Annotated in this window: 49 protein-coding genes, 1 tRNA gene and 1 riboswitch (1 of these 51 cut by a window edge); of the genes, 22 read left to right on the top strand and 28 right to left on the bottom strand. The window is 71.7% G+C overall.

Going from position 1 to position 51201, the window contains the following annotated elements; all coding sequences use genetic code 11:
- Window positions 1–234 (bottom strand): hypothetical protein (locus HNO83_RS14160; RefSeq protein ID WP_217499043.1); only part of this gene is annotated, 234 nt, incomplete at its 3' end.
- A gap of 67 nt (window positions 235–301) precedes the next feature.
- Window positions 302–790, bottom strand: coding sequence for a metallophosphoesterase family protein (locus HNO83_RS14155; protein ID WP_217499042.1), 489 nt, complete (start codon window positions 788–790; stop codon window positions 302–304).
- A gap of 63 nt (window positions 791–853) precedes the next feature.
- On the opposite strand from HNO83_RS14155, the gene HNO83_RS14150 reads away from it, so the two are divergent.
- Window positions 854–1885 carry an aldo/keto reductase gene (locus HNO83_RS14150; protein ID WP_175338149.1) on the top strand — a complete coding sequence of 344 codons (1032 nt, stop codon included), beginning with the start codon at window positions 854–856 and terminating at the stop codon, window positions 1883–1885.
- 36 nt (window positions 1886–1921) lie between these two features.
- On the opposite strand, the gene HNO83_RS14145 is transcribed toward HNO83_RS14150, so the two are convergent.
- Complete coding sequence (locus tag HNO83_RS14145) at window positions 1922–2395, bottom strand: WapI family immunity protein (protein ID WP_175338148.1); 474 nt, start codon at window positions 2393–2395, stop codon at window positions 1922–1924.
- Window positions 2392–2985, bottom strand: a complete 594-nt coding sequence (locus tag HNO83_RS14140; RefSeq protein ID WP_175338147.1) for an NADPH-dependent FMN reductase — start codon at window positions 2983–2985, stop codon at window positions 2392–2394. Before HNO83_RS14140 ends, HNO83_RS14145 begins: the two co-directional genes overlap by 4 nt.
- A gap of 107 nt (window positions 2986–3092) precedes the next feature.
- Here HNO83_RS14140 and HNO83_RS14135 point away from each other — a divergent pair, with 107 nt between their 5' ends.
- The gene (locus HNO83_RS14135; protein WP_175338146.1) at window positions 3093–3407 is read left to right on the top strand and encodes a hypothetical protein; all 315 of its coding nucleotides are present in this window, start codon (window positions 3093–3095) and stop codon (window positions 3405–3407) included.
- A gap of 86 nt (window positions 3408–3493) precedes the next feature.
- A complete protein-coding gene (locus HNO83_RS20635) occupies window positions 3494–6508 on the top strand; it encodes a helix-turn-helix transcriptional regulator (protein WP_175338145.1) in 3015 nt (1004 codons plus the stop codon).
- Between the two features lie 8 nt (window positions 6509–6516).
- On the opposite strand, the gene HNO83_RS14125 is transcribed toward HNO83_RS20635, so the two are convergent.
- A complete protein-coding gene (locus HNO83_RS14125) occupies window positions 6517–6915 on the bottom strand; it encodes a TraR/DksA family transcriptional regulator (RefSeq protein ID WP_175338144.1) in 399 nt (132 codons plus the stop codon).
- A gap of 112 nt (window positions 6916–7027) precedes the next feature.
- Between HNO83_RS14125 and HNO83_RS14120 the strand changes: the two genes are divergently transcribed.
- A complete protein-coding gene (locus HNO83_RS14120; RefSeq protein ID WP_175338143.1) occupies window positions 7028–7318 on the top strand; it encodes a hypothetical protein in 291 nt (96 codons plus the stop codon).
- Between the two features lie 23 nt (window positions 7319–7341).
- On the opposite strand, the gene HNO83_RS14115 is transcribed toward HNO83_RS14120, so the two are convergent.
- From HNO83_RS14115 to HNO83_RS14080, 8 genes are all read right to left on the bottom strand, one after another.
- Window positions 7342–7830 carry a glutathione peroxidase gene (locus HNO83_RS14115; protein WP_175338142.1) on the bottom strand — a complete coding sequence of 163 codons (489 nt, stop codon included), beginning with the start codon at window positions 7828–7830 and terminating at the stop codon, window positions 7342–7344.
- Window positions 7831–7897: 67 nt separating this feature from the next.
- A complete protein-coding gene (locus HNO83_RS14110) occupies window positions 7898–8800 on the bottom strand; it encodes a sulfurtransferase (RefSeq protein WP_217499041.1) in 903 nt (300 codons plus the stop codon).
- 65 nt (window positions 8801–8865) lie between these two features.
- Window positions 8866–10251, bottom strand: coding sequence for an L-serine ammonia-lyase (locus HNO83_RS14105; protein ID WP_175338141.1), 1386 nt, complete (start codon window positions 10249–10251; stop codon window positions 8866–8868).
- A 146-nt stretch (window positions 10252–10397) separates the two neighbouring features.
- A complete protein-coding gene (locus HNO83_RS14100; protein ID WP_175338140.1) occupies window positions 10398–11216 on the bottom strand; it encodes an ABC transporter permease in 819 nt (272 codons plus the stop codon).
- Window positions 11213–12211, bottom strand: a complete 999-nt coding sequence (locus HNO83_RS14095; protein ID WP_175338139.1) for an ATP-binding cassette domain-containing protein — start codon at window positions 12209–12211, stop codon at window positions 11213–11215. The genes HNO83_RS14100 and HNO83_RS14095 overlap by 4 nt, the downstream gene beginning before the upstream one ends.
- A gap of 186 nt (window positions 12212–12397) precedes the next feature.
- Window positions 12398–12907 (bottom strand): Clp protease N-terminal domain-containing protein, encoded by a 510-nt coding sequence (locus tag HNO83_RS14090; RefSeq protein WP_175338138.1) that lies wholly within the window; start codon window positions 12905–12907, stop codon window positions 12398–12400.
- On the bottom strand, window positions 12900–13139 hold the full coding sequence (locus tag HNO83_RS14085; protein ID WP_175338137.1) for a helix-turn-helix domain-containing protein: 240 nt from the start codon (window positions 13137–13139) through the stop codon (window positions 12900–12902). Before HNO83_RS14085 ends, HNO83_RS14090 begins: the two co-directional genes overlap by 8 nt.
- 123 nt (window positions 13140–13262) lie before the next feature.
- The gene (locus HNO83_RS14080; RefSeq protein ID WP_349627214.1) at window positions 13263–16550 is read right to left on the bottom strand and encodes an ATP-binding protein; all 3288 of its coding nucleotides are present in this window, start codon (window positions 16548–16550) and stop codon (window positions 13263–13265) included.
- A 133-nt stretch (window positions 16551–16683) separates the two neighbouring features.
- On the opposite strand from HNO83_RS14080, the gene HNO83_RS14075 reads away from it, so the two are divergent.
- Window positions 16684–17265 (top strand): class I SAM-dependent methyltransferase, encoded by a 582-nt coding sequence (locus HNO83_RS14075; RefSeq protein WP_175338135.1) that lies wholly within the window; start codon window positions 16684–16686, stop codon window positions 17263–17265.
- A gap of 103 nt (window positions 17266–17368) precedes the next feature.
- Here HNO83_RS14075 and HNO83_RS14070 read toward each other — a convergent pair whose 3' ends face one another.
- Together HNO83_RS14070 and HNO83_RS14065 are read right to left on the bottom strand one after the other, a co-directional pair.
- Window positions 17369–17950 (bottom strand): CoA-binding protein, encoded by a 582-nt coding sequence (locus HNO83_RS14070; protein WP_175338134.1) that lies wholly within the window; start codon window positions 17948–17950, stop codon window positions 17369–17371.
- Entirely contained in the window at window positions 17947–19248 is a 1302-nt protein-coding gene (locus HNO83_RS14065; protein WP_175338133.1) for an O-acetylhomoserine aminocarboxypropyltransferase/cysteine synthase family protein, read from the bottom strand. Before HNO83_RS14065 ends, HNO83_RS14070 begins: the two co-directional genes overlap by 4 nt.
- 78 nt (window positions 19249–19326) lie before the next feature.
- A riboswitch (guanidine-III (ykkC-III) riboswitch) is annotated at window positions 19327–19390 on the top strand.
- A gap of 10 nt (window positions 19391–19400) precedes the next feature.
- Between HNO83_RS14065 and HNO83_RS14060 the strand changes: the two genes are divergently transcribed.
- Window positions 19401–19715, top strand: coding sequence for a DMT family transporter (locus HNO83_RS14060; RefSeq protein ID WP_175338132.1), 315 nt, complete (start codon window positions 19401–19403; stop codon window positions 19713–19715).
- 5 nt (window positions 19716–19720) lie between these two features.
- On the opposite strand, the gene HNO83_RS14055 is transcribed toward HNO83_RS14060, so the two are convergent.
- Genes HNO83_RS14055 through HNO83_RS14045 form a run of 3 tightly spaced genes read right to left on the bottom strand, consistent with a single transcriptional unit; the run spans window position 19721 to window position 24020 of the window.
- Window positions 19721–20743 (bottom strand): YeiH family protein, encoded by a 1023-nt coding sequence (locus HNO83_RS14055; RefSeq protein WP_175338131.1) that lies wholly within the window; start codon window positions 20741–20743, stop codon window positions 19721–19723.
- A 24-nt stretch (window positions 20744–20767) separates the two neighbouring features.
- Window positions 20768–22360 carry a S53 family peptidase gene (locus tag HNO83_RS14050; RefSeq protein ID WP_175338130.1) on the bottom strand — a complete coding sequence of 531 codons (1593 nt, stop codon included), beginning with the start codon at window positions 22358–22360 and terminating at the stop codon, window positions 20768–20770.
- 46 nt (window positions 22361–22406) lie between these two features.
- Window positions 22407–24020 carry a dolichyl-phosphate-mannose--protein mannosyltransferase gene (locus HNO83_RS14045; protein ID WP_175338129.1) on the bottom strand — a complete coding sequence of 538 codons (1614 nt, stop codon included), beginning with the start codon at window positions 24018–24020 and terminating at the stop codon, window positions 22407–22409.
- Window positions 24021–24078: 58 nt separating this feature from the next.
- Between HNO83_RS14045 and rsmI the strand changes: the two genes are divergently transcribed.
- Window positions 24079–24894, top strand: coding sequence for a 16S rRNA (cytidine(1402)-2'-O)-methyltransferase (gene rsmI / locus HNO83_RS14040; protein ID WP_175338128.1), 816 nt, complete (start codon window positions 24079–24081; stop codon window positions 24892–24894).
- Window positions 24895–24928: 34 nt separating this feature from the next.
- Here the strand turns inward: rsmI and HNO83_RS14035 are convergent, their stop codons facing one another.
- The gene (locus tag HNO83_RS14035) at window positions 24929–25594 is read right to left on the bottom strand and encodes a hypothetical protein (RefSeq protein WP_175338127.1); all 666 of its coding nucleotides are present in this window, start codon (window positions 25592–25594) and stop codon (window positions 24929–24931) included.
- A 317-nt stretch (window positions 25595–25911) separates the two neighbouring features.
- Here HNO83_RS14035 and metG point away from each other — a divergent pair, with 317 nt between their 5' ends.
- The 4 genes from metG (at window position 25912) to HNO83_RS14015 (ending at window position 30287) form a co-directional block, all read left to right on the top strand.
- Window positions 25912–27501, top strand: a complete 1590-nt coding sequence (metG, locus tag HNO83_RS14030) for a methionine--tRNA ligase (RefSeq protein ID WP_175338126.1) — start codon at window positions 25912–25914, stop codon at window positions 27499–27501.
- Window positions 27498–28427, top strand: coding sequence for a TatD family hydrolase (locus HNO83_RS14025; RefSeq protein WP_175338125.1), 930 nt, complete (start codon window positions 27498–27500; stop codon window positions 28425–28427). The genes metG and HNO83_RS14025 overlap by 4 nt, the downstream gene beginning before the upstream one ends.
- Window positions 28424–29275: a 16S rRNA (adenine(1518)-N(6)/adenine(1519)-N(6))-dimethyltransferase RsmA gene (gene rsmA, locus HNO83_RS14020; RefSeq protein ID WP_175338124.1), complete on the top strand. Its 852-nt coding sequence runs from the start codon at window positions 28424–28426 to the stop codon at window positions 29273–29275. The genes HNO83_RS14025 and rsmA overlap by 4 nt, the downstream gene beginning before the upstream one ends.
- 76 nt (window positions 29276–29351) lie before the next feature.
- Window positions 29352–30287 carry a 4-(cytidine 5'-diphospho)-2-C-methyl-D-erythritol kinase gene (locus HNO83_RS14015; RefSeq protein WP_175338123.1) on the top strand — a complete coding sequence of 312 codons (936 nt, stop codon included), beginning with the start codon at window positions 29352–29354 and terminating at the stop codon, window positions 30285–30287.
- A gap of 185 nt (window positions 30288–30472) precedes the next feature.
- Here HNO83_RS14015 and HNO83_RS14010 read toward each other — a convergent pair whose 3' ends face one another.
- Together HNO83_RS14010 and HNO83_RS14005 are read right to left on the bottom strand one after the other, a co-directional pair.
- Window positions 30473–33295 (bottom strand): helix-turn-helix transcriptional regulator, encoded by a 2823-nt coding sequence (locus HNO83_RS14010; RefSeq protein WP_175338122.1) that lies wholly within the window; start codon window positions 33293–33295, stop codon window positions 30473–30475.
- A gap of 110 nt (window positions 33296–33405) precedes the next feature.
- A complete protein-coding gene (locus HNO83_RS14005; RefSeq protein WP_175338121.1) occupies window positions 33406–35202 on the bottom strand; it encodes an ABC-F family ATP-binding cassette domain-containing protein in 1797 nt (598 codons plus the stop codon).
- A 123-nt stretch (window positions 35203–35325) separates the two neighbouring features.
- Here HNO83_RS14005 and HNO83_RS14000 point away from each other — a divergent pair, with 123 nt between their 5' ends.
- Complete coding sequence (locus HNO83_RS14000) at window positions 35326–36957, top strand: acyl-CoA dehydrogenase family protein (protein ID WP_175338120.1); 1632 nt, start codon at window positions 35326–35328, stop codon at window positions 36955–36957.
- A gap of 77 nt (window positions 36958–37034) precedes the next feature.
- On the opposite strand, the gene HNO83_RS13995 is transcribed toward HNO83_RS14000, so the two are convergent.
- From HNO83_RS13995 to HNO83_RS13985, 3 genes are all read right to left on the bottom strand, one after another.
- A complete protein-coding gene (locus HNO83_RS13995) occupies window positions 37035–39557 on the bottom strand; it encodes a glycosyltransferase (protein WP_175338119.1) in 2523 nt (840 codons plus the stop codon).
- 11 nt (window positions 39558–39568) lie between these two features.
- Window positions 39569–40453, bottom strand: a complete 885-nt coding sequence (locus HNO83_RS13990) for a DUF3800 domain-containing protein (RefSeq protein WP_175338118.1) — start codon at window positions 40451–40453, stop codon at window positions 39569–39571.
- Window positions 40454–40571: 118 nt separating this feature from the next.
- Window positions 40572–41075, bottom strand: a complete 504-nt coding sequence (locus HNO83_RS13985; RefSeq protein WP_175338117.1) for a MarR family winged helix-turn-helix transcriptional regulator — start codon at window positions 41073–41075, stop codon at window positions 40572–40574.
- 67 nt (window positions 41076–41142) lie between these two features.
- Between HNO83_RS13985 and HNO83_RS13980 the strand changes: the two genes are divergently transcribed.
- The 8 genes from HNO83_RS13980 to HNO83_RS13945 all read left to right on the top strand — a co-directional run bounded on the left by HNO83_RS13980 (window position 41143) and on the right by HNO83_RS13945 (window position 46509).
- A tRNA-Gln gene (locus HNO83_RS13980) sits at window positions 41143–41214 on the top strand.
- Window positions 41215–41245: 31 nt separating this feature from the next.
- The gene (gene glmU / locus HNO83_RS13975) at window positions 41246–42688 is read left to right on the top strand and encodes a bifunctional UDP-N-acetylglucosamine diphosphorylase/glucosamine-1-phosphate N-acetyltransferase GlmU (RefSeq protein WP_175338116.1); all 1443 of its coding nucleotides are present in this window, start codon (window positions 41246–41248) and stop codon (window positions 42686–42688) included.
- Complete coding sequence (locus HNO83_RS13970) at window positions 42689–43666, top strand: ribose-phosphate diphosphokinase (protein WP_175338115.1); 978 nt, start codon at window positions 42689–42691, stop codon at window positions 43664–43666.
- A 149-nt stretch (window positions 43667–43815) separates the two neighbouring features.
- On the top strand, window positions 43816–44205 hold the full coding sequence (locus tag HNO83_RS13965; RefSeq protein ID WP_175338114.1) for a hypothetical protein: 390 nt from the start codon (window positions 43816–43818) through the stop codon (window positions 44203–44205).
- Complete coding sequence (locus HNO83_RS13960; protein ID WP_249776733.1) at window positions 44202–44615, top strand: hypothetical protein; 414 nt, start codon at window positions 44202–44204, stop codon at window positions 44613–44615. The genes HNO83_RS13965 and HNO83_RS13960 overlap by 4 nt, the downstream gene beginning before the upstream one ends.
- Window positions 44612–45802, top strand: coding sequence for a Tle-like phospholipase domain-containing protein (locus HNO83_RS13955; RefSeq protein ID WP_349627213.1), 1191 nt, complete (start codon window positions 44612–44614; stop codon window positions 45800–45802). Before HNO83_RS13960 ends, HNO83_RS13955 begins: the two co-directional genes overlap by 4 nt.
- Window positions 45803–45826: 24 nt before the next feature.
- Entirely contained in the window at window positions 45827–46183 is a 357-nt protein-coding gene (locus HNO83_RS13950; RefSeq protein ID WP_175338113.1) for a hypothetical protein, read from the top strand.
- Window positions 46180–46509: a hypothetical protein gene (locus HNO83_RS13945; RefSeq protein ID WP_175338112.1), complete on the top strand. Its 330-nt coding sequence runs from the start codon at window positions 46180–46182 to the stop codon at window positions 46507–46509. The genes HNO83_RS13950 and HNO83_RS13945 overlap by 4 nt, the downstream gene beginning before the upstream one ends.
- Here HNO83_RS13945 and HNO83_RS13940 read toward each other — a convergent pair.
- A complete protein-coding gene (locus HNO83_RS13940) occupies window positions 46487–47809 on the bottom strand; it encodes a glycosyltransferase (RefSeq protein WP_175338111.1) in 1323 nt (440 codons plus the stop codon). The genes HNO83_RS13945 and HNO83_RS13940 overlap by 23 nt on opposite strands.
- A 71-nt stretch (window positions 47810–47880) precedes the next feature.
- Between HNO83_RS13940 and HNO83_RS13935 the strand changes: the two genes are divergently transcribed.
- On the top strand, window positions 47881–48528 hold the full coding sequence (locus tag HNO83_RS13935; protein ID WP_175338110.1) for a TetR family transcriptional regulator: 648 nt from the start codon (window positions 47881–47883) through the stop codon (window positions 48526–48528).
- Between the two features lie 15 nt (window positions 48529–48543).
- Here HNO83_RS13935 and HNO83_RS13930 read toward each other — a convergent pair whose 3' ends face one another.
- Both HNO83_RS13930 and gnd read right to left on the bottom strand, forming a co-directional pair.
- Complete coding sequence (locus HNO83_RS13930) at window positions 48544–48894, bottom strand: hypothetical protein (RefSeq protein WP_175338109.1); 351 nt, start codon at window positions 48892–48894, stop codon at window positions 48544–48546.
- A gap of 117 nt (window positions 48895–49011) precedes the next feature.
- Window positions 49012–50469 carry an NADP-dependent phosphogluconate dehydrogenase gene (gene gnd / locus HNO83_RS13925; protein ID WP_175338108.1) on the bottom strand — a complete coding sequence of 486 codons (1458 nt, stop codon included), beginning with the start codon at window positions 50467–50469 and terminating at the stop codon, window positions 49012–49014.
- Between the two features lie 189 nt (window positions 50470–50658).
- On the opposite strand from gnd, the gene HNO83_RS13920 reads away from it, so the two are divergent.
- The gene (locus tag HNO83_RS13920; protein ID WP_175338107.1) at window positions 50659–51162 is read left to right on the top strand and encodes a gluconokinase; all 504 of its coding nucleotides are present in this window, start codon (window positions 50659–50661) and stop codon (window positions 51160–51162) included.
- On the opposite strand, the gene HNO83_RS13915 is transcribed toward HNO83_RS13920, so the two are convergent.
- Window positions 51159–51201, bottom strand: the 3' portion of a protein-coding gene (locus HNO83_RS13915) for a MarR family winged helix-turn-helix transcriptional regulator (RefSeq protein WP_175338106.1). The gene runs 422 nt beyond the window's last position; 43 of the gene's 465 nt are visible here — the last part of the coding sequence; its start codon lies off the right edge, out of view; the stop codon is at window positions 51159–51161. The genes HNO83_RS13920 and HNO83_RS13915 overlap by 4 nt on opposite strands.

Raw genomic sequence — 51201 nt, 5'->3', positions numbered from 1 at the left:
GGACTCTGCTGCGTGATCGGCGCCGCCGGCGGCGCCGATCACGCAGCAGAGTCCGGCGAGCGCGAGCGCGACGCCGAGCACCGGGTCGGCGCCGGCCGGGGTCGCCGCGAGACGCGTGACCCGCAGTGCCAGGCAGATCCCGGTCAGGCCGATCCCGAGCGCGAGCAGGGTGACCGTCCCGGCCCATGCCGGCGCCGTCCCGCCGTCACCGATCCGCCTGCGCCGCATCCCCATGTCGCCACCCCGCCCGTGTCGTCGCAGGGCCAGGGTGCTCCCGGCGGCGCGGGAGGCGAAAGACAGTTCAGGCGGACCTGTCCACCGGGACGAGCGCGACCGCGCCGAGCCGGCCGTCCACGATCTCGGCGGTCAGGTAGGTGCACACCGGCTGGCGGCGGCGGTCGGTCGGCGACCCCGGGTTCAGCAGGCGCAGCCCGCGCGGCGTGACGGTGTCCCACGGGATGTGGGAGTGGCCGAACACGAGGAGGTCCGTCTCCGGGAATGCCTGGTCGCAGCGCGCCTCCCGCCCGGCCGCCGGACCCGTCTCGTGGATCACGGCGACGCGCACCCCGTCGAGCTCGACCCGGGCCACCTCGGGCAGCCGGCGTCGCAGCTCCGGCCCATCGTTGTTGCCCCAGACGCCGATCAGGCGGCGCGACCGGGACTCCAGCAGGTCGAGCGTCGCGGCATCCACCCAATCTCCGGCATGGATGACGACATCCACCGCCTCCACCGCCTCCAGCAGCTGCGCGGGCAGCGCGCGCGCCCGCTTCGGGACATGGGTGTCGGACATCAGCAGCAGCCTCACGAGCCACCACAGTACGCACAGGGCCGGAAGGGGGCTACGGTCGCACTCATGCAGCTACGGAACCTCGGAAACAGCGGAACGATCGTGTCGGAGTTCGCCCTCGGCACCATGACCTTCGGCGCGGAGGCGGACGAGGCGACCTCGCACGCCATCCTGGAGCGCTACCTCGACGAGGGCGGCAACCTCGTCGACACCGCCGACGTGTACTCGTCCGGAGCATCGGAGTCGATCATCGGGCGCTGGCTCTCCCGCCACCCCGGCCGCCGGGACGGCATCGTCGTCGCCACGAAGGGCCGCTTCCCGATGGGCGCGGGCCCGAACGACCTCGGCCTCTCGCGGACGCACCTGCGGACGGCTCTCGACGCCTCCCTCCGGCGGCTCGGGGTGGACCACATCGACCTGTACCAGCTCCACGCGTGGGATGCGCTGACGCGGCTGGAGGAGACCTTGCGATTCCTCGACGACGCGGTCCGGGCGGGCAAGATCTCGTACTACGGCTTCTCCAACTACCTCGGCTGGCAGCTGACGAAGGCCGTGCAGCTGGCGCGTGCGAACGGCTGGGCGGCACCGGTGACCCTGCAGCCGCAGTACAGCCTCATCGTGCGCGGCATCGAGCACGAGATCGTGCCGGCGGCGCTGGATGCCGGTGTCGGCCTGCTGCCCTGGTCGCCGCTCGCGGGCGGCTGGCTGAGCGGCAAATACCACCGGGACGAGCCGCCGACCGGCGCCACGCGCCTCGGCGAGAACCCGACCCGCGGCATGGAGGCGTGGGAGGCGCGCAACGCCGACCCGCGCACGTGGGAGATCATCGACGCGGTGGATGCGGTGGCCCGCGAGACCGGAGCGTCGCCCTCGCAGGTCTCGCTCGCGTGGCTGTCGGGCCGCCCGGCCGTCACCTCCGTCATCCTGGGGGCGCGGACCGTCGAGCAGCTGAAGGACAACCTCGGCGCGGCGGAACTGTCCCTCTCCGACGAGCAGCGCGCCCGCCTCGACGAAGCGAGCACCCCGCGCGCAGACATCTACCCCTACGGCGAGCAGGCCGTCCAGCAGCGGCACCGCAAGCGCGAGGGCGGTCGCTGATCCGGGTCGCGACTCGTCACGAAGGCGCGCGATTCGTCACGAATGCGCGCGATTCGTCACGAATCGCGCGCATTCGTCACGAGTGGCGGGGTCAGGGAGGGCGTCGAGCTCGACGAGGAGGTCGCGCGCCGCGGCGATGACCTCGGCCTGCGGAGCGCGGAGGCCGACCACGACGTCGGTCGTGCCCGGGCCGTCCGCGTGCATGCGCAGCAGGGCGATGCGGAGCTCGACCGTCCCGCCCGGGATGCGGTGGCCGCTCAGCGAGAGGGCGTTCGCCTCGAACGTCAGCGACGTCCCCTCGTCGGCCGCCGCGGTCGTGTCCTCCGCGATCCCGGCGAGCCAGGCCGCGAGGTCCCGCGCCTCCGGGCGTGTGAGGCACGCCTCGGTCAGCGACCAGTGCCGTTCGCCGTCGTCCACGAGGGCGTCGACCACGACCCGGTCGCCGTCGCCCTCACGCGCGGCCGGCCGCAGCTCGACGCTGCGATCGCCGCCCTCGTCCCGCAGCCTCATGGCGCGCTCGGCACCACCGTGAGGACGCGCTCGATGTACTCGAAGAAGGCGTTCATGTAGCCGCGGAGGAACTCCTCGGTGCCGGGGTCGGTGACCGTGCCGTCCTCCTCGATGAGCCCGGGGCGCATCCAGATGTAGGCCTCCGGCGCGTTCATCTGCGGCGCCTGCAGGAAGCTCAGGATGCTGCGCAGGTGCTGCTGCCCGACGGCCGTGCCGATCTGCCCGGGTGAGCCGCCGATGACCGCCGTTGCCTTGCGCGCGATGACGTTCTCGCCGTACGGGCGGCTCGCCCAGTCGATCGCGTTCTTCAGCGCCCCGGGTATCGACCGGTTGTACTCGGGGGTGATGAACAGCAGGGCGTCCTGGGCCGCGATCGTCGCCTTGAACTCGCGCGCGGACGCCGGGTAGTCGCCGTCGAGGTCGCGGTTGTAGAGGGGGAGGTCGCCGATGCGGATCTCGGTGAACACCAGGTCGGAGGGCGCGAGCCGGAGCAGCGCCTTCGAGAGGGTGCGGTTGACGGACTGGGTGGAGAGGCTCCCCACGAAGTAGCCGACCTTGTACGGGGGCTGGAGCTCGTTGATCGTCGCCATGACGCCATGCTGCTCCCGGCGCACGGCGGTGTGAAGCCCTTACCCGCCGACCATCGCGCAGGAATAGGGCATTCGCCCGATGCTGCCGGGGTGCCTTAGCGAGAAGGGTGGAGACCGACGAAGAAACGGACGAGGGGAACGAGAAGATGCTGATCGACGAGTTCGTGGACCTGCGGGTGCGGGCGGGGGAGATGGAGCGGCTGGAGCGCGAGCGGGAGCACGCGCGACGGGTGCGAGAGCGCGCGAACCGGCTGCGGTCGCTGACCGCGCACAGCCGGGCGCACGGGCGTCGCGGAGCGACGGCCGGGGCGCAGGCCGCGCCCGCTCCGGCGGTGCCCACGACGGCCGCGACGGCACCGGCCGGCGACGCCGCAGCCGTGGTCCCTGAGCCGGAGCGCGAGCTCGCGCACGCCGCCCGGTGAGCAGCGCTCGGCCCGCGCTGTCTGCTCTCCGCGAAGCCACCCGGGACGAGGCCCCGGATGTCGGTGGTCGGTGGCACGATGAAGCCATGCGAGCACCGGCGTCGAGCACAACGCTGGTCGGGCGGGGGTCCGACCTGGCGGCGCTGCGCGACGAGTTCGCGGCGGCTTCGCGGGGCGAGCTGCGGGCCGTCGTGATCGGCGGAGAGGCGGGCATCGGCAAGTCCCGCCTGCTCGACGAGTTCCTGAGCGAGCAGGAGCACGCGGCGACGGTGCTGCTCGGCCGCTGCGTCGATCTCGGCGACGACGGGGCGCCGTACGCGCCGTTCGCCGCGGTGCTGCGCCGGCTCATCCAGACGGTCGGCCTCGAGCGGGTTCTGGAGGCCGCAGGGCCGGGCGCGGGCGTGCTCTCGGCACTCCTGCCCGAGCTGGCGGACGATTCCGCCGTCCCGCCGCGCACGGGCGCCGAGCGGCTCTACGAGCTGGTCACGGTGCTGCTGGAGCGTGTCTCGGCGGAGCGCCCCGTCATCCTGGCGATCGAAGACCTGCACTGGGCCGACCGCTCCACGCTCGAGCTGCTCCGCTTCATCGTGCGCATGGCCGAGAGCGGCCGGCTGCTCGTGCTGCTCACCTACCGCAGCGACGAGGTGCCGCGCGGTCACGTGCTGCGCTCGTGGCTGCCGGAACTGGAGCGCACGCGGCGCGTGACCCGCTGGGAGCTGTCGCGGCTGGGCGACGATCAGGTGGCCGAGCTGGTCGAGGAGCTGCTCGGCCGCGTGCCCGACGACGGCTCGCTGGAGCGGGTCACCGAGCTGAGCGAGGGCGTCCCGTTCTTCGTGGAGGAGCTGGTCGGCATCGACGGCCTGCGGTCGGGCGACGACCTGCCGGAGACCCTGCGCGAGCTCGTCCTCGCCCGGTACGAACGGCTGAGCGAGCCGGCACAGCGACTGCTGCGCGTGCTCGCCGCCGGGGGCGTGTGCGTCACCCACGAGCTGCTCGCCGCGGTGTTCGACGGCACGCCGGACGAGCTCGACGCCGCCGCGCGCGAGGCCGTGACGGCCAATCTGCTCGCGGCCGACTCCACGGAGTACCTGTTCCGGCACGCCCTCGTGCGCGAGGCCATCCACGCCGACCTCCTGCCGGGGGAGCGCACGCGCTACCACGCGCGCTACGCCGAGGCGCTCGAGGTCAGCCCGCAGCGGTCGGCCGTGCAGCTGTCGGCGCACTGGCTGGCGGCGCACGACGTGCGGCGCGCGTTCCTGGCGTCGCTGGAGGCGATGGAGGAGGCCAAGCGCTCCTACGCCTACGCGACGGTCGCCGCGATGGGCGACCGCGTGCTCGAGCTCTGGGACGGCGTGCCCGACGCCGAGGTGCTGAGCGGCAGCGACCGCGTGGCGGTGCTCGCCCAGACCGCGTCCGCGCTGCGCAACGCCGGCAACAACGAGCGCGCCCTCGCCCTGGTGGAGGCGGCGCTGGCCGAGGCCGATGAGCTGCCGCCGTCGCGCCGGGCGCGGCTGCTGCGCGACAAGGGCCAGTACCTCGGCAACCTGAACCGGCCGGGCAGCGCGCAGCTGCTGGAGCAGGCGCTCGCGACCGTGCCGCCCGGCTCGCTGCCGTCCGGAGACCCGCTGCGGCCGCACCTGATGACCGAGCTCGCCGCCCAGCGGATGCTCGCCGGTTACTTCGACGCGGCCATCGAGACGGCGCGCGGCGCGATCGCGGAGGCGCAGGAGTCGCCGGCCCGGATGCGCTCGATCGCGCACAACATCCTCGCCGCGTCGCTCGTCGAGTCGGGCAGGATCGACGAGGGGTTCGCCGAGTTCGAGATCGCCGGCGCCCTCGCCGCCGGGGATGCCGGTGCGACCCTCCGCTACCTGGTCAACGCGTCCGACGCCCTGAACTCGGTCGGCCGCTACGCCGAAGCGGTGCGCATGGCCGAAGAGGGAGTCGCCCGGGCCCGCGAGCGCGGGGTGGAGCGCACGTCCGGCATCTGGCTCGCGGCCAACACCGCGGAGCCGCTCATCGCGCTCGGCCAGTACGAGCAGGCCGGCGCCATGCTCCGCGTGGCCCTCGGCTTCGACGACCGCACGGGCGTGACCGCGCAACTGCAACGCGTGCGTCTGTGGGTCTGGCACGGCGAGCCGAAGCGAGCCGACGACCTGCTGCGCCGCCTCCGCTCCCCGCTCCGCGCCCTCGCCGAGCTGGAGCAGCAGACCCGGCTCGCCCTCGCGCGCGCCTCCGGAGAGGTCGCGATCGCGCTCGGCGAGTTCGACCGCGCGTGGCTGGAGACCCGTGGCATCGGTGCGCCGCCGTTCTGCTCGCTGCCCGGATATGACCTCCCGGTGCTGGCGGTCGCCTCGCGCGCGCTGGCCGAACTCGCCGGGGCGACGGATCCGGGCCGCTCGCTCGGTGTGCTGGCCGGTGGCGGTGCCGGGAGCGGCCCCGAGGCTAGCGGGCTCGCCGCGACCGAGGCCGCCCTCGCCGCGACCGAGGCCGCCCTCGCCGCGGCCGTCCTGGCCGAGGCGCGCCGGCTGGAGTCGGTGCTCGCTCCGCTGCGCACGTGGCCGACCGCTCCGGCCTGGGCGCCGCTGATCGAGGCCGAACTCGCCACCGCGCGCGCGGCCGTCTCACCGGCCGCCGACCGGAGCGAGCGTTACGCCGATCCCGCGGCCGCCTGGGAGCAGGCCTCCGCGGCAGCCGAGCATCCCCTCGCCCCCGCGCAGCTCCTCCCATACGCCCTGCTGCGCGCCGCCCGCGTCGCCCAGCTGTCGGGCGACCGGCCGCGTGCCGACCGGCTCGTGACACAGGGCCGCGAGCTCGCGGAGGCCGGCGGGGTCGCGATGCTGGTCAGGGCGGCGGACGCGATCGGCGCGCAGCCGCCGGCCCGCGCGGCCGCTGCCGCGAGCGCCCAGGGCCAGCCGCTGACCGAGCGCGAGGAGCAGGTGCTCGCCCTCATCGAGCAGGGCCTGAGCAACAAGCAGATCGGCGAGCGGCTCTACATCAGCGCCAAGACGGCGAGCGTCCACGTGTCGAGCATCCTGCGGAAGACCGGCGCGTCGAGCCGTACGGAGGCCGTGTACCTGGCCTCCCGTCCGCTGACGTAGCGGCGCGATCAGCTCTCGACGGCCACGGCGCAGCGGATGCACAGCTCGGCCGTCGGACGCGCGCGGAGCCGGTCGACCCCGATCGGCTCGCCGCAGCGGGCGCAGATGCCGTAGGTGCCGATCCGCAGCCGCTCGAGCGCGGCATCCACCGCGACGATGTCGTGCGCGGCGTCCGAGCGCAGTGCCTGCAGGCGACTCCACTCCGACGACAGGGTCGGGCCCTCCGGGTCGTGCTCGTCGTCCGCGGTCGACTCTGACCGCGACGAGAGCAGCACGCCCAGCGACTCGGCCATGCGTTGCGCCTCGGCGATGTCCGTCTCGCGGCGCTCCCGCAGCAGCGCGGCGAGCTCCTCCCGCTCCGCGTCGTCGAGGACCTCCACGTCCGCCGACCGCACCCGGTCATCCATTCGCACCTCCTGCACCAGAGCACCCCTTCCGTTCCCCCGAACGTCTCTCTGACCGAGTCAGAGTACGCCTGCGGCGCCGCATCCGCCCATTCGACGCGCGTAGGCTCGGCGGGTGCCTTCCTTCCGCGTCATCGTCGCCGTCGGCCGCCTTCGACCCGCCGTGGACCCGCGTGACGTCGAACCGGCCGTGGCCGCGGCGGCGCGCGAGCTGGCGGTCGTCGAGGCGACGAGCGTGGATGTGGTGTCCGGCGAGGCGCGCATCACCGTGCGCTTCACGGAGGACAACGCCGGCACCGCGCTCCGCGTCGCCGAGCACACCGTGGCCCGGCTGCGCACGTTCGCCGAGGTCGGTGCGTGGCGACTCACCGAGCGCGTCGGCGGCCGCTGGTACCGGCGCGCCTGAGCGGGCCAGGAGCCTGACCGGCGTCAGGCTGCGGCGGGCAGCGACTCCTCGATCAGCGCGACGATCGCCGGGTCGTCCGGCTCGGTCTGCGGACGGAAGCGGTGCACCGCGCCGTCCGGCGTCACGACGAACTTCTCGAAGTTCCACTTGACGCGGCCCGCCTTGCCTTCCGCGTCCGGCGCCTTCGTGAGCTCCTGGTAGAGCGGGTGCGCGTTGCGCCCGTTCACCCGCACCTTCTCGGCCATCGGGAACGTCACGCCCCACGTGGTCGAGCAGTACTCCTTGATGGCGTCGGTCGAGCTCAGCTCCTGCAGGAACTGGTTGCTCGGGAAGCCGACGACGGTGAAGCCGCGGTCGCCGTAGGTCTCCTGCAGCTTCTCGAGCTTCTCGTACTGGGGCGCGAGCCCGCAGCGAGAGGCGACGTTGACGACGAGGATGACCTTGCCCGCGAACGCGTTCAGCGAGGTCTCGTCGCCGTCGATGGTGTGGAAGGGGATGTCCATCACGGTCATGACCGCACCCTAGCGCCGCTGGCTTCGAGCCGGCTCGGAGAACGCGTGGGCCGCTCGATCCCTCCCCTCAGGCGGCCGAGGCCAGCGGTGCGGCCGGGTCGGCCGTCCACTCGCCGAGGGAGCCGTCGTAGAGCAGCACATCGTTGCGACCGAGCAGCGCGAGCGCCAGCGCGTCGGCCGCCGCGGCGATGCCGGCGCCGCAGTAGACGACGATCGGGCCGGGCGCCGCGAGCACGTCGGCGAGCACCCCGCGCAGCTCGGCGGCGGGGAGGAACGCGTTCGTCTCCCGGTCGAGCAGCCGCGCCACCGGGGCGCTCGTGCTGCCCGGGATGTGGCGTGCGGCGAAGTCGCGCGCCGGCGTCCCGCACACGAGGGCGCCGGGCCGCGTGCCGTCGACGATCGCCGCGACCTCCTCCGTGTCGACCCAGAATCCGGGCTGCTCGGCCGCGGGCGCGGGAACGGCGGCAGCCTGTGCGGCGTGCACGTCCCCGGCCTCCACGGGCCGGCCCTCCGCGCTCCACTTCGCCAGGCCGCCGTCGAGCACCGCGACGCGGTCGTGCCCGAAGGCGCGGAAGAGGTACCAGAGTCGCGAGGCCCACTGGCCGAGCGCGGTGTCGTAGACCACGACGGTGGTCTCAGGCCCGACGCCGACCGCCGCCGCGGCCTCCGCGAAGGCGTCGGCGCCCGGCCGCGTGAAGGCGAACGGCGCCTCCGCGTCGCTGAACCCGTCGACCAGGTCGGCGAAGGCGGAGCCCGGGATGCGGGTCTCGGCGAACGCCGGCCGCCCGCTCACGTACACGGTGTGGCCGTCGGCATCCCGCGACGGGACAGCCGTGGCGTCGAGCACCACGAGTCCTTCGGCGCCGAGGTGGTCGGCGAGCCACTGCGTCGAGACCAGCGGCCCATCGAGGGCCGAGGCCAGCGCTGTGGTGGCGGCGGGCTGCGCGGAGGGAGAGGAGGTTTCGGTCACCCGCTCACGCTAGCCACGACCACCGACGCCCGAAATGCACCGCGCAACGTGCCGTAACGCTCGCGTCAGCACTCGATGACGTTGACGGCCAGTCCGCCCTCGCTGGTCTCCTTGTACTTGGTGGACATGTCCAGCCCGGTCTGGCGCATCGTCTCGATCACCGTGTCCAGCGACACCAGGTGCGAGCCGTCGCCGTGCAGGGCCAGCCGGGCCGCCGAGACCGCGGTCGACGAGGCGATCGCGTTCCGCTCGATGCACGGGATCTGCACCAGGCCGCCGACCGGGTCGCAGGTGAGGCCGAGGTGGTGCTCCATCGCGATCTCGGCCGCGTTCTCCACCTGCTTCGGCGTGCCGCCGAGCACCGCGCACAGCGCGCCGGCCGCCATGGCGCAGGCGGAGCCCACCTCGGCCTGGCAGCCGCCCTCCGCGCCCGAGATGGAGGCGTTCGCCTTGAACAGCGAGCCGATGGCGGTCGCGGTGAGCAGGTACTGCCGGATGCCCTCCAGCGACGCCCCCGGCACGAACCGCAGGTAGTAGTGGGCGACGGCGGGGACGATCCCGGCCGCGCCGTTGGTCGGCGCCGTGACGACTCGCCCGCCGGAGGCGTTCTCCTCGTTGACCGCCAGCGCGAACGCGTGCAGCCACTCCAGGGCCGTCGCGCGGCCGGGGTCGTCCTGAACCGCCTCCAGGTGCTCCCGCATCCGGGCGGCGCGGCGCCAGACGCCGAGGCCGCCCGGCAGCGTCCCCTCGCCGGAGAGCCCGCGGGCGACGCACTCCGCCATCGCCTCCCAGATCAGATCGAGCCGTTCGCGCGTGGCCTCCTCGCCGTGCAGCGCCACCTCGTTGCGGCGGGCGACCTCGCAGATCGGGATGCCGTCCCGCTCGCAGATCGCCAGCAGCTCGGCGGCGCTGGAGAAGGGGAGGGGGTGGGAGTGCCGGGCCGCGAGCGCGGCCTCCTCGCCGTCGCGGCGGATGAACCCTCCGCCGATCGAGTAGTAGGTCTCCTCGAGCAGCGGCAGCGGGGAGCGCGCGCCGGCGGCGTCGCGGCCCCACGCTCGCAGCGTCAGTGCGTTCGGGTGGCCGGGCAGGCGGGTGCGCGGCTCGAAGGCGATGTCGTCCCTGCCGATGGGGATGCGGCGGCGGCCGGCGAGCAGCAGCGTCGCGCCCGGTTCGAGCGCCGACCACGCGCCGCGGACGTCCTCCGGGCGGCACGTCTCCGGCTGGAGGCCGCGGAGCCCGGCGATCACGGCATCGGGCGTCCCGTGGCCGATGCCGGTGGAGCCGAGCGAGCCGTACAGCGTGCACGTGACCTCGTCGACGCGGTCGAGCATCCCCGCGTCGTCGAGTCGGGCAGCGAACGCGGCCGCCGCGCGGAGGGGGCCGACGGTGTGCGAGCTCGAAGGACCGATGCCGATCGAGAACAGGTCGAAGGCCGAGACGTACGCTGTCACTTCTCCAGTCTATGTCGGCCCGCGCGCTCGAATCTCGCGCTGTGACCGCAATCCACGCACCGATCGTGCGTGGGCGAACAGGGAGGCGGCCGCCGCATCCCTCCGCAGGATGCGACGGCCGCCGGCTGTCGGACCGGTCGCGCCGGTCAGGCCTTCCGCATGTACGCCCGGACGGTGAGCGGGGCGAACACCGCGACGATCACCGCGGCGCCGGCCAGCGCGATCCAGCCGTCGGCGCCGAAGGTGCCGTTGTTGGCGAGGTCGCGGACCGCCGTGACCAGGTGCGACACCGGGTTGATGTTCACGAACCACTCCAGCCAGCTCGGCAGCGTGCTCGGCGACACGAAGGCGTTCGAGAAGAACGTCAGCGGGAACAGGATGAGGAACGAGATGCCCTGCACCGACCCGGCCGTGCGGGCGATCACGCCGAAGAAGGCGAAGATCCAGCTGATCGCCCAGGCGCAGACGATCACGAGGAGGCCGCCCAGAGCCGCGAAACCGAACCCGGCGCCCGGGCGGTAGCCCATGGCGAAACCGACGATGAAGGTGATCGTCGTGGCGATCGCGTACCGCAGGGTGTCCGCGAGCAATGCGCCCGAGAGCGGGGCGATGCGCGCGATCGGAAGGGACTTGAAGCGGTCGAACACCCCCTTGTCCATGTCCTCGCGGAGCTGGACGCCGGTGACGACGGATGCGGTGATGACGGTCTGCACCAGGATGCCGGGGATGAGCTGGGGCAGGTACGCGTCGACGCTTCCGGCGATCGCGCCGCCGAAGAGCCAGGCGAACATGACGGTGAAGATGATCGGCTGCAGCGTCACGTCGAACAGCTGCTCGGGCGTGCGCCGCACCTTCAGGATGCCGCGGCGGGCCATGGTCAGGGTGTTCGCCAGCGTCTGGCGCAGGCTGACGTGGTTCTTCAGCCGCCGCTCCGAGGGCGGCGTGATGGTGGCGATGGCGCTCATGCGTCGACCTTCTCTTCCTCTGCGGACGCCTCGTCCGCCTTCTCGTCCTCGACGCCGTGGCCGGTGAGGGTCAGGAACACCTCGTCCAGCGTCGGCTTCTGCACGGACATCTCCGACAGGTGGATGCCCGCCTCGCGGAGCGTCACGAACAGGTCGGTGACCGTGTCCGCGCTGCGCATGGGCGCCGTGATGCGGGATCCCTCGGGCGAGACCACCGCATCCACACCGAGCACGGTCTGGATGGCGCGGCGGGCGTCCTCGACGTCGGCCGGGTCGGTGAGGCGCAGCTGCAGCGAGGACTCGCCGACCGACGCCTTCAGCTCGTCCGCCGTGCCCTCGGCCACGACGCGGCCGCGGTCGATGACGGCGATGCGGTCGGCCAGCTGGTCGGCCTCGTCCAGGTACTGCGTGGTCAGCAGCACGGTGGAGCCGGTGGAGACCAGGCGGCGGATGGTGTCCCACATCTGCGAGCGCGTGCGCGGGTCGAGGCCCGTGGTCGGCTCGTCGAGGAAGATCAGCGGCGGCTGCGCGATCAGGCTCGCGGCGAGGTCGAGGCGGCGCCGCATGCCGCCGGAGAACTTCTTCAGCGGACGCTTCGCGGCCTCGCTCAGCCCGAACTCCTCGAGCAGCTCGGTGGTCTTGGCGCGCGCCTCGCGGCCGGAGAGGCCGAGCAGGCGGGAGAAGATCATCAGGTTCTCGCTGGCCGACAGGGTCTCGTCGACGGAGGCGAACTGGGCGGTGACGCCGATGAGCTGGCGGACGACCTGCTGCTCGCGGCGGATGTCGTGGCCGAAGATGAAGGCCTCGCCGGCGTCGGGCTTCAGCAGGGTGGCGAGCATGGAGATGGTGGTGGTCTTGCCGGCGCCGTTGGGGCCGAGGACGCCGTAGACGGCGCCGGCGCGCACGGTCAGGTCGACGCCGTCGACCGCCCGGTTGTCGCCGAAGACCTTGACCAGCCCGTGGGCTTCGACGGCCCACTCCGAGCTGCGAGTCATGGTGTGTCCTTTCCTTGTGGATCGGTGATGTCCCGATCCTGCGCGCCCCCGCTTACGCGGCGCTTACGCGCCGCTTACACGCGCTTACGCGTCGCGCCCGGCGCTGTAAGCGGCATCCATGGGACGCGACACGCCGCAGCGCGCGCGCCGGAACGGCGTGTTGCGTCCCATGGATGCGCCGGCAGGTCAGGAGGTGCGGCGGGCCGACGCGAGGAGGGCCCGGGGGTCGACGCCGGCGAGGGCGACGGTCCGCGGGACGGTGCCGAGCTCGAGGCCGAGCAGGGCGGCGAGCAGTTGGAGCTGGTCCATCCGCTGCCGATGGTGGGCTCCCGCGATGCGGTGCGCCCGGGTGAGCGCCTCTCTCGCCGACGCGCCCCAGCGCGGGCGGGTGAGGCTGGGTGCGGCGAGCAGGCGCTCGGCGGGCAGCGGGCTGACCCCCGCGACGCGCAGACTGGCCGCTCGTTCGGCATCCAGGGCCGCCGCCAGCCCGTCGTGGTCGAACCCCACGGAGGCGAGCGCCTCCCGGAGGGGCGCGCTGCCGTCGCGCGAGAGGGCGAGCAGGAGGTGCTCGGCCTCGACGGCGGGGGAGTGGCGCTCCTGCGCCTCGACGATGGAGCGGATGACGATCGGTCGCAGCGTGCGCGAGAGTGGTTGCCCCGGCAGGTTGCTGACCGATCCGGGCGGGATGTCAGACATTGCGCCTCCTCAGTTCGATGCCCGCGGCGGCGACCCGGCGCAGGTGCTTCTTGTGGACCGCCTGGCGGGTCACGCCGAGCGCGTCGGCGATCTGCGTCCAGCTCCACCCGTCGCGGAGCGCGCGTTCGACCTCGGCGTCTTCGAGCCGGTCGGCGAGCTCGCGCAGGGCGACCACAGCGGCCAGGCCGTCGGCGACGCCGCCGACGGGATCGGGATAGGGTGCGGCGTTCATGTAAGCAACCATAGTTGCTTATTCCTGCTTGTCAACCTAAGTTGCTAAAACTGTGGGACGCGACACGCCGTTGCGCGCGCGCCGGAACGGCGTGTTGCGTCCCAGGGATGTCGCGGCAGCGGGTCAGGCGCGGACTGCGGAGAGGAGCGCGAGGCCGCGGGCGATGGCCTGCTCCGGGCCGAGGTCCGCGACGGGCGCACCGGCGGCGTCCAGCCGGTCGCGGCCCCAGGCGGCGGCGAGGCGCTCGGCGACGGCGTCGCGGTGCAGGCTCGCGACGTCCTGCCGGGAGTTCGCCCGGCCCGCCAGCGCGAACAGCGTCAGCCCCGAATCCAGCCATGTGTCGTCGCCGTGCGCCGCCACGGTGTGCGGGTCGAGCATCCACGCCGCGTAGCCGAGCATTCCGGAGCCGATCACGGGACGGTCGAGGTAGGGCGGACTGAGCCGCGCGCTCACCAGAATGCGGGTGCGCAGCGACGCGGCGGCGGTGTCGGTCTCCGCCCACTCCAGCAGGCCGTCCACCGTGGCGTGCGCGCGCAGCCGTGCCGTCAGGGCGGCCGCGCTGAGCATGATGAGCCAGGGATTCAGAGAGCCCGCGCGCCCGCTCGGCGGGTCGCCGAACGCGTCGAGTGCCTGGCCGTACAGCCGCACCGCCTCGGGGACATCGCCTTCGGCGAGCGCGATCTCCGCCATCCCGGCGAAGCCGATCGCGTAGTAGTCGGCGTAGTCGAAGCCGCTCCTGTCCACCTCCACCGCCAGGTACCGCTCCAGCAGCTGCCTGCCGCGGTCGGTGTCGCCGCTGGAGATGGCGTTGATGGCGATCAGCCAGTCCAGCTGGTGCATGTCGCCGTCCGCCTGCAGCCGGGCCATGTGGTCGTACGCGCGCTGCGCCCACACCAGGGCCTCGGCCGGATGCGCGAGCTGGCTGTGCGACTGCGCGAGCGACTGCGCGGCGGAAGCCATCGACCAGGTGTCTCCGGCCCGCTCCGCGTTCTCCCACGCCCGCATCCCGAAGGCGAGGGCCTGGTCGAGCTCGGCCCCGTTCTCGTACAGCTGCGCCCGCAGGAGGTTCCCCAGCGCCGCGCGCTCCGGGTCGCTCGACGAGGCGTACCGCTCGAGCAGTGCGAGCCCCTCCTCCGCGCGCCCGGCGTGCAGCACCAGGTCGGCCAGCCCGTCGAGCCGCGGGTCGGAGAGCGGGCCGGCGCCGCGCAGCCGCCGCAGCCGCGAGATCGCGCGGGCGGACGTGCGCAGGTCGATGAAGAGGAACGTGGCGCCGATGACCGTGAAGCAGGCGGCGACGGCGTCGCGGGCCGCGGGCGGCGGATCCCAGCGGAGGAGCGCGCCGAGCACCGCCGTCCCGAAGCTGATCACCTCCGAATGCGCGCTGCGCAGCGACCAGTAGTACGACAGCGCGGCGAAGACGACGGCGGTCGTCTCGTGGCGCTCGCCGTCGAGGGCCGCACGCAAGACGGCGACGAGATTGTCCTGCTCGGCGGTGACCCGCTGGAACGTGGGCAGCTGCTCCGGGCCGTGCATGCCGGCGAGCGCGGTCCGGCAGAAGGCGACGGCCCAGGCGTCCATGCCCGCGGCCACCTCGTCCTCCTCGGCCGCTGCGACCAGCTCCCGGTCGCCGAACTCGCGGACGGTCTCCAGCATCCGGTAGCGCAGCAGGCCGGTCGTCCGGTCCTCGGTCACCGTCACGAGTGACTGGGCGACCAGCGCGTCCAGGTCGTCGATCACGGTCGCGGCGCCCGGACCCGCGACGGCCTCCGCCGCCTCGGTGCTGAAGCCGTCCGGGAAACGGGACAGCCGGCGCAGCAGCACCTGCTCCGACGAGCGGAGCAGGTTCCAGCTCCACTCGATCACGGCGAGCAGCGTGCGGTGCCGCTCCGGGGCGGTGCGCTCGCCGCCGGTCAGCAACGCGAAGCGATTGCCGAGTCGGCGCTCGATCTCGTCGACCGACAGCGACCGGGTGCGCGCCGCCGCCAGCTCGATGGCGAGCGGGAGGCCGTCCAGGCGGTCGCAGAGGCGCGCGACGACCTCCAGCGGAAGCACGACGCCCGGACGGGCGGCGCGGGCGCGTTCCAGGAACAGGGCGACCGCCGGTCCGTACTCGCCGGGCGCGTCCGTGCCGCCGTCGCCGTCGGTGCTCTTCAGGGAGTCGAGCGGGTACACGCGCTCGGCGCCCATCGCCAGCGGGGCGCGGCTGGTCGCCAGCACCCGGACGGCCGTCGTCGTGTCCAGGATGTCCTGCACGTAGGCGGCGACCGCATCCACGATGTGCTCGCAGTTGTCCACGATGAGGAGCGTCTCGCGCTCGGCCAGGACCCCGAGGATCCGCGAACGCAGGTCGAGCTGCGCGCCGGGATCCGTGGGCCGCGCGGCCCGCGCCTCCCGGATGCCGAGGGTGGAGGCGAAGGCGAGCTCCACATCCTCCCCGGTGCGGACGCTCGCCAGCTCGACCACGATCACCGCGGGCGTGTGGACGGCGCGGTTGCCGACCTCCTGCGCCAGGCGCGTCTTGCCGAGGCCGCCGGGACCGAGGATGGTCGTCAGCCGGGAGGTCGCGATCAGGTCCTCGACGGCCTGCAGGTCGTACTCGCGGCCGACCAGGGCGTTCGGCGCCGCACGGAGGCCGATCCGGATGCGGTGGGGCGCGGTGGGCCGCTGCTGCTCGTCGTCGGCGAGCAGCTCGGCGTTGAGGGCGACCAGCTCGGGGCCGGGACGCGTTCCCAGCCGGTCGAGCAGCGCCTCCTTCAGCTCCGCGAACGCCAGCAGCGCCTCGCTGCGGCGGCCGGCGCCGGCGAGGGTCTGCAGCTGCACCAGGCGCAGGGTCTCGTCGAGCGGGCGGCGTGCGAGCAGCGGCTGCAGGTCGGCGAGGGCGCCGGAGTGGTCCCCGGCGGTGAAGCGCGCACGGGCGCGCAGCAGCAGGAGGTCGTCGTGCAGGGTGTCCGCCGTCTGCCGCAGCTCGTCGGCGAGCGGGGTGCCCCCGAGTTCGGCGCCCGGCTCGCCGCGCCAGAGCGCCAGCGCCGCGGTCGCCTGCGCGACGGCCTCTTCCGGGTCGCCGTGCTGCAGCTCTTCGGCCGCCTCGTCGAGCGCGCGGCGGGCGAGGCCGAGGTCGGTCTCCTCGGGGGAGACGGCGAGCGTGTAGCCGCTCGGCGTGGACTCCAGCAGTCCGTCGGCGCTCACCGTGCGCACCCGCGAGACCAGCGTCTGCAGGGCGGCGCGCTCCTGGCGCGGGGGAGCGTCGTCCCACAGATCCTCGACGAGCGACGGGACGCTCGCGGCGCCGCGTGCGAGCACGAGCGCGACGATCAGGCTCTTGCCGAGCAGCCCCGACGGCTCGCTCAGCTCGCCGGCCCGGTCCTCCACCAGAACCGGCCCGAGCACGGCGATGCGGGGCGAAGAGGACACGCGCCCGATCCTACCCATCGCGCCCGCGCGCGTCCCGCCGTCGAGTCCGCGAAGACTGCCCGCGACACGCCGCCTGCGCGTGCATTCTTCGCGGACTCGACGGTGGGGTGGCGGGCACGCGTAGGCTCGCGGCATGGCGTTCGATTGGTCGCAGTTCTACGAGGAGCAGGGCGGACGCGGGGTGAGGCCGACGTTCCAGAGCGCGATGGCCGCGTGGGAGGGGGAGCCCGGCGAGGCGATCGACCTCGGCTGCGGCGACGGGGTCGAGACGCGGCACCTGGCCGAGCACGGCTGGCGGGTGCTCGCGGTGGATGCGGACGCCGGCGTCGAGGAGCGCGTCACCGCCGGCCTGTCGCCGGAGGCCGCGGAGAGGGTGACCGTCCGGCGGGCGACCTTCGAGACGCTGGGGGAGCTGCCGGCGGCGGACCTCGTCTACGCCGGCTTCGCGTTGCCGTTCTGCGACGAATCCCACTTCGCGTACCTGTGGGCCGACATCCGTGAGTCGCTCCGGCCCGGCGGCCTGTTCGCGGGGGAGCTGTTCGGCCCGCACGACGAGTGGGTGGGCCGGCCGGGCATGAGCTTCCACGACCGGGCCCAGGTGGAGGGGATGCTGACCGGAATGGACGTGCTGCAGCTGGTCGAGGACGACCGCCGCGGGATGTCGTTCGAGGGCCCGAAGCACTGGCACGTCTTCCACATCGTCGCCCGCGCCTGACCCGCGACGCCCCGGCCCCGGCCCAAGCAATCAGCTCCTGAGTTCTTCGACCGGAACAGGCGTTCTCGCTCGAAGAACTCAGGAGCTGTTGGCTTGGGGACGGTCAGCGCAGGGTCTTGCGGGCGGTGATCTGGCCGGTGTCGAAGCCGAGCAGGTGCAGGCCGCCGTGGAAGCGGGCGTGCTCGATCTTCATGCAGCGGTCCATGACGACCGTGAGTCCCTTCGACTCGCCGTACTCGGCCGCCTCCTGGTTCCAGATGCCGAGCTGCACCCAGACCGTGGGGGAGCCGACGGCGAGCACCTCGTCGATGACGGCCGGGATGTCGGACGGCTTGCGGAACACGTCCACGATGTCCGGCACCTCCGGCAGCGACGCCAGGTCGGGGTAGGCCTTCTCGCCGAGGATGGTGTCGGCGTTGGGGTTGACGAAGTAGACCCGGTAGTCGCTCGACTGCTGCAGGTACGTGCCGACGAAGTACGACGACCGCGCGGGATTCGGCGAGGCGCCGACGATGGCGACCGACTTCGCGCCGCGGAGGATCCTGAGCCGCTCCTTGGCGTCCGGCCCGACCCAGGTGCGCTGCGACTTCAGCAGCTTCGCCAGCGGCGAGTCGGCCGGCACCGCGCAGCTCAGCCCGTTGGCGAGCTGGACCTCGGTGGTGTCCTCCGTTGTCGCGGTGGTCATGCGGCCTTCGCCTCCTCGACGGCGATCGTGAGCGCCTGATCCAGATCGTAGATGATGTCCTCCACGTCCTCGATGCCGACGCTGATGCGCACGACGCCGGGCAGCACACCCGCGTCGAGCAGCTGCTGCTCCGTGAGCTGGGCGTGGGTGGTGGACGCGGGGTGGATCACCAGCGTCTTCGCGTCGCCGATGTTGGCCAGGTGGCTGGCGAGGTTCACCGACTCGATGAACTTCTGCCCGACCTCCCGGCCGCCCTTCACGACGAAGCTGAACACGCTGCCCGGGCCCTTCGGCAGGTACTTCAGCGCGCGCTCGTGGTGCGGGTGCTCGGGCAGGCCGGCCCAGAACACCTTCTCGATGCGCGGGTCGGCATCCAGCCACTCGGCGACCGCCCGCGCGTTGTCCACGTGCGCCTGGATGCGGTACGGCAGCGTCTCGACGCCCTGCGCGAGCAGGAAGGCCGAGTGCGGAGCGAGCACCGGGCCGATGTCGCGCAGCTGCTCCGCGCGCAGCCGGGTGAGGAACGCGTACTCGCCGAAGTTGCCCGACCACTGCAGGCCGCCGTACGACGGCACCGGCTCGCCGAACAGCGGGAACTTCGACGAGTGCCAGTCGAACCGGCCGCTCTCGACCACGACGCCGCCGAGGGTGGTGCCGTGCCCGCCCAGGAACTTGGTGGCCGAGTGGATGACGATGTCGGCGCCCCACTCGATCGGCCGGTTGAGGTACGGGGTCGCGATCGTGGAGTCGATCGCGAGCGGGATGCCGGCGGCGTGCGCGACGTCGGCGAGGCCGGCGATGTCGGCGATCTCGCCGGACGGGTTCGCGATGGTCTCCGCGAACAGGATCTTGGTCTTGTCGGTGATCGCCGCGGCGTAGTCGGCCGGGTCGGAGCTCTGCACGAACGTGGTGTCGACGCCGAACCGGCGGAGGGTCACATCCAGCTGGGTGATGGAGCCGCCGTACAGGTTGGCGGAGGCGACGATGTGGTCGCCCGCGCCCACCAGCGACGCGAAGGTGATGTACTGCGCGCTGAGGCCGGACGCGGTGGCGACCGCCCCGAGGCCGCCCTCGAGGCTGGCGACGCGCTCCTCGAACGAGGCGACGGTCGGGTTGGCCAGACGCGAGTAGATGTTGCCGTACTTCTGCAGCGCGAACCGCGCTGCCGCGTCCGCGGTGTCGTCGAAGACGAAGGCGCTGGTCTGGTAGATCGGGAGGGCGCGCGCCCCCGTCACCGGGTCGGGGATGTTGCCCGCGTGGATCGCACGCGTGCGGAAGCCGTACTCACGATCTGCCATGGGCTCACGCTACCCGACCCGGCCGACACGGCCTCCCGGGCGCCGTAACAGACCGCAACCGGCGCTTGCTACCCTGGAGGCAGGCCCCGATCGGGGCCCCGGACGACGGTTCAGTACCCGGTGAGCGACAAGACTGGCCAAGGAGTCGGACCGTGTCCTGGATCGTCCTCATTCTCTCCGGCGTGCTCGAAGCCGTCTGGGCGACCGCCCTCGGCAAGTCGGAGGGGTTCACCCGCCTCTGGCCGACGCTGGTCTTCGCTGGAGCCCTGCTCGCGTCGATGGGCGGCCTCGCCTTCGCCATGCGCGGGATCCCGACCGGCACCGCGTACGCCGTGTGGGTCGGCATCGGCGCGGCGCTCACCGTGCTCTACGCGATGGTGTTCGGCGGCGATGGCTTCTCGCTGGTGAAGGCGCTGCTGATCGTCGGCCTGGTCGGGTGCGTCATCGGGCTGAAGCTGGTCGACTGACCCGGTCAGGCCGCGCTGACCCACACCGCGCCGAGCGCGAGCGCCGCGATGAGCACCCAGGAGGCGAGTCCCGTCACGAGGGCGCGCCACCCGGTGCCCACGAGGGTGCGGAGGCGGACTGCCGTGCCGAGGCCGAACAGCGCCATCGCCAGCAGGATCGTCTGCAGGGTGTCCGCGCCGCCGGTGACCGCCGCGGGGAGGGGGACGAACGTGCGGACCAGCACGGCCACGAGGAACCCGGCGACGAACAGCGGCACGATCGCCGGGCGCTTGGCCGCCGGGTCGCCCTCCACGTGCCGGCGGCGCTCCACGACCGCGGCGACGGCGACGATCGGGGCGAGCATGAGCACACGGGTGAGCTTCACGACGACCGCCACGGCGAGGGCCGCGGCTCCGGCGATCTGCGCGGTCGCGACCACCTGGCCGACGTCGTGCACCCCCGCGCCGACCCAGTGGCCGAACTGCTGCGCGTCGAGGCCGAGAGGATGCCACAGCAGGGGCAGCACGAAGATGGCGAGCGTCCCGCACAGGGTGACCAGCGCGACGGGCGTGGCGGCCTCCTCGTCCTTCGGCTTGACGACGCCGCTCATCGCGCCGATCGCGGAGGCCCCGCAGATCGAGAAGCCGGTCGCGATGAGCAGGGGCTGGTGACCGGGCAGGCCGAGCAGCCGCCCGATCCAGAACGTCCCGGCGAACGAGACGAGCACGACGGCGACGGTCGTCAGGATGGCGACCCAGCCGAGCCCGGCGATGTCGCCCAGGCTGAGCTTCAGGCCGAGGAGAACGACGCCGATGCGCATCAGCCGCTTCGCGCTGAGCGACAGGCCGGGCGCGAGCACGCCCGTGACCGCGGGGCGCGCGGCCGGGAGCTGGCCGACCACGATACCGAGCACAACCGCCGCGGTGAGCAGCGGCACCGCGGGCGCCAGCCAGTGCACGCCCCAGGCCGCCGCTGCCGCCAGCGCGCAGACGATCAGCCCCGGGAGCCAGGGGAGCGGTCGGCGGACGGCGGCCGGGGAGGAGGTCACCGGTCCATTCTGCTGCCCTCGCGATCAGAGGGCCGACAGCAGCGTGCCGCCGTTCGGCACGCCGAGGCCGGTGCACGCGTCCCAGCCGGCCGTCGCGGCGAAGGCGCCGTTGTCGCCGACCGTGATGTCACGGAAGCCGGCCGCGACCTGGCCGGAGCGGATGGAGTCGTAGAGGGCCGGCTGCGCGAGCCCGAGCGGCCGGCCGGTCGACTGCACCAAGCGGGCGACCAGGGCGGCCCAGAGCGGAGCGACGGCGCTGGTGCCGCCGATCACGGTGTCCTGCCCGTCGACCCGGATGCGGTAGCCCGTCTGCGGGTCGGCCACCGCGGACACGTCGGGCACCCCGCGCCCTCCCTTCCCGTTGGCGGAGCCGCCCGCGTCGGTGCCGCCGGCCCCGCTCGGCACCCCGACGCCCTTCTGCCACGAGGGCAGCGGGAAGACCGCGCTCACCCCTCCGCCGGTCGCCCCGCCGCCGCTGCCGTTGTTCCACACCGTCTCGGAGTGCACGGCGCCGGTGGACGTGTCCGCCTCCAGCCGCGTCCCGCCGCAGGCGAGCGCGTGCGGTGAGGAGGCGGGGAAGTCGACGTGCGGCCGGCCGTCGCCGACGCGGTCGCTGCTGCCGTCGTCCCCGGCCGCGACCGTGGTGGTCGCGCCGAGCGCGGCGGCGTCCTGCAGGGCCTGGTCGAAGGCGGTGCGCGCCTGCGGCGTCCACTGGTCCTCCGACTGCCCCCAGCTGATGCTGATGGCCGACGGCGTCGGGTCGGCGTGCGCGGCCGTCGACACCGCATCCAGAAACCCGGCGTCGGTGTTCGGCGCGAAGTAGACGACGATGGACGCCTTGGGTGCGAGTGCGCCGGCGACCTCGATGTCGAGCATGACCTCGCCGTCGGCGCCGTTGGGGTTGCCGTCCGGGGCGTTCGAGCCGCCGTCCACCCCGACCGCGGTGACCGAGGGGGTCGGGATGCCGAGGCCGGCGAAGTACGTGTCGAGGTCGGACTGCACGTACCCGCCGCCGAGCTCGATGATCGCGATGGTCTGCCCGCTCCCGTCCGTGCCCTCGGGGAAGGAGTACACCGTCCCGAGCTGCGGCGGCGTGTAGCTCGTGCTCACGGCCGCCGCCGGGACGTAGCGGAACTGCGTCCGCGCCTGCGGCCGGTCGTCGAGGCCGAGGACCGCGGTGACGACGCCGCCGAGCGCGGCGGGGATGCTGAGGCCGCCCGTGCGCTGACGGTACGTCGGCGCTTCCGCCCCGTCGTCCTCCGGGGTGGACTCGGCGAGGTCGGTGCCGAAGACCCGCGCCACCGTCTGCACCGGGCCGGAGACGCGGATGCGGCGGGCGCCGGCGTCCACCTCGTCGACGGTCAGGCCGAGGCCTTCGAGCGTGCTCCGCACCAGCTGGACGTCCTCCGGAGCGGCGCCGTACTTCTCGGCCAGCTCGTCCCGGGAGAGGGGGTGCGCGAACGCGCTCTCCGGCAGCTCCGCTCGTCTCCGGAGCACCAGCGTGGCATCGACCCGCACGTCCGGAGCCAGCCCGCCCCGGGCGCGGAAGCCCGGCCGCGCGGGGCGCTCGCTTCCGGGGAGGGGGACGAGGTCGAGGGGCTCTTCTGCGTCGGTCATACCCCTCGGTCTACCACCGGCGTCCGACAGCCGGGAGAGGTGCGGCTCAGACCCAGCTGGGCAGCCACATGTGGATCTGCCAGAACCAGAACGGCACCTGCTGACCCGTCCAGATCGGCCAGAAGAACGCGCTCACCGCGGCGCAGGCGGCCAGGAACACGCCGGTCCACAGGATGCCGCGCCGTCTGCGGTGCTCTGGATCGGTTGGTCTGCCGAGCACGATCCCGATCGCCGCCGTGAGAGCGAGGATGAGATACGGCTCGAAGGCGATCGAGTAGAACGTGAAGATCGTGCGCTGCATGTAGAGCCACCAGGGCAGGTAGCCCGCCGCGAGCCCGGTCAGGATGAGGCCGTAGCGCCAGTCGCGGTAGCGGATGAGCCAGTAGACCAGGAAGAGGATGGCGGCCGTCCCGGCCCACCAGATCAACGGGTTGCCGAGTGAGGTGATCGCGGACGAGCAGGCGTCGGCCGTGCAGCCGTCCTGCCCGTGCGTCGTGCCGACGTAGTACATGCTCGTCGGCCGCAGCATCAGCGTCCAGCCCAGCGGGTTCGACTGGTACGGGTGCGGCGTGTGCAGGTTGATGCTGTAGTTGTACATCTCCGTCTGGTAGTGCCAGAGGTTCTGCACCCACAGCGGCACCCAGCCCAGCGCCCCCGACCACTCCATGTGGACGCTCTGCGCCCAGTCGCGGTAGTAGCCGCCCGAAGTGAGGATCCAGCCGGCCCAGGTGGACACGTAGACCACGAAGGCGAGCGGGACCATGAGCACGAACGTCGCCGGGGCCTGCTTCAGCAGCGCCCCGCTGACGTAGAAGGGCAGCCCTTCGCGGCGCCGGGCCACGGCGTCCACCACCACCGTGTACACCGCGAAGAACGCGAGGAAGTAGAAACCCGTCCACTTGACCCCGGCGCACAGGCCGCACAGGATGCCGGCGGCGATCAGCCACGGCCGCCACCACAGCACAGGACCCCACGCCGGATCGCGTCCGGAGGCGCGTGCCGCCGCGACCTTCGCCGCGAGCCGGCCGGTCGACCAGCGGCGGTCGAGCAGGATGCAGAAGAACGCCAGCAGGCCGAAGAACATCACGAAGCCGTCGAGCAGCGCGACCCGGCTCATCACGATGGCGTGGCCGTCGATCGCGAACAGGAAGCCGGCGATGGTCGCGAGCATCGTCGACCGGAACAGCATGCGGGCGATGAGGAACACCAGCAGCACCGCGATCGTGCCGGCCACGGCGGTGGAGAGCCGCCAGCCGAACGAGTTCGCCGGTCCGGTGGCCGCCATCCCGAGCGCGATCAGCCACTTGCCGAGCGGGGGATGCGCGACGAACGACGGATCGTGCGAGAAGATGCCCGTCTCGCCGGCGGCGAAGCGCGGGTCGGCCTTGTCGGGCCAGCTGCCCTCGTAACCGAGGTTCCAGATCGTCCAGGAGTCCTTGACGTAGAAGGTCTCGTCGAAGACGAGCGTGTGCGGCGCGCCCAGGTTCCACAGCCGCAGCACGGCCGCGAGCAGTGTCACGGCGACGGGTGCGCCCCAGTACCAGAGGCGCAGGCGCGTCGGCGTGCGCAGCATCCGCGCCCACCAGTCGTCCAGCCGGGTTCCCGCGCGTTCGGGGGCGACGTGCGCGGCCGGGGCGTCGGTCAGCGGGGCGGAGGTCACCAGGCAATGGTAGGGGCGCGCGGCTGTGGTTCGCCTTCCGGCTGCCAGACTAGAGGCCATGATCATCCTGGCCGCCACCCCGATCGGCAATCTCGGGGACGCCTCTCGCCGGCTGGTGGAGGTGCTGGAGGAGGCCACGGTCGTCGCGGCGGAGGACACCCGCGTCGCCCAGCGCCTGCTGGCCGGACTCGGCGTCGCCAACCGGCCACGGCTGATCGCCGTGCACGACCACAACGAGCGCGACCGTGCGGCCGACCTCGTCGAGCTCGCCCGCGACCAGGACGTCGTGCTGCTCTCCGACGCCGGCATGCCCACCGTCTCCGACCCGGGTTTCCACCTGGTGGAGGCCGCGGCCGCCGCCGGCGTCGGGGTCACCGCGCTGCCGGGCCCGTCGGCTGTGCTGACCGCGCTCGCCGTCTCGGGCCTGCCGACCGACCGGTTCACGTTCGAGGGCTTCCTGCCGCGTAAGCAGGGCGAGCGCCACACCGCCCTGCGCGCGCTCGCCGCCGAGCCGCGCACGATGGTGTTCTTCGAGTCGCCCAACCGGCTCGCCGCCTCCCTCGCCGACATCGCCACGGTGCTCGGAGACGACCGCCGGGTCGTCGTCTGCCGCGAGCTGACGAAGCTCTACGAGGAGGTGCGGCGCGGAACGGCGGCCGAGCTGGCCGCCTGGGCGGCGGAGGGAGTCCGCGGCGAGATCGTCGTCGTGGTGGCCGGCGCGCCGGCGCGCTCGGCCGACCCGGAGGCGGCCGTCGAGCAGGTGCTCGCCCTCGTGGCCGCCGGGACGCGCCTGAAGGACGCCGCCGCCGAGGTGGCCGAGTCGACCGGCCTCGGCAAGCGCGACCTGTACCAGGCCGCGCTCGCCCGCAAATAGTTCCAACGGCTCATGGGCATGGGTGTTGGTCGCATCAATCGCGTCGTCGATTGTATGGAGCATCACGTTCTTCGCTAAGAAGCAATTGAGCGACCTCCGAATCCCAGTAGCGAAACGTCGTCAGCGCGTCAACGGCAGACTCTGCGATTTCAATGAGGGCTCGGGTGTCCGCCTCTCGTGCGCCCATCCGGTTGATATCGCGCATCGGCCACTTGTAGTGGACGAACGCATTTCTGTATTCCGCAACTCGCAGGATTCCGCTCGCTAGCTGCCGATCGATCTTCTCGCCGAGGACAAGCGTCCAGATAGCGCCCAGTTTGGTCGGAAGCGAGAGTCTTACGACCTGATTGATTTCCGCCTCGCTTTCCAGCTTCTTGGGATGCAAAGCGTTCCTCAGAATTGCATTGACTGTGTGCTCGTGCCACATGGCGTAGAAGACGAGTGCAAAGTCGTGCTCGCTTTCCTGCCGGAATGAGCGCGCTTGAGACAGGATCGCATCGACATGGGTCGTTCCTCCGAACGCGGGTTCGTCTGAAAGCAGTTGGTCGAGGAACAATTGCGCAGCATGGACTTTTAGTTCTTCGGGTGTCATATCGCCTGAGTCGAAGCCCTGTTCAAGCAACGACAAAGCGGCTGCGCGTGCAAATGCCGATGCTATTTCGTGCTCCGTTAGCTTCATTCCGTCAGTACCCTGTGCCATGGCTTGACGCTAGCGTGCGGATTCTGCGAGCAGAAACAAACCGGACAGGGTCTGTTTAGATGTGACAATGCAATCGCGTAAGGGTGCTTGCCCAAGCGGCCTCTTGCCCACGGCCAAATCGCGGTGCGGCTAAGTTGATGATCACAACACGACGGCGATCGGGAGATCGACGTGCAACTTCTTCATATTGAGGATCATGCACTCGAAGTTGGATCGGATTTCTTTCGATGTTCTCCTCACGATTTCTCGTGGCGAACGTCTCCACAGGCGCAGTAACACGCCGGATCGCGTCGCCGCGCGCCCGTAGGATAGTCACCATGTCCGACGGCTCCTCGTTCTACATCACCACGCCGATCTTCTACGTGAACGACGTCCCGCACATCGGGCACGCCTACACCGAGGTCGCGGCCGACGTGCTCGCCCGCTGGCACCGCCAGGCGGGCGACGACACCTGGCTGCTGACCGGCACCGACGAGCACGGCCAGAAGATCCTGCGCACCGCGACGGCGAACGGCACGACGCCGAAGGCCTGGGCCGACAAGCTGGTCGGCGAGGAGTGGCTGCCGCTGCTGAAGACGATCGACATCTCCAACGACGACTTCATCCGCACCACCGACGAGCGGCACGAGGTCAACGTCCAGAAGTTCCTGCAGAAGCTGTACGACGACGGCTACATCTACGCCGGCGAGTACGAGGCGCTCTACTGCGTCGGCTGCGAGGAGTTCAAGCCGCAGAGCGAGATCGTCGACGGCACGGGGGAGTACGAGGGCCAGAAGGTCTGCGCCATCCACTCGAAGCCGCTCGAGCTGCTGCAGGAGAAGAACTACTTCTTCCGCATGAGCCAGTTCGCCGACCGGCTGCTCTCGCTCTACGAGGAGCGGCCCGACTTCGTGCAGCCGGAGTCGGCGCGCAACGAGGTCGTCAGCTTCGTGCGACAGGGCCTCAGCGACCTCTCCATCTCGCGCTCCAGCTTCGACTGGGGCATCAAGGTGCCGTGGGACGAGTCGCACGTCGTCTACGTCTGGTTCGACGCGCTGCTCAACTACATCACCGCCGTGGGCTACGGGCAGGACGACGAGGAGTTCGCGCGGCGCTGGCCGGCGAACCACCTGGTCGGCAAAGACATCCTCCGCTTCCACGCCGTCATCTGGCCGGCGATGCTCATGGCCGCAGGGCTCGAGGTGCCCAAGCGCGTGTTCGGCCACGGCTGGCTGCTCGTGGGCGGCGAGAAGATGTCGAAGTCGAAGCTCACGGGCATCGCGCCGACGCAGATCACCGACACGTTCGGGTCCGACGCGTTCCGCTACTACTTCATGCGCGCCATCAACTTCGGCCAGGACGGCTCGTTCAGCTGGGAGGACCTCGCCGCGCGCTACCAGGCGGAACTCGCCAACGGCTTCGGCAACCTGGCGTCGCGCGTCATCGCGATGGTGACCCGCTACTTCGAGGGGATCGTGCCGCCCGCGGGCGAGTACCAGGAGGTCGACCTCCACGTGCAGGAGGTCGTGCGCACCGCGGCGGCCGACGCCGACGCGGCCATCGGGCGGCTGGCCATCCACGACGCCCTCGCCGCGATCTGGCGGATCGTCGACGAGCTCAACGGCTACATCACCGAGCAGGAGCCGTGGACCCTGGCGAAGGACGAGGCGCAGCGCGAGCGTCTGGGCACCGTGCTCTACACGGCCGCCGAGGGCCTGCGCGCGCTCGCCGTCCTGCTGTCGCCGGTGATCCCCGGAGCCACATCCAAGCTGTGGGAGGCGCTGGGCGTCGAGGGCGAGCTGGGCGCGCTCACCGCGCAGCCGCTTCGCGCGGCCGGCGACTGGGGCCGGCTGCCGGCCGGCACCGAGGTCAACGGACTGGCGGCGCTGTTCCCGCGGATCGACGCGGAGGCGGTCGCCGCCGTATGACGGACCCGTCGTTCGTCCGCCAGCGGCACGTCACCGACGGCCGCGACCTGGCGTACCCTCCGCTGCCCGAGGCGCTGACCGTGCCGGTGTACGACAACCACACGCACCTCGAGATGGCCGACGGCGTCGAGCCCCTCGACTACCGCGAGCAGCTCGACCGCGCCTCCAGCGTGGGCGTCCGCGGGGTCGTCCAGGTCGGCAACGATGTCGAGACCTCGCGCTGGTCGGCGGAGACGGCGGCGATCGAGCCGAGGATGCTCGCCGCGGTCGCCCTGCACCCCAACGACGCCCCCGACTACGACGAACGCGGCGAGCTGGACGACGCCCTCGCCGTGATCGACGAGCTGGCCGGCCGGCCGCGGGTGCGGGCCGTGGGGGAGACCGGGCTCGACTTCTTCCGGACCGAGGAAGGGCCGCGCCGCGACGCGCAGTTCCGCTCCTTCGAGGCGCACATCGAGATCGCGAAACGGCACGGCATCGCCTTGCAGATCCACGACCGCGACGCGCATGCCGCCGTCGTCGCGACCCTGAAGCGCGTCGGCGCCCCGGAGCGCACCGTCTTCCACTGCTTCTCGGGCGACGTGGAGCTGGCCCGCATCTGCGCCGAGAACGGCTGGTACATGTCGTTCGCCGGCACCGTGACCTTCAAGAACGCGCCGAACCTGCGGGAGGCCCTCACGGTCGCCCCGCGGCACCTGATCATGGTCGAGACGGATGCGCCCTTCCTCACGCCGACCCCGTTCCGCGGCCGCCCGAACGCGCCCTACCTCATCCCGCACACCCTGCGCGCAATGGCCGAGGTGATCGGAACCGACGCCTCGACCCTCGCTGCTCAGATCAACTCCAACACCGAGCTGGTCTACGGCCGCTGGGACAGCGAGCCGGTCGGCCCGCCGCCGACGCAGCCCATCGGGATCATCGCGTGAGCGAGGTGCGGCTCCTGGGCCCGGCGGAGATCCGCGACCTCGCCGAGCTGCTCGACGTCACCCCGACGAAGAAGCTCGGCCAGAACTTCGTCATCGACGCGAACACGGTCCGCCGCATCGTCCGTGTCGCCGAGGTGCAGCCCGGCGACAGCGTGGTCGAGATCGGCCCCGGCCTCGGCTCGCTCACCCTCGGCCTGCTGGAGGCCGGCGCGCGCGTGACGGCGGTGGAGATCGACGGCCGCCTGGCCGCCCAGCTGCCGCTGACCGTTGGGCAGCTGGCTCCGGAGGCGGCGGAGCGGCTGACGGTCGTGCACCGCGACGCCCTCGCCGTCGACGAGCTGCCGGCCGACCCCGTCCGGCTGGTGGCCAATCTCCCGTACAACATCTCCGTGCCCGTGCTGCTGCACTTCCTGGAGCACTTCCCGAGCCTGCGCTCCGGTGTCGTCATGGTGCAGGCCGAGGTCGGCCACCGGATCGCGGCGAAGCCGGGATCGAAGGTGTACGGCGCGCCCAGCGTGAAGGCGGCCTGGTACGGCGTCTGGCGCACCGCGGGCCAGGTGAGCCGGCAGATCTTCTGGCCGGTGCCCAATGTCGACTCGGTCCTGGTCGGGTTCGAGCGCCACGAGACCCCGCCGGGGGACGAGCAGCTGCGCAAGCGCACGTTCGCCCTGGTGGATGCGGCGTTCCAGCAGCGCAGGAAGACCCTCCGGCAGGCGCTGGCCCCCGTGTTCGGCGAGCCGTCCGCGGCCGCCGGCGCGCTCGAGCGTGCGGGCCTGTCGCCGACCCTGCGCGGCGAGCAGCTGGGTCTCGCCGGCTTCGTCCGGCTGGCCGCGGTCTCCGCCGGCTGACCGCAACCGCCCGGGCGTTCCGCGCCCGACCGGCCGTCGCACAGCGCCGAGCCCCGCGGGTGTGTAGGTTGGAAGCATGGTGGACGGCTGGGACGTTGACAGCGTGCACGTTCGCGCTCCGGGCAAGATCAACGTGTTCATGCGCGTCGGTGCGGTCATGGAGGACGGCTACCACGATGTCGCGACCGCCTACCAGGCCGTGTCGCTCTACGAGGACGTCCGTGCCTACCCCGATGACGAGTTCTCGGTGGGCTTCAGCGGCAGCATCGACACCGGCTCCGTCCCGCTCGACGAGTCCAACCTGGCCATCAAAGCCGCCCGGCTGCTGGCGAAGCGCACCGGGTACACCGGTGGCGTGCGGCTCGAGATCGAGAAGCACGTGCCCGTGGCGGGCGGGATGGGCGGCGGGTCGGCCGACGCCGCCGCGACGCTCGTGGCCTGCGACGCGCTGTGGGGCACCGACGTCGGCCGCGACGAGCTGCAGACGCTGGCGGCCCGGCTGGGCGCCGACGTGCCGTTCGCGCTGCTCGGCGGCACCGCCATCGGCACCGGACGCGGCGACCGGCTGAGCCCGGCGCTGGCGACCGGTCAGTTCCACTGGGTGCTCGCGCTGCCGGAGGGCGAGCTGAGCACGCCGCAGGTCTACCGCGAGCTCGACCGGCACCGCGAGCGGCATGCCGGCGACATCGCACCGGCGCAGCTCTCTCCGAGCGTGGACTCGGGCGTGCTGCAGGCCTTGCGCGCCGGCGACCCGGCCATGCTGGCGGAGGCGCTGACGAACGACCTGCAGGCCCCGGCCATCCACCTCGTCCCGAAGCTCGCGGAGGTGATCGAGCTCGGCGAGACGAACGGCGCGCTCGCGGGCATCGTCTCCGGGTCCGGGCCGACTGTGGCCTTCCTGACCTCCGACCTGGATTCGGCGATCGATCTCCAGATCGCGCTCAGCGCGGCGCGCGTGCACGCCGTGCGGGCGACCGGCCCTGTCCACGGCGCCCGCGTCGTCGGCGACTGACGGACGACGAAGAGACCGAGCGGAACAGTCGAGGTCTGCCCGAGGATGCCCGGCCGCAGGCCGCGTCGGGTTGAGACGATTCGTCGAGAAGGTGAGAAACGTTTCCACGTCCGGGACCGGGCATCCCAGGTGTCTTCACCCTAGCGAGAGCTCGTGCGCCGCTCCCAGCTCAGGCCGCGAAACCGTCAAGACTTGACGGGCCGCCTCCGGGAGAGGGCGCGCAGCTCGCGGCGGGAGCGCAGACCGAGCTTGGCGAGGATGTTGCGCACGTGGAAGTTCACCGTCGTGACCGAGACGTACAGGTGCTCGGCGATCTCCTTGTTCGTCATCCCGGTCGCGAGCGCGTGCGCGACCTGGCGCTCGCGCGTCGTGAGCGTGGCGAGCGGATCGGTGGATGCGGTGACCGCGGTCGTCTCGTCGAGCAGCCGGACCGCCCTGGCGAGGTACCCCGAGGCGCCGAGCCGCCGGAAGGTGGCGGCGGCCGACTCCAGCAGCGCACGGGCGCGGGCCGCCTGCGTTCCGCGGGCCGCGGCAGCGAGACGACCGGCATCGAAGGCCGCGATCGCCTGGGGCAGCGGGAAGAGGATGCCGGCCGGGTCGGCGACCGCGTCCTCGTAGGCCGCCCGCGCGTCGGCGGTGCGGCCTTCCGCCTCCAGCACCCGGCCCTCCAGCCAGCGCAGCGAGCCGTAGTAGGGGCGCCAGAGCCCGGGCGCAGCGGCCGCGTGGTACGCCGCACGGGCGTCGGCCGCGCGGCCCAGCGCTGCCAGCGCATCCACCCGGTAGGTCAGCCAGCCGAGCGTCGACCCGCGGTTGCCTGCGGCTTCCGCCTGCTCCGTGGCGGCCAGCTGGTCCTCCGGGCGGCCGAGGGCGCGCGCGAGCTCGGCGCGGGCCAGGTACGGGAGGTCTCCGTCGTACGACCCGGCGATGCGCGGATCGGCTTGCGCCGCCGCGCGCAGTCGCTCCTCGACCGCCTCCGCCTCGCCCCGGCCGGCGCGCACCAGGGCGGACGCCCACAGCGCGATCGGCCAGCAGGACAGGTCGGTCTCGTCGAGCGCCAGGGCGACGGCGGTGTCGGCCAGCGTCACCGACTCCTCCCACTCGCCCGTGAGGTACAGGATGTGCGCGTACATCGTGCGCGCGAATCCGGCCGTCCAGCTGCCCGGGTAGCGACGAACCAGCTCGTTCGCCCGCGCCAGGTCGGCGCGTGCCCGCTCCAGATCGCCGCTCATGATGAAGACGCGCGACCGGCCGACGAGGGCGTCGATGGCGGCCGGCGACTCGTGACCGACGACGAGCTCGTCGAGCTCCGCGACCAGCGGGACGAACAGGTCCGGCCGGCGGGCGTGGGCGGCGGAGATGACCGCCCAGCCGAGCAGCCGGGTCAGGTCGTCCTGTGGGGCGGCCAGCCACCGCAGGGCGGGGTCGGAGACCTCCACCGGGTCCGGGCTCTCGGCGATGTGCCGCCGGGCTGCCTCGACGTGGTCGAGCACGGCAGGGAAGTCGCCCATCGCCATGAGCACCTTGGGCAGGGCCTCGGCGGCGTGCGACCGGAGGGCCCGCTCGTCGGGCGTCGCGGCCGGGCGCTCCTCGAACGCGAGGGCCAGCGCGAGTGCCCCGGGCAGGTCGCCGGAGAGCGTGCGGAGCTCCAGCAGCACGGCGTCCCGCGTCGGGGACGGGGCTGCGGTCTCGTACGCCGGCCGCAGCTCCAGGATGCGCTCGTGCATCCGGAAACGCATCGCGATCAGACCGAGCTCCAGCAGCGCCCGCTCCGCCTCCGCCTCCGATGCCAGGTCGACCGCCGAGCGCGCGTAGCTGAGCGCCTGCTCCGCCTGGCCCAGGTCGGAGGCGGACAGTGCCGCGGCGAGGAGCTCGTCGACCAGGGTCGGGTCGGCGCGGTCCGCCGCCTCCACCCGGTGGCGCAGAGCGCGGTGCCCGGAGAGCACGTCGGCCGCCACACGATGGACGGCCACCCGGCGCTCCAGAGGCAGCTCGGCAGCGAGGGCGTCGGCGAGGATGGCGTGCGCGGGTTCCACCCGCACCACGCCGTCCCGCGACTCGGCGAGCACCAGCCCGCGCGACACCGCGCCCGGTACGTCGACCTCGACGCCCAGGCGTGCGGCGATCGTCCCGACCACGGGCAGCGGCAGCGGGTCGCGCAGCACGGCGATGAGCTCGGCGGCCGTGCGGACCGACGGGTCCGCACCCTCGAGCGACGCGGCGATCGCGGTGGACAGTGGGGCGATCGCGGTCGCCGGGAGGTCCCAGCCCGCCGGATGCAGCGCCTGGGAGAACGTGTCGCGCAGGTGGACGAGGAGCACGCTGAGCAGGAGCGGGGAGCCCTGCGTCGCATCGGTGAGGCGCGTGGCGGTGCGCCGCGACACGGGGTGTCCGAGCAGGTGCAGCGCGAGCTCCTGCGTGTCGCCGACCGTGAGCGGCGTGAGGTCGACACGCGCATGGTTGGTGGTCACGGCGGCCACGTCGTCGAACAGGGTCACCAGATTGCTCTGCTGCGGCCGGGTGGCTGCCGTGAAGAGGAATCCCTGGTGCGACAGCCGGCGGACGACGAAGCGGAGGGCGCGCGCCGAGGGCTCGTCGACCCACTGCGCGTCGTCGACGACGAGGCAGACCGGGCCGTCGATCGCGTCGATGGCATCGAGCAGGAGGCGGCCCACGGTGAGCGGGTCGTCGCCGGGGCCCGGTGGCCGGATGGCGCCGCCGCGGGCGCCCGCCGTCCCCGAGCGCAGGGCGTTGAGCCCGCGGACGAGGGTCTCGACCGTCGCGTAGGCGAGATCGGACTCGAACGAGTCGGCGTGGACGCGCAGCACGGTCCAGCCGTCGAGCCGCTCCGCCACATCCGCCAGCAGCGCCGTCTTGCCCAAACCGGCCTCACCGGTCACCAGCACCGCGCCGCCTTCGGCACGGGCCCGGTGGGCGACCAGGAGGATGGTCTCGCGAGCGCGGTCCCGTCCGAACAGGGGACGCGGGCCAGGCCGGTTCTCGTCGGTCACGCGTGACTCCTGTCCCCTTCGGCCGCGTCGGGTCCTGTGCGGTCGAGTCCCTGGATCATCGCACAGCGCACGGAAACCTTCGTTCCCCAGTCCGGGGGTGCGGCGTGTCGCTAGCCCTCGAGCTGCTCGGACAACTCCAGCCAGCGCGTCTCCAGGTCGGCGATCTCGCCCTCCAGCGTCCGCAGCTCATCGGTCAGCCGGCCGAGGCCGACGTAGTCGCTCTGGTCGTGGCGGGCGAGTTCCTCGTGCTTCGCCGCCACCTGGTCGGTGACCTTGGCGAGCCGCCGGTCGAGCGCGGACAACTCCTTCTCGGCGGCCCGGAGCGCGGAACCGGTCAGGGCGGGGGTCCCTACCGTCGTCGCCGCCGCCTCGGCAACCGGCGCAGCGCCCGACTCCGCCGCGCTCTGCGCCCGCCTCAGCCGCAGGTACTCGTCGACCCCGCCCGGGAGGTGGCGCAGCCGCCCGTCCAGGATGGCGTACTGCTGGTCGGTCACACGCTCCAGCAGGTACCGGTCGTGGGAGACGACCAGCAGCGTCCCCGGCCAGGAGTCGAGCAGGTCCTCCATCGCCGCCAGCATGTCGGTGTCGAGGTCGTTCGTCGGCTCGTCGAGGATGAGCACGTTCGGCTCGTCGAGCAGGATGAGCAGCAGCTGCAGCCGGCGCTTCTGGCCTCCCGACAGGTCCTTCACCGGTGTGGAGAGCTGCGCGTTCGAGAAGCCCAGCCGCTCCAGCAGCTGCCCCGGCGTGACCTCCTTGCCGCCGGCGAGGTAGGTGGTCCGTTTGGTGGCGACGACCGCGCTGACCCGGTCGTCCTGAACGTCGTCGAGCTCGGCGAGCTGCTGCGTCAGGGTCGCGATCTTCACCGTCTTGCCGCGCTTCACCGTCCCCGAGTCGGCCTTCACGGTGCCGGCGACGAGCCCGAGCAGCGTCGACTTGCCTGCGCCGTTGACGCCGAGGATGCCGGTGCGCTCGCCGGGCGCGATGCGCCACTCCACGTCGCGCAGCACCGTCTTCGGCGGGTACGACACGGAGACGTCGATGAGGTCGACGACGTCCTTGCCGAGCCGGGCGGTCGCCATGGTGGTGAGCTCCACCGCGTCGCGCGGCGGCGGCTCGTCGGCGATGAGCGTGGCGGCCGCGTCCATCCGGAACTTCGGCTTGGACGTGCGGGCGGGGGCTCCGCGGCGCAGCCAGGCGAGCTCCTTGCGCATGAGGTTCTGGCGCTTCGTCTCGGCGACGGCGGCCATCCGGTCGCGCTCCACCCGTTGCAGCACGTACGCGGCGTAGCCGCCCTCGAACGGCTCCACGATCCCGTCGTGCACCTCCCACGTGGTCGTCGAGACCTCGTCGAGGAACCAGCGGTCGTGCGTGACGACCACGACCGCGCCGGAGCCCGCGGCCCAGCGGGTCTTGAGGTGCTGGGCGAGCCAGGCGACGCCCTCCACGTCCAGGTGGTTGGTCGGCTCGTCGAGGAAAAGGATGTCGTGGTCGTGCACCAGCAGAGCGGCGAGGGCAACGCGTCGCCGCTGTCCGCCGGAGAGCTCGCCGATGGTCGCATCCCAGCGGATGTCGGTGACGAGCCCGGCGAGCACGTCGCGCACCCGCGGATCGCCCGCCCACACGTGCTCCTCGCGGTCGCCGACGATCGCGTGCCCGACGGTCAGCTGGGGAGGCTGCTCGTCGCGTTGGTCGAGCATCCCCACCGTCACACCGCGCCGCCGCGTCACCCGGCCGGAGTCCGGCTCCAGCCGGCCGGCGAGCAGCTGCAGCAGCGTCGACTTCCCGTCGCCGTTGCGGCCGACGACGCCGATCCGGTCGCCCTCCGAGACGCCGAGCGTGACGGAGTCGAAGACGGTGCGCGTCGGGAACTCCAGGTGCAGCGCTTCCGCGCCGAGAAGGTGTGCCATGAGGCTGTCCAGCCTACCCGGCGGCGTCGAGGCGTCTGCTGCGGTTTAGGAACGTGTGCGTGCGCGCGCGCCACTGCAAACGTTCCGAAGCGCGGCCGTCGTGGTGGCGGTTAGACTCCCGCCATGGTCACCCACACCGTCGTGAACCAGGCCCCGCCGCGGGTCGACGTCGACGAGTTCGCGGCCAACGCGCCGCTGCGGGAGGGCGTCGAACGCTACGACGCCGGGTGGGCGGCGAGCGCGCTCGACGGGGTGGGGCGGCTGGTCGGCTCCGCCGCGTTCCAGCGGGACGCCGAGCTCGCCACGGTGCACGAGCCGCAGCTGCGCGCGTTCGACCGCTGGGGCGAACGGATCGACGAGGTCGAGTACGACGACGGCTACCACCGGGTCATCGCTGCGGCCGTGGCCGCAGGCGCGCACACGTCCGCGTGGGCCGAGCCCCGGCCGGGCGCGAACGTGGCCCGCGCGGCCACCTTCATGCTGTTCGCCCAGATCGAGCCGGGGCACGCCTGCCCGGTCTCGATGACGCACGCGGCGGTGCCCGCGCTGGCCGCATCCGATGCGCTCGCCGCCGAGTGGATGCCGCGCCTCCTCAGCCGGGAGTACGACGGACGGCTCCGCGCAGGCAAGAGCTCCGCCCTGTTCGGAATGGCCATGACTGAGAAGCAGGGCGGTTCGGACGTGCGCGCCAACACCACGCGCGCGCTCGCCGACGGCGACGGACGGTGGCTGCTGACCGGCCACAAGTGGTTCTGCTCGGCGCCGATGTCCGACGCCTTCCTCGTGCTCGCGCAGACGGCGTCCGGGCTGTCGTGCTTCCTCGTCCCGCGGGTGCTGGAGGACGGCGACCGCAACGTGTTCCTGCTGCAGCGGTTGAAGGACAAGCTCGGCAACCGCTCCAACGCGTCCAGCGAGGTCGAGTTCGACGGGACGGTCGGGTACCTGCTGGGGGAGGAGGGGCGCGGCGTGCGCACCATCCTGGAGATGGTGAACCGCACGCGGCTCGACTGCGTGTACGGCACGGCGGCCGGGATGCGGCAGGCGGTCGCCGAGGCGGCCTGGCACGTGCGGCACCGGTCCGCCTTCGGTGCGAAGCTGGTCGATCAGCCGGCGATGACCGCCGTGCTGGCGGACCTGGCACTGGAGTCGGAGGCGGCGACCACGGTCGCGCTGCGGCTGGCGCGCGCCCACGATGCGGACGCACCGGACAGCGACGCCGCCTTCCGCCGGCTGGCGACGGCGGTGACCAAGTACTGGGTCTGCAAGCGCGGACCCGGGCACGCGTACGAGGCGCTGGAGTGCCTCGGCGGCAACGGCTACACCGAGGCGTTCCCGCTGGCCCGGCGGTATCGGGAGCAGCCGGTGATGGCGATCTGGGAGGGCTCGGGCAACGTCATCGCGCTCGACGTGCTCCGCGCGTTGAGGCGCGAACCGGCCGCGTGGGAGGCGTTCGACGCGGAGCTGGCGGCCGCCCGCGGGGTGTACCGCACGTTCGATGCGCACCACGACCGGCTGCGCGCCCGGGCGGCGTCGTGCGTCGCGGGCGCCGATGCCGACCCGGCCGGCGCCGAGGCGGCCGTCCGCCCCCTGGTCGCCGCGCTCGCCCTCGCCCTGCAGGCCTCGCTGCTCATCCGCGACGCCCCCGACCCGGTCGCCGACGCCTTCGTCGCCGCGCGCCTCGGCCCCGAACGCGGCTCCCTCTACGGCGAACTCCCCTCCGGCCTCGCGCTATCCCCCCTCATCGCCCGCGCCTGACCCACGCCATCAGCTCCTGAGTTCTTCGAGAGACACGCCGCGGCGAAGTCGAACAACTCAGGAGCTGATGGATGGGGTCAGGAGTCGGCGGGAGCCGGGGCAGGGAGCGCGACGGCGCCGATGGCGCGGTAGAACTCCGAGACGGCCTTGCGGTTGTAGGCGGCGTAGTCGAAGTGGCTGTCCGGGACCGCGCCGGCGAGGAACGCGCGCAAGCCCTCCGCGACACCTTCGACCGTCTGCGGGACGACCATGCCGCTGCCGACCGGCAGCGCGTTCTTCGCGGACGCGAACTCCACCGTGACGATCGGCAGCTGCAGCACCAGCGCCTCCAGGAGCACCATCGGCTGGCCCTCGTAGTCGCTGGACAGCACGAAGCAGTCCGCCTTCGCCATGATCGCGTGCGGATTGCGCTGCATGCCGGTGAGGAACACCGAGCCCTCGAGCCCGAGCGCGGCGGCCTGGGCCTCCAGGTCGCCGGCGAGCGGTCCGGAGCCGACGATGACGAGCCGCGTCTTCGGGTTCTCGGCGTGGACCGCGGCGAACGCGTCGATGAGCCGCGCCTGGTTCTTCTCGGGCGACAGCCGGCCGACGTTGACGAACGTGGTGACGTCGTCGTCCGCCAGCAGCAGCTCCGCCCAGTCCGGGATGCTCCCGGTCTCCTCGTCGAAGGTCAGCTCATGCAGGTCGGCGCCCGCGTTCTCCAGGATGTGCTCGGCGTCGACCGTATTGAGCGCCGAGACGAACTTCTCCGGCGCCGCGTACTCGGCCAGCGACGCGCGGTTGATCTCCGCGAGGGTCGGCGAGACGGAGACCAGATGGTCGTACTGGCCGTAGAGGGTGAAGATCTGCGTGAGGCTGTGCAGCATCCGCTTCTCGCCGTTCACCTCGCGGTGCGCGTCGGACGCCAGGTCGTTGTGCAGCCAGATCGCGCGCTGCGCCTCGGGGGAGTGCAGCAGCAGCGTCGCCCAGAACGGCCCGTACCCGGAGAAGTCGACGACGTAGTCGAAGCGGCTGTCGCCGAAGCAGCGGTACCACTCGTCGTCCCACAGCCGGTTCTGCGCGGGGACGTCGGCGTGCTGCGCGATGCGCCCGCGCCGGAAGTCGAGGTGCCGCGCAAGGTGCACGAGCTTGGCCCCGTTCATCCCGCCGACCCGGGGGAACTGCCGCACCTCGGGATGGATCTGCCGCTGCTTCGCGATCACCACACTGGACCGGCTCTGCGCGAAGAACGCGGAGACGTCGTACCGTTCGTGGTCGATGTTGTTGAGCAGGTTGAGGGCCGACGTGGTGATGCCGTTGGGGCGCATCCCGCCCAGGTAGAGCAGCACCTTCTCACGGCCGTCGTCGGCCAGGTCGGTGCGCAGCCGGTAGCCGTCGCGGACGCCGCGGAACACGATGTCGACGACCCGGCGGGAGGCCGCGCCGTCCTCGTAGGGGGTGAACCGGCGCTGCATGGAGAGGTAGCGCTCGCGCGACTCCTCGGGCAGCTCCCCGCCCGCGTCGGCGATGGCGTGCAGCGCGTCGCCGACCTCCCGCGCGGACAGGAGCACGGGACCCGGCCACTCTTCCGGCTCGAAGTAGAGCCCACGGGTGCCCGCGTAGTCGGCGAGGTCGGGCGTGAAGAACACGATCGGCCGGCCGGTCTGCAGGAAGTCGAAGAAGATGCTCGAGTAGTCGGAGATGAGCATGTCGGTCGCGCCGAGCACGAGGTTCGTCGGGATCTCGTTGGGGACCAGCATCCGCGCCAGCTCCGGCCGGTGCGCCGCCAACGCGTGCACCGTCTGATGCGTCTTCAGCAGCACCGCGTAGCGGCTCGTGTCGAGACGCTCCTCGATCTGAGCGACGTGCGCGAGCAGCGCGTCGAGGTCGTCCTCCGGCCGCCCGAAGGTCTGGCCCTTCCAGGTCGGCGCGTACAGGATGATCTTGCGGTCGCCGAGCGGGATGCCGGCGTCCACGAGACGCTGCCGCACCTGCTCCCGGCCGGCGTCGTCGAGGAACTGGCGGTCGATGCGCGGGTAGCCCTCCTCGACCAGCGTTCCCCGGTAGACGCCGGTGAGCTTGTACCCGGTCTCGTACATCTGCTCCGACATGAACGGGTTCGCCGACAGCAGGTAGTCGGCCTGCACGAAGTTGCGGATGATGTTGGCCGTGCCGAGCGCGCCGTCCTCGATGTCGTAGCCCATGCGCTTCAGCGGCGTGCCGTGCCACGTGTTCAAGTACACCTGGCCGGGACGCTTCGAGAAGTCCGGCGGGAACGTGGCGTTGTTGACGAGGTACTGACTGGTGGCGAGTGCGCGGTAGTACGCGGCCGAGCCGTAGCGGACGAAGCTGACCCGCGGGTCTCCGGCGAACTCCTCGACGGCGGCGCGGTACAGCCGCAGGTCGGAGAGCGCCCAGATGTGGGTGAGGTGCTGCAGGTCGGGGGCGGCGAGCAGCTCGCGGAAGACCGCCTCCGGGTTGTCGAGCATCCCGTTGCCGGAGAACGACTCGTAGAGCACCGACCCCTGGACGATCGGCTGACGGCGCCAGTGCGCGTGGATCTCGTAGCGCGCGGCGCGCTTGGCCCGCGAGGGGAGTCGCTTCAGTCGGGAGAGTCTCATCAGCGCCGATTTTATGAGAGCGGCATAACGGTCACCTGGGAGCGGCGTATGCGACGGACGAACGCGTGTTCGGCGGAGGCGCGAAGCCGGTGGATGCACGCGATGCACGCACCTGCACCGAAGCCCGGCGAGAAGTGGATCAGACCGTGGATTCTGCCGTCCACGGAGTCGAAGAGCGGCCGGATCGCGGCCGCCCCTGTCTGATCCGGCAGCACATTCCCGTATTCGCGGAACAGCGCGTACGAGACGAGGTCGGCGGCCTGCACGAGCCGCGAGACCCTGGAGTCGGCGAACAGTGGGACCTCCGCCAGTCGCCCGGGGGAGCGCAGCCAACCGCCTTCGCTCCGCCACCGCGTCGCCCACGCCTGGATGCGCGGCTCCGTCCTGCGGCGATCGTGGATGACGAGGCCGGCCTCCCGGGTGGACTTGCGGGTGACCATCGCGTCGAATTTCCGGAGCAGCACCTCGTAGGCCCATCGTTCTCGTTCGTCATCGCTCCAGTTCGGACGGAACGTGCGATCGACGATCACTCCGAATGCGGCGAGCGGCCTCGACGGATCTGCGGGGGCGAACGCGGAGAGTGCTCGATAGGCGGCCTTGAGGACCGTGGCGCGGGTGGCGCGGTCGAAGGAGGACCATCTGCTCTTGGCCGGAGCGTTGCAGATCTCGGATCCGTGCAACTCGAGCTCTGAGACCCCATGCTCTTCGGGGAGGGCGCTCCGCAGCGCGGCCTCCAGTTGCTGCTGCAACCGGCTCGCATCCCTCTCATGAACTGCGATCGCGCCGAGCACGAATGGGTGCGGCCCGTCGTGAACCCCCGACTCGTCGACATAAAGCAGATACATGCATTTCCCCGGATACGCGAATGAGGCCCGGCGATATGCGCCGAGCCTCACTCGATGAACGGTCGAACCGGGGGACGAGCCGCGTCGGCAGTCTCGTCGTCGTCCCCGTCGGGCCGCGTTGGCAGTCCCTCCACGACAGGTACAAAAATATTGGACGATATTTCTGCCGTCAAGCCCCGGCGTCGAAGCCCAGGCTCAGCTTGCGCAGCAGCCCGGCGAGCCGCTCGGCGTCGGCGGCGGAGAGGCCGCCGAGCAGCTCGGCCTCCGCATCCACCAGCCGCGTGATGGCCGCATCCACTCGGGTCAGGCCCTGCGCCGTCATCTGCACCAGGATGCCGCGGCCGTCGTTGGGGTCCGTGCGGCGCTCGACGAGGCCGCGGGCCACGAGCCGGTCGATGCGGTTGGTCATGGTGCCGGAGGAGACGAGGGTCTGCTGCAGCAGCGACTTCGGGCTCAGCTGGTAGGGCGAGCCGGCGCGCCGGAGGGCGGCGAGCACGTCGAACTCCCACGAGTCGAGGTCGGAGCGCTCGAACGCGCCGCGGCGTGCGCGGTCGAGGTGGCGGGAGAGCCGGTCCACCCGGGAGAGCACCTGCAGCGGCGCGAAGTCGAGGTCTGGCCGTTCGCGCAGCCAGGCGTCCACGATGCGGTCCACCTCGTCACGTGCGTCGGCCATGACCCCATGCTATTGGGGGTCCGCCCCGGACGCGTCTGGCAGACTGTCACGTGCGCGAAGCGCGCGTTCCGCCTTGGTGTAATGGCAGCACGACAGCCTTTGGAGCTGTTAGGTCCAGGTTCGAGTCCTGGAGGCGGAGCGTTCCGAGACGCCCCGATCCCTGGAGGGACATGACCGACCAGAACCTCGCCATCGTCGTGCTCGCGGCGGGCCAGGGCACGCGGATGAAGTCCGCCACCCCCAAGCTGCTCCACCCGCTCGGCGGGCTGCCGATCGTGTCGCACGTGCTCGCCACCGCGCGCGAGCTGGACGCCGCGCACGTGGTCGCCGTGGTGCGGCACGAGCGCGACCGGCTCGCCGAGGTGATCGAGGCGGACCTCCCGGAGGCCGTGATCGTCGACCAGGACGAGGTGCCCGGCACCGGCCGCGCCGTCGAGCAGGCCGTCGCGGCCCTGCCGTCGGACTTCGCCGGCGACGTGCTGGTGGTCAACGGCGACGTGCCGCTGCTCGACGCCGGCACGCTGCGCGAGCTGATCGGGAAGCACCGCTCGGGCGAGGCCGCCGCCACCATCCTGTCGTCCTTCCCCGCCGATGCCACCGGCTACGGCCGCATCGTGCGGACGCCGGAGGGGCACCTAGACCGGATCGTGGAGCACAAGGACGCGACCGCCGAGGAGCGCTCGATCGGCGAGATCAACGCCGGCATCTACCTCTTCGGACTGGCCGCGCTGCGCGACAAGCTGGCGTTGGTCTCCACCGACAACGCGCAGGGCGAGAAGTACCTGACCGACGTCATCGGCCTGCTGCGCGAGGCGGGCTTCGACGTCGACGCTCTGCCGGTCGCCGAGTCGTGGCTGGTCGAGGGCATCAACGATCGCGCGCAGCTCAGCGACGCGGCCGCGAAGCTGAACGCGCTCATCGTGCGCACCTGGCAGCTCGCCGGTGTCACCGTCCAGGACCCGGCCACGACGTGGATCGACGTGAAGACGAAGCTGGCGCCCGACGTCACGATCCGCCCGGGCACGCAGCTGCGCGGCGCGACGGTCGTCGAGACCGGCGCGACGATCGGCCCGGACACCACCCTCCTCGACACCGAGGTCGGCGAGGGCGCGACCGTCGCGCGCACCGACGCGACCCTCGCGGTGATCGGGGCGGGAGCCACCGTCGGACCGTTCGCCTACCTGCGCCCCGGGACGGTGCTCGGAGCGAAGGGCAAGATCGGTACCTTCACCGAGACGAAGAACGCGGTCATCGGCGAGGGGACCAAGCTCGCCCACTTCAACTACGTCGGCGACGCCGAGGTGGGGGAGAAGGGCAACCTCGGCGCCGGCGTCATCACGGCGAACTACGACGGCGTGAACAAGCACCGCACGGTGATCGGCTCGCACGTGCGCATCAGCACGAACACCGTGCTCGTCGCGCCGGTTAGGATAGGGGACGGAGCGTACACCGGCGCCGGAACGGTCGTCCGCAAGGACGTCCCGGCGGGCTCACTCGCCATCACCGTCGCTCCGCAACGCAACATCGAAGGCTGGGTCGCGGAGAAGCGGCCGGGCACGGACGCCGACAGGGCTGCCAGAGAGAGCAGTGCTGCGGAAGAGAGCGGAGAGTAAGTGTCAGGGATCACCGCGACCGGCCAGAAACGTCTCGTCCTGATCTCCGGTCGCGCGCATCCCCAGCTCGCCCAGGAGATCGCCGAGTCACTCGGCAGCGAGCTCGTCCCGACGGACGCCCGCACCTTCGCCAACGGCGAGATCTACGCACGGTTCGACGAGAGCGTGCGCGGGTCGGATGCGTTCGTCATCCAGTCGCACACCTCGCCGATCAACGAGTGGCTCATGGAGCAGCTCATCATGGTGGATGCGCTCAAGCGCGCCTCGGCGAAGCGCATCACGGTGGTGGCCCCCTTCTACCCGTATGCCCGTCAGGACAAGAAGGGCCGCGGTCGCGAGCCGATCTCGGCCCGCCTCGTCGCCGACCTGTTCAAAGCGGCCGGCGCCGACCGCATCATGTCGGTCGACCTGCATGCCGCGCAGATCCAGGGCTTCTTCGACGGTCCGGTCGACCACCTGTTCGCGATGCCGGTGCTGCTGGAGCACATGCGCCGCGAGCTCGACCCTGCGACGCTGACCGTCGTCTCGCCCGACATGGGCCGCGTCCGCGTCGCCGACATCTGGAGCGACAAGCTGGGCGCGCCGCTCGCGATCATCCACAAGCGGCGCGACCCGCTCGTCCCGAACCAGGTCTCGGTGCACGAGATCGTCGGCGACGTGAACGGCCGCGTCTGCCTGCTCGTCGACGACCTGATCGACACCGGCCGCACCATCGTGAAGGCCGCGGAGGCGCTCAAGGCGGCGGGCGCGACCGGCGTCGTCGTCGCGGCGACGCACGCGGTGTTCAGCGACCCGGCGGTGGAGTTGCTGCAGAGCGAGGTCATCGACTCGGTCGTCGTGACCGACACGCTGCCGCTGCCGGAGCACAAGCGCTGGGACAAGCTCACCGTGCTGCCGATCGCGCCGCTGCTGGCGAACGCCATCCGCGAGGTCTTCACCGACGGCTCGGTGACGTCGATGTTCGACGGGGCCGCGTAACCGCACGCACGTCCGAAAGGGAGGACTTCCCGGGCTGACCCAGCCGGAAGTCCTCCCTTTCGTGTATCCGTCGGGCGTGTCGGCGGCTTTCTCCGCCGATCGTGACCGCAATAGGCGGCTGGACACAGATGCGCAATATTCTGTGTTCCATGCACGCAGCAGGTTCGGTCAGACGGGTTGCTTCCTGTGCGGTCGTCGTCGCGCTGCTCGCCGGGCTCACCGGGTGCTCGTTCATCGCAGACACCCTGCAGCGGAAGACGACTCCGGCCGAGAACCACAAGTACCAGCGGATCACGGCGGTGAATACCAAGAAGTACTGGCCCAACATCGATGTCATCACCTTCGTCGAAGAGGGGAGCTTCCTCGGTTCCGGGACATGGTCGGCCAACGCTGTCGTCACGATCGACGGCAAGGACTATCGACAGATTCTCGGGCCCTATTCCGGCGGCGGGGAAGACTTGCCACTTCCCGTGGCGGGGCAACCGTCGTCATCTCTAACGGTGAACTACAGCGACGGCAGTTCGGAGGTGATCGGATGACGACCTCTGTCGCATTCGGCCGCCAGATGGGTGGCCGAGGAAGAAGAGCGATGCTCGCTGGCGTTCTCGTCGGCTGCTTGTTCGCTGCGCTCACTGGCTGCTCGCTGATTGGAGACGCATTGCAACGGAAGACAACTCCGGCCGAGAACCACAAGTACCAGAGGATCACGGCAATCAACTTCAGAGAATTCCAGCCTGACGTCGAGTCGATCGCTTTCACCAGAGAGGGGGGTTTCCTCGGCTCCGGTCAGTGGTCAACCAACGCCGTGGTGACAATCGATGGGGAGGACTACCGAGCGATTCTCGGACCGCACGTAGTCGGAGGCGAACCATGGCCTGATCCGACGGCCACTAGACCCTCGCCGGTTCTCGTCCGCTACAGCGACGGCACGACGGAGGAACTTCCGTGACGACAGCCGAAGACTACGCATCTATTGCCGACTGGGTATACCAAGCGGACCCGCTCGGGCCGAAACCAACCACCTTTGCCGGTGATGAGTTCTTCACGGACAGTGACCGATCGAAACAGCGTTGGAAGGTCGTCAACGTCTCCTCGAACGTCGAGACCGGCTTCCAGGGCATGGCGGTCGTCCCCGTGGTGAACGGCGTCGAGGACTGGTCGCGCGTCTCGATCGCGTACGCGGGGACCAATTTCAGCGACCCGCACGACGTGTCGGCGGACGCGGGCGTGATGATCGGGACCCGGATCGCCCAGATCGACGATGCGATCGAGTTCGCCGCGAAGGTCAAAGAGCTGACGCTCAAAAAGCATCCGGAGGCGACGTTCGAGACGGTGGGTCACTCGCTCGGAGGGTATCTCGCCCTGCTGGTCGCCGCGGAGAACCGGTGGTCGTCGGCGGCGTTCAACGCCCCCGATGCGTGGCGGCTCATGTCGAAGGAGGCCAGGAAATGGCTGGCGGAGTGCAACGCGGCGGGCACGAACCCCCTGAAGAACTGGGTCAACAGGTTCGATCCCGTCGGCAACGGGCTCGGCAATCGGTCGGGGGCCGCGATCTACGTCGATGATGAGCCCAACCGATCCGTGCCCGAATACCACAGCCTCGGCGAAGACGCCGACGGCAACCCCCTGAGCTTCCGGTTCGATGCCGGCGGCGGAATAGTCGGCGCGGGGGTCGACCCCGTGGACCGGGGTGTCCTGTTGTACAACCTCGGCTTGACCGGCGCCGCGCAGGCCGCCTGGCAGTCGCAGAAGAACTCCCCGTACCCGAAGGTGCTCGTGGCCCAGGAATCCGCGACGGCGCTCGCGGCGAGCATCCGGGACCTCTCCAAGCCGCTGAACGACATCAAGAAGGTGAATGCCGGTGTGGTCGACAGCATGCAGGAGGCGCTCGACGACGCGCGGGCAGCCCAGATGCTTCACGGACCGTGGGTCCGCCAGCAGGACGTGGAGAACTGCGTGCGGGTGCACAGCCTGGAGGTGCACGAGAACATCGACGCTGACGACCTCGCCGCCGTGAACAAGCAGATCGATCGCCACCTCGAGCTGGTCGAGGCGCTGCACGACGGTATCCGCTCCACCGTGGTCAACGCGCTCATCCACGACGGTCGGGCGGCGGCGGGTTTCCGCGGACAGTAGCGCGACAGTGACAGGAAGGAACCGATGAACAACACCAGCGTCCCGAGCGGATCGATAGCGGACTACTTGCGCGCAGGTCCCTCGGCCGCTCGCACGAGCAATGACGACTTCCTGGCCTGGCTGGACGGCCAGCTGCGCCACGCATCCCAGGCGATCATCGACGCGAGCATGCCCCCGGATGTCCGCCAGCGCTACAGCCTGGTGAAGTCCGACGCCGCTCGAAGGATCGGCGAACATGCCGAGACCATCCGTCGAGCGCTCGCCGACGCGAAGATCGACGAGGTGCTGGCGGGTGCGGTCGCGGAGAAGGTGCGCTCCGGCATCGCCGAGCTCAGCTCGAACGGCGACTACGCACGGGCTGTGAAAGGGACGGGCCGATGAGTCACAACTCGCTGGCCGAGCTCGAGGAGTCCCAGGATCGCGAACGTCAGGCGGCCCGGCGGGCCGTCGGCGAGGCGGAACAGCGCTTGGAGCACTATCGCTCGACGCTGAACGCGATGTTCGAGTCCTCCCACCGCCTCGCCGTGAGCCTCGGCGTTGCCGATCACGACGGTTTTCGAAAGGTGCTCCAACGACTCGTCGACGACACCGACGAGCAGGTTCGGGATGGCAGCCGGATCGTTCTCGAATTGGACGAGGACCTCGGCAGGCTCGCGCTGCGGCACGAGGAGCAGCGCGAGGACTTCATACGGGCCCAGCGGCCGTAGCCGCGACCGCACCGACGGTCTCCTGCACCGCGCGCTCGACGCCGTCGAGCCCCGAGGAGGAGCGGATGGCGCGGCCGATGCGCGCGCTGCGCTCCGCGTACGCGGGGTCGTCGAGCACGGTCCGCACGGCGGTCCCGACGGCCGCGGCATCCGGCCGGTTGGTCGCCAGCTTCACTCCGACGCCCGACCAGGCGACGCGGGCCGACACCTCGGTCTTGTCCTCGGTCGTGCCCGCGACGACCACCGGGACGCCGTGCTCCATGGCGTAGTGGATGCCGCCGTAGCCGCCGTTCGTGACGTACACCGCCGTGCGGGGGAGCAGGCGGTCGTACGGCAGGTACGGCGCGACGCGCGCGTTGGCCGGGAGGTCGGCCCCGAGCTCGGAGACCGGACGGCCGCCGGTGCTCGCCACCACCCAGACGTCGGCGCCGGCGAGGGCGCGGATGGTCGGCAGCACGAGGTCCCCGAAGTCGCGGTTCGCGACCGTGCCCTGCGTGACGTGCACGACCGGCCGGGCGTCGTCGAGGTCGGACCACCAGGCGGGAAGTGCGGTCTCCGACGCCTGCGTGCGGGAGACCGGGCCGACGAAGTGCACCGGCACGCGCAGGTCGGTCCGTGGGTACTCGAACTCCGGCACGGTGAACTGGATGACGCCGTCGGCGTGCGACGGCCAGTCCAGCACGAAGCCGGGCAGGCCCGTGCCCGCTTCGAGGCCGACCCGGACGGCGGCGCGCTGCACCGGCGCGAAGACGACCTTCTCCGCGACCGCGGTGAGGGCCGCGTTGCGGAGCCGGCCGAGCCTCCCGGGCCGGGGCGGGACGCCGAGGCCGAACGGGGCCGTATCCCTGCTCTTGAGGCCGAGCGGCACGATCCCGAGGTTGAGCAGCGCCGGGCGCTCGGACCGCGGACGGCCGGCGAGCAGCGCAGCGCCGAGGAACAGGCTCTCGGCCAGCACGGCGTCGATGCCGAGCTCCCGGACCACAGCGTCCACCGCGACCAGCTGGGCGCGTGCCGGCCGCAGGAAGATCTCGGTCATGTCGAAGCGGATTCCGGCGGGGCCTGTCAGCCCGACCCGGCCGGGGAAGGCGGCATCCATGTCGGTGTCGTCGTAGTCGGCCTCGACGGGCAGCCGCAGCACGTGGGCGCCGGTGGCGGCCGCGCGGTCGAGGTAGCGCTCGCCGGTGAGGAAGTGGACGCGGTGGCCGCGCTCCACGAGCGCCCGGCTGACGGCGAGCAGGGGAGTGACGTGCCCGTGCACCGGTGTGCTGCACAGGAGGATGTCGAGGGGACGGCGGGACATGCGGTGGACCTCTTTCGGGTAGAGTCGAATAAACGTCAACAGTATTCACTACACATGGAAGGTAGTCAATAGTGGCCGGCACCCGTCCTTACCGTTCGACGCTGCGACAGGAGCACGCGCAGCAGACGCGCCGACGCATCCTGGAGGCCGCCGCGGCGGTGTTCTCCGCCCGCGGCTACGCGAGCGCCTCGCTGGCCGACATCGCCTCATCCGCCGGGGTGTCGGTCGAGAGCGTCAAGGTGCACGGTCCGAAACGGGCGCTACTGCTTGCCGCCTTCGAGCTGACCTTCGGTGGGGAGGCGGGCGAGTCATCGCTCACCGAGCGTCCCGAGATCGCGGCGATCGCGGCTATCGACGACCCGGATCGCATGCTCGCCGAGCTGGTGCCGTTCATCGCGGCGGCGAATGCGCGCACGTCCGGGTTGTGGGCGACCTTCACGGCGGCCGCGCGCGACGATTCGGAGGTGGGCGCGGTGCTCGCCGCACTGCTCGGCCGCCGCCACGCCGACTATGGGGCGATGGTCGCGCTACTGGGGGAGCGCGGCCTCCCGGCGATCGCGCGGCTCGACGAGGCCGGCCGTCGCGAGCTCGCCGACGCGCTCTCGTTCGTCATGTCTCCGGAGGGCCACCAGCAGCTCGTCGGCGAGAGCAGCTGGAGCGACCAGCGCTACGCGACCTGGCTGCTGGCGGCGGTGCGGACCCTCATCGCGGCCGCGTGACGGGCGCCACGGGCGTCACGGCAGCTGGTGCGGCGCCGACGGGATGAGTCCCAGCGGAGCGACCCAGGTCGCGTCGCCCTCGGTGTTGAGCGCGTAGCACTGCCACCCCGGGCCGAGTGGACCGAACAACTCGAAGCGGGCCGAGGCTCCCGTCGAGTCCGGCTCGTAGTGGCGGCTGTAGACGCCGCAGGTGTAGTCGGCCGTCTGCGTCTGGATGCTGACCGTCAGCAGGACGCCGGGGAGCACGAGCGCGGTGAGCGCGACGAACACGAAGACGCGGCTGGCGACGGTCATCGTTCGCCCGCGCAGGGGCCGCTCGTCCTGCGGTTCGTACCCTGCCAGCTCCGGGTGGTCCTCGTAGCTCACCCCTCCATCCTCTCTCTCCCCAGCCGTCGAGTACACAAGAAGTGCACGCCGATCGGGTGATCGGCGTGCACTCTTCGTGGACTCGACGGTGGGTGAAGCTCGACGGTGGAGGGAGGGTCAGTGCGAGGAGCCCTCGGTCTCGATCTCGGTGCGGTCGCCGGACCACAGGGTGTGGAAGGTGCCCTCCTTGTCGACGCGCTTGTAGGTGTGAGCGCCGAAGAAGTCGCGCTGGCCCTGCACGAGTGCGGCGGGCAGGCGCTTCGACGCGAGCGAGTCGTAGTACGACAGTGCCGCGCCGAAGCCGGGCACGGGGACCCCGGAGAGCGCCGCGGTCGACACGATCCGGCGCCAGGCGTCCTCTCCCTCGCGCACGGCGTCGGCGAAGTACGGCGCCTCGAGCAGCGTCGCGATGTCGGGGTTCTCGTCGTACGCGTCGGCGATCCGGTTGAGGAACTGGGCGCGGATGATGCAGCCGCCGCGCCAGATCTTGGCGATGCGGTCCTTGTGGATGTCCCAGCCGTACTTCTCGGCGCCCGCGATGATCGCGTCGAAGCCCTGCGCGTATGCGACGACCTTCGAGGCGTAGAGCGCCTTGGACACGTCGTCGGCGAACGCCTGCACGTCCGCCGCCTTCTGCACCTCGGGCCGGGACTGGACCGTCGCCTGCACGGCCGCGCGCTGGTTCGGCTTGGACGACACTGCCCGGGCGAACACGGCCTCCGCGATGCCGCCGACCGGCACGCCCAGGTCGAGCGCGTTCTGCACGGTCCAGACGCCGGTGCCCTTCGACCCGGCCTGGTCGAGCACGATGTCGATGAACGGCTTGCCGGTCTCCGCATCCACCTGGCGGAGCACCTCGGCGGTGATCTCGATCAGGTACGACTCCAGGTAACCGTTGTTCCACTCGGCGAACACGTCCGCGATCTCGGCAGGCGAGAGGCCTCCGACCGTGCGCAGCAGGTCGTACGCCTCGGCGATGAGCTGCATGTCGGCGTACTCGATGCCGTTGTGGATCATCTTCACGAAGTGGCCGGCGCCATCGGTGCCGACGTGGGTCACGCACGGCTCGCCCTCGGCGACCGCGGCGATCGACTCCAGGATCGGGCCCAGCGTCTCGTACGACTCGGCCGAGCCGCCCGGCATGATCGACGGGCCGTTCAGCGCGCCCTCCTCGCCGCCCGAGATGCCGGCGCCGACGAAGTGGATGCCGGTCGGCGCGATCCGCTTCTCGCGCTCGATCGTGTCGTGGAAGTTCGCGTTTCCGCCGTCGACGATGATGTCGCCCGGCTCGAACCGCTCGACCAGCTGGTCGATCACCGCGTCCGTACCCTTGCCGGCCTGCACCATGATGATCGCCGTGCGCGGCTTCGACAGCGAGGCGACGAAGTCGTCGATCTCCTCGGAGCCGACGAAGCCGGCCTCCGGGTGCGACTCCATCAGGTCTTCCGTGCGCGCGAAGGTGCGGTTGTACACCGCCACCGTGTTTCCCTCGCGCGAGGCGAGGTTGCGGGCGAGGTTCGACCCCATCACCGCGAGCCCGACGACTCCGATGTTGGCGGTTGCTTCCTGTGACACGTGATGCTCCTTCGTGGTGCCGCGGCAGCCGGGAGGCCGTCCGCCGCGACGGGTGTGGTCCGGGGTCAGCTCTCTTAGCTGGTGGCAAGAATCGAGCAGTCCTCCCAGCGTAGCGCGGCCGGGCGGGCGTCGAGTCGCGCGGCCGCGATCGGGGGATACTGTCCTGACGGCCCGAGTGGAGGAGACGGTGTGCGGCGACCGCAGGTGGTGGTGATGGGGGTGTCCGGCTCCGGAAAGAGCACGGTCGGCGAGCAGGTCGCGGAGCTTCTCGGCGTTCCGTTCGTCGACGGCGACGCACTCCATCCGGCCGCGAATGTGGCCAAGATGGCCTCCGGCGTCCCGCTGACCGACGACGACCGCATCCCGTGGCTGCGCGCGGTCGGCCGCGCGCTCGCCGAGACCTCGCCCGAGGGCGCGGTGGTCGCGTGCTCGGCGCTGAAGCGCTCCTACCGCGACCTGATCCGGTCTGAGGCCCCGGATGCGCTGTTCGCCGAGCTCGACGGCGGCCGTGCCCTGCTCGCCGACCGGATGGCCGCGCGCCCGGGGCACTTCATGCCGGTGTCGCTGCTCGACTCGCAGCTGGCGACGCTGGAGCCGCTGCGGCCGGAGGAGCACGGCCTGCGCCTCGACGTCTCCCGTCCGCCGGCCGAGCTCGCGGACGCGATCGCGGCGGCGGTCCGGGCGACCGCTTAGTCAACGTCGCGCCCGGCGGCGAGCGTCGCCAGCTGCGCG

Origin of the sequence: Leifsonia sp. C5G2 (genome assembly GCF_013359685.1) — a bacterium.
Taxonomy (GTDB): domain Bacteria; phylum Actinomycetota; class Actinomycetes; order Actinomycetales; family Microbacteriaceae; genus Leifsonia.
Note: the sequence above shows the minus strand (reverse complement) of the source record. Positions and strands in the feature narration are given on the sequence as shown.

Coding starts and splice junctions, on each gene's coding strand:
- HNO83_RS14115 (WP_175338142.1), bottom strand. CDS start 7,830: ATGACCGTGATGGACATCCCCTTCCACACCATCGACGGCGACGAGACC.
- HNO83_RS14065 (WP_175338133.1), bottom strand. CDS start 19,248: ATGGCAGATCGTGAGTACGGCTTCCGCACGCGTGCGATCCACGCGGGC.
- HNO83_RS13940 (WP_175338111.1), bottom strand. CDS start 47,809: ATGTCCCGCCGTCCCCTCGACATCCTCCTGTGCAGCACACCGGTGCAC.
- HNO83_RS13945 (WP_175338112.1), top strand. CDS start 46,180: ATGAGTCACAACTCGCTGGCCGAGCTCGAGGAGTCCCAGGATCGCGAA.
- HNO83_RS13960 (WP_249776733.1), top strand. CDS start 44,202: ATGACGACCTCTGTCGCATTCGGCCGCCAGATGGGTGGCCGAGGAAGA.
- HNO83_RS13995 (WP_175338119.1), bottom strand. CDS start 39,557: ATGAGACTCTCCCGACTGAAGCGACTCCCCTCGCGGGCCAAGCGCGCC.
- HNO83_RS13950 (WP_175338113.1), top strand. CDS start 45,827: ATGAACAACACCAGCGTCCCGAGCGGATCGATAGCGGACTACTTGCGC.
- HNO83_RS14145 (WP_175338148.1), bottom strand. CDS start 2,395: ATGAGGCTGCGGGACGAGGGCGGCGATCGCAGCGTCGAGCTGCGGCCG.
- HNO83_RS14140 (WP_175338147.1), bottom strand. CDS start 2,985: ATGGCGACGATCAACGAGCTCCAGCCCCCGTACAAGGTCGGCTACTTC.
- HNO83_RS14085 (WP_175338137.1), bottom strand. CDS start 13,139: ATGAACGCCGCACCCTATCCCGATCCCGTCGGCGGCGTCGCCGACGGC.
- HNO83_RS14000 (WP_175338120.1), top strand. CDS start 35,326: ATGGTCACCCACACCGTCGTGAACCAGGCCCCGCCGCGGGTCGACGTC.
- HNO83_RS14015 (WP_175338123.1), top strand. CDS start 29,352: ATGGTGGACGGCTGGGACGTTGACAGCGTGCACGTTCGCGCTCCGGGC.
- HNO83_RS14155 (WP_217499042.1), bottom strand. CDS start 790: ATGTCCGACACCCATGTCCCGAAGCGGGCGCGCGCGCTGCCCGCGCAG.
- HNO83_RS14100 (WP_175338140.1), bottom strand. CDS start 11,216: ATGAGCGCCATCGCCACCATCACGCCGCCCTCGGAGCGGCGGCTGAAG.
- HNO83_RS14005 (WP_175338121.1), bottom strand. CDS start 35,202: ATGGCACACCTTCTCGGCGCGGAAGCGCTGCACCTGGAGTTCCCGACG.
- HNO83_RS14025 (WP_175338125.1), top strand. CDS start 27,498: ATGACGGACCCGTCGTTCGTCCGCCAGCGGCACGTCACCGACGGCCGC.
- metG (WP_175338126.1), top strand. CDS start 25,912: ATGTCCGACGGCTCCTCGTTCTACATCACCACGCCGATCTTCTACGTG.
- HNO83_RS20635 (WP_175338145.1), top strand. CDS start 3,494: ATGCGAGCACCGGCGTCGAGCACAACGCTGGTCGGGCGGGGGTCCGAC.
- glmU (WP_175338116.1), top strand. CDS start 41,246: ATGACCGACCAGAACCTCGCCATCGTCGTGCTCGCGGCGGGCCAGGGC.
- HNO83_RS14035 (WP_175338127.1), bottom strand. CDS start 25,594: ATGGCACAGGGTACTGACGGAATGAAGCTAACGGAGCACGAAATAGCA.
- HNO83_RS14150 (WP_175338149.1), top strand. CDS start 854: ATGCAGCTACGGAACCTCGGAAACAGCGGAACGATCGTGTCGGAGTTC.
- HNO83_RS14095 (WP_175338139.1), bottom strand. CDS start 12,211: ATGACTCGCAGCTCGGAGTGGGCCGTCGAAGCCCACGGGCTGGTCAAG.
- HNO83_RS14075 (WP_175338135.1), top strand. CDS start 16,684: ATGGCGTTCGATTGGTCGCAGTTCTACGAGGAGCAGGGCGGACGCGGG.
- HNO83_RS14050 (WP_175338130.1), bottom strand. CDS start 22,360: ATGACCGACGCAGAAGAGCCCCTCGACCTCGTCCCCCTCCCCGGAAGC.
- HNO83_RS14125 (WP_175338144.1), bottom strand. CDS start 6,915: ATGGATGACCGGGTGCGGTCGGCGGACGTGGAGGTCCTCGACGACGCG.
- rsmI (WP_175338128.1), top strand. CDS start 24,079: ATGATCATCCTGGCCGCCACCCCGATCGGCAATCTCGGGGACGCCTCT.
- HNO83_RS14090 (WP_175338138.1), bottom strand. CDS start 12,907: ATGTCTGACATCCCGCCCGGATCGGTCAGCAACCTGCCGGGGCAACCA.
- HNO83_RS13965 (WP_175338114.1), top strand. CDS start 43,816: ATGCACGCAGCAGGTTCGGTCAGACGGGTTGCTTCCTGTGCGGTCGTC.
- HNO83_RS14070 (WP_175338134.1), bottom strand. CDS start 17,950: ATGACCACCGCGACAACGGAGGACACCACCGAGGTCCAGCTCGCCAAC.
- HNO83_RS13985 (WP_175338117.1), bottom strand. CDS start 41,075: ATGGCCGACGCACGTGACGAGGTGGACCGCATCGTGGACGCCTGGCTG.